Source organism: Pontibacter litorisediminis (assembly GCF_029360645.1).
In the GTDB taxonomy this organism is placed as follows: Bacteria; Bacteroidota; Bacteroidia; order Cytophagales; family Hymenobacteraceae; genus Pontibacter; species Pontibacter litorisediminis.
Map to the genome: position 1 here is coordinate 57,438 of NZ_JARDUA010000003.1, position 55,785 is coordinate 113,222.

General features: G+C 54.3%; 55 protein-coding genes (2 of these 55 running past the window's edge). 23 read left to right on the top strand and 32 right to left on the bottom strand.

Annotated features, from left to right (window positions below):
- From pstB to PXG97_RS10100, 5 genes are all read right to left on the bottom strand, one after another.
- A protein-coding gene (gene pstB, locus PXG97_RS10080; RefSeq protein WP_276498261.1) for a phosphate ABC transporter ATP-binding protein PstB crosses the window boundary here: on the bottom strand, window positions 1-348 show its 5' portion. Its footprint begins 402 nt before the window's first position; only the first 348 of its 750 coding nucleotides appear in the window; the start codon lies at window positions 346-348; its stop codon lies off the left edge, out of view.
- A gap of 19 nt (window positions 349-367) precedes the next feature.
- Window positions 368-1,225 carry a phosphate ABC transporter permease PstA gene (pstA, locus tag PXG97_RS10085; protein WP_276497635.1) on the bottom strand — a complete coding sequence of 286 codons (858 nt, stop codon included), beginning with the start codon at window positions 1,223-1,225 and terminating at the stop codon, window positions 368-370.
- Window positions 1,218-2,093, bottom strand: coding sequence for a phosphate ABC transporter permease subunit PstC (gene pstC, locus PXG97_RS10090; protein WP_276497636.1), 876 nt, complete (start codon window positions 2,091-2,093; stop codon window positions 1,218-1,220). Before pstC ends, pstA begins: the two co-directional genes overlap by 8 nt.
- 74 nt (window positions 2,094-2,167) lie before the next feature.
- On the bottom strand, window positions 2,168-3,157 hold the full coding sequence (locus PXG97_RS10095; protein ID WP_276497637.1) for a PstS family phosphate ABC transporter substrate-binding protein: 990 nt from the start codon (window positions 3,155-3,157) through the stop codon (window positions 2,168-2,170).
- A 110-nt stretch (window positions 3,158-3,267) separates the two neighbouring features.
- On the bottom strand, window positions 3,268-4,515 hold the full coding sequence (locus PXG97_RS10100; protein ID WP_276497638.1) for a porin: 1,248 nt from the start codon (window positions 4,513-4,515) through the stop codon (window positions 3,268-3,270).
- 489 nt (window positions 4,516-5,004) lie between these two features.
- Here PXG97_RS10100 and PXG97_RS10105 point away from each other — a divergent pair, with 489 nt between their 5' ends.
- Together PXG97_RS10105 and PXG97_RS10110 are read left to right on the top strand one after the other, a co-directional pair.
- On the top strand, window positions 5,005-7,797 hold the full coding sequence (locus PXG97_RS10105; protein WP_276497639.1) for a TonB-dependent receptor: 2,793 nt from the start codon (window positions 5,005-5,007) through the stop codon (window positions 7,795-7,797).
- Between the two features lie 50 nt (window positions 7,798-7,847).
- Window positions 7,848-9,179, top strand: coding sequence for a T9SS C-terminal target domain-containing protein (locus tag PXG97_RS10110; RefSeq protein WP_276497640.1), 1,332 nt, complete (start codon window positions 7,848-7,850; stop codon window positions 9,177-9,179).
- Window positions 9,180-9,297: 118 nt separating this feature from the next.
- On the opposite strand, the gene PXG97_RS10115 is transcribed toward PXG97_RS10110, so the two are convergent.
- From PXG97_RS10115 to PXG97_RS10130, 4 genes are all read right to left on the bottom strand, one after another.
- Window positions 9,298-9,492: a hypothetical protein gene (locus PXG97_RS10115; protein ID WP_276497641.1), complete on the bottom strand. Its 195-nt coding sequence runs from the start codon at window positions 9,490-9,492 to the stop codon at window positions 9,298-9,300.
- A 100-nt stretch (window positions 9,493-9,592) separates the two neighbouring features.
- On the bottom strand, window positions 9,593-10,552 hold the full coding sequence (locus PXG97_RS10120; protein ID WP_276497642.1) for an AAA family ATPase: 960 nt from the start codon (window positions 10,550-10,552) through the stop codon (window positions 9,593-9,595).
- 253 nt (window positions 10,553-10,805) lie between these two features.
- A complete protein-coding gene (locus PXG97_RS10125; protein ID WP_276497643.1) occupies window positions 10,806-11,195 on the bottom strand; it encodes a hypothetical protein in 390 nt (129 codons plus the stop codon).
- A gap of 320 nt (window positions 11,196-11,515) precedes the next feature.
- Complete coding sequence (locus PXG97_RS10130) at window positions 11,516-12,634, bottom strand: hypothetical protein (protein WP_276497644.1); 1,119 nt, start codon at window positions 12,632-12,634, stop codon at window positions 11,516-11,518.
- A gap of 33 nt (window positions 12,635-12,667) precedes the next feature.
- On the opposite strand from PXG97_RS10130, the gene PXG97_RS10135 reads away from it, so the two are divergent.
- The 4 genes from PXG97_RS10135 (at window position 12,668) to recO (ending at window position 16,887) form a co-directional block, all read left to right on the top strand.
- Window positions 12,668-12,991 carry a 2Fe-2S iron-sulfur cluster-binding protein gene (locus PXG97_RS10135; protein WP_276497645.1) on the top strand — a complete coding sequence of 108 codons (324 nt, stop codon included), beginning with the start codon at window positions 12,668-12,670 and terminating at the stop codon, window positions 12,989-12,991.
- A 123-nt stretch (window positions 12,992-13,114) separates the two neighbouring features.
- Entirely contained in the window at window positions 13,115-13,711 is a 597-nt protein-coding gene (locus PXG97_RS10140) for a thymidine kinase (protein WP_276497646.1), read from the top strand.
- Between the two features lie 197 nt (window positions 13,712-13,908).
- Window positions 13,909-16,173, top strand: a complete 2,265-nt coding sequence (gene porZ, locus PXG97_RS10145; protein ID WP_276497647.1) for a type IX secretion system anionic LPS delivery protein PorZ — start codon at window positions 13,909-13,911, stop codon at window positions 16,171-16,173.
- Window positions 16,174-16,887, top strand: a complete 714-nt coding sequence (recO, locus tag PXG97_RS10150; RefSeq protein WP_276497648.1) for a DNA repair protein RecO — start codon at window positions 16,174-16,176, stop codon at window positions 16,885-16,887.
- 91 nt (window positions 16,888-16,978) lie between these two features.
- Here the strand turns inward: recO and PXG97_RS10155 are convergent, their stop codons facing one another.
- From PXG97_RS10155 to PXG97_RS10165, 3 genes are read right to left on the bottom strand one after another with little or no spacing between them, the layout of a single operon-like run.
- A complete protein-coding gene (locus PXG97_RS10155; protein WP_276497649.1) occupies window positions 16,979-17,485 on the bottom strand; it encodes an FKBP-type peptidyl-prolyl cis-trans isomerase in 507 nt (168 codons plus the stop codon).
- Between the two features lie 9 nt (window positions 17,486-17,494).
- Window positions 17,495-18,475, bottom strand: coding sequence for an FKBP-type peptidyl-prolyl cis-trans isomerase (locus PXG97_RS10160; protein ID WP_276497650.1), 981 nt, complete (start codon window positions 18,473-18,475; stop codon window positions 17,495-17,497).
- Window positions 18,476-18,499: 24 nt separating this feature from the next.
- Window positions 18,500-19,522, bottom strand: a complete 1,023-nt coding sequence (locus PXG97_RS10165; protein ID WP_276497651.1) for a DHH family phosphoesterase — start codon at window positions 19,520-19,522, stop codon at window positions 18,500-18,502.
- Window positions 19,523-19,741: 219 nt separating this feature from the next.
- On the opposite strand from PXG97_RS10165, the gene PXG97_RS10170 reads away from it, so the two are divergent.
- The 3 genes from PXG97_RS10170 (at window position 19,742) to PXG97_RS10180 (ending at window position 21,305) form a co-directional block, all read left to right on the top strand.
- Window positions 19,742-20,161, top strand: coding sequence for a nucleoside-diphosphate kinase (locus PXG97_RS10170; RefSeq protein WP_276497652.1), 420 nt, complete (start codon window positions 19,742-19,744; stop codon window positions 20,159-20,161).
- A gap of 92 nt (window positions 20,162-20,253) precedes the next feature.
- Complete coding sequence (locus PXG97_RS10175; RefSeq protein ID WP_276497653.1) at window positions 20,254-20,649, top strand: T9SS type A sorting domain-containing protein; 396 nt, start codon at window positions 20,254-20,256, stop codon at window positions 20,647-20,649.
- Between the two features lie 2 nt (window positions 20,650-20,651).
- Window positions 20,652-21,305 carry a hypothetical protein gene (locus PXG97_RS10180; protein WP_276497654.1) on the top strand — a complete coding sequence of 218 codons (654 nt, stop codon included), beginning with the start codon at window positions 20,652-20,654 and terminating at the stop codon, window positions 21,303-21,305.
- 68 nt (window positions 21,306-21,373) lie between these two features.
- On the opposite strand, the gene PXG97_RS10185 is transcribed toward PXG97_RS10180, so the two are convergent.
- Entirely contained in the window at window positions 21,374-21,742 is a 369-nt protein-coding gene (locus tag PXG97_RS10185; protein ID WP_276497655.1) for a LysM peptidoglycan-binding domain-containing protein, read from the bottom strand.
- A 169-nt stretch (window positions 21,743-21,911) separates the two neighbouring features.
- Here PXG97_RS10185 and PXG97_RS10190 point away from each other — a divergent pair, with 169 nt between their 5' ends.
- Entirely contained in the window at window positions 21,912-22,325 is a 414-nt protein-coding gene (locus tag PXG97_RS10190; RefSeq protein ID WP_276497656.1) for a hypothetical protein, read from the top strand.
- A 74-nt stretch (window positions 22,326-22,399) separates the two neighbouring features.
- Here PXG97_RS10190 and PXG97_RS10195 read toward each other — a convergent pair whose 3' ends face one another.
- The 4 genes from PXG97_RS10195 to dxs all read right to left on the bottom strand — a co-directional run bounded on the left by PXG97_RS10195 (window position 22,400) and on the right by dxs (window position 27,108).
- Complete coding sequence (locus PXG97_RS10195; RefSeq protein ID WP_276497657.1) at window positions 22,400-23,581, bottom strand: MFS transporter; 1,182 nt, start codon at window positions 23,579-23,581, stop codon at window positions 22,400-22,402.
- A gap of 200 nt (window positions 23,582-23,781) precedes the next feature.
- On the bottom strand, window positions 23,782-24,555 hold the full coding sequence (locus tag PXG97_RS10200; protein ID WP_276497658.1) for an alpha/beta fold hydrolase: 774 nt from the start codon (window positions 24,553-24,555) through the stop codon (window positions 23,782-23,784).
- A gap of 68 nt (window positions 24,556-24,623) precedes the next feature.
- Window positions 24,624-25,001 (bottom strand): GxxExxY protein, encoded by a 378-nt coding sequence (locus tag PXG97_RS10205; protein ID WP_276497659.1) that lies wholly within the window; start codon window positions 24,999-25,001, stop codon window positions 24,624-24,626.
- Window positions 25,002-25,191: 190 nt separating this feature from the next.
- Complete coding sequence (gene dxs, locus PXG97_RS10210; protein ID WP_276497660.1) at window positions 25,192-27,108, bottom strand: 1-deoxy-D-xylulose-5-phosphate synthase; 1,917 nt, start codon at window positions 27,106-27,108, stop codon at window positions 25,192-25,194.
- A 374-nt stretch (window positions 27,109-27,482) separates the two neighbouring features.
- Between dxs and PXG97_RS10215 the strand changes: the two genes are divergently transcribed.
- The 6 genes from PXG97_RS10215 to PXG97_RS10240 all read left to right on the top strand — a co-directional run bounded on the left by PXG97_RS10215 (window position 27,483) and on the right by PXG97_RS10240 (window position 33,824).
- Window positions 27,483-28,253 carry a segregation and condensation protein A gene (locus PXG97_RS10215; protein ID WP_276497661.1) on the top strand — a complete coding sequence of 257 codons (771 nt, stop codon included), beginning with the start codon at window positions 27,483-27,485 and terminating at the stop codon, window positions 28,251-28,253.
- A 100-nt stretch (window positions 28,254-28,353) separates the two neighbouring features.
- On the top strand, window positions 28,354-29,433 hold the full coding sequence (locus PXG97_RS10220) for a lysylphosphatidylglycerol synthase transmembrane domain-containing protein (protein WP_276497662.1): 1,080 nt from the start codon (window positions 28,354-28,356) through the stop codon (window positions 29,431-29,433).
- Window positions 29,434-29,512: 79 nt separating this feature from the next.
- Complete coding sequence (locus tag PXG97_RS10225; protein WP_276497663.1) at window positions 29,513-30,037, top strand: lipoprotein; 525 nt, start codon at window positions 29,513-29,515, stop codon at window positions 30,035-30,037.
- A gap of 173 nt (window positions 30,038-30,210) precedes the next feature.
- On the top strand, window positions 30,211-31,353 hold the full coding sequence (locus PXG97_RS10230) for an FAD-dependent monooxygenase (RefSeq protein ID WP_276497664.1): 1,143 nt from the start codon (window positions 30,211-30,213) through the stop codon (window positions 31,351-31,353).
- A 101-nt stretch (window positions 31,354-31,454) separates the two neighbouring features.
- The gene (gene chrA / locus PXG97_RS10235; protein WP_276497665.1) at window positions 31,455-32,807 is read left to right on the top strand and encodes a chromate efflux transporter; all 1,353 of its coding nucleotides are present in this window, start codon (window positions 31,455-31,457) and stop codon (window positions 32,805-32,807) included.
- A gap of 84 nt (window positions 32,808-32,891) precedes the next feature.
- Window positions 32,892-33,824 (top strand): DUF1259 domain-containing protein, encoded by a 933-nt coding sequence (locus PXG97_RS10240; RefSeq protein ID WP_276497666.1) that lies wholly within the window; start codon window positions 32,892-32,894, stop codon window positions 33,822-33,824.
- A 113-nt stretch (window positions 33,825-33,937) separates the two neighbouring features.
- Here PXG97_RS10240 and PXG97_RS10245 read toward each other — a convergent pair whose 3' ends face one another.
- The 3 genes from PXG97_RS10245 to PXG97_RS10255 all read right to left on the bottom strand — a co-directional run bounded on the left by PXG97_RS10245 (window position 33,938) and on the right by PXG97_RS10255 (window position 36,579).
- On the bottom strand, window positions 33,938-34,615 hold the full coding sequence (locus PXG97_RS10245) for an SH3 domain-containing protein (RefSeq protein WP_276497667.1): 678 nt from the start codon (window positions 34,613-34,615) through the stop codon (window positions 33,938-33,940).
- Between the two features lie 446 nt (window positions 34,616-35,061).
- Window positions 35,062-35,370, bottom strand: a complete 309-nt coding sequence (locus tag PXG97_RS10250) for a hypothetical protein (protein WP_276497668.1) — start codon at window positions 35,368-35,370, stop codon at window positions 35,062-35,064.
- A gap of 219 nt (window positions 35,371-35,589) precedes the next feature.
- Complete coding sequence (locus PXG97_RS10255) at window positions 35,590-36,579, bottom strand: aspartate-semialdehyde dehydrogenase (protein ID WP_276497669.1); 990 nt, start codon at window positions 36,577-36,579, stop codon at window positions 35,590-35,592.
- Window positions 36,580-37,037: 458 nt separating this feature from the next.
- Between PXG97_RS10255 and PXG97_RS10260 the strand changes: the two genes are divergently transcribed.
- Window positions 37,038-39,563: a lamin tail domain-containing protein gene (locus PXG97_RS10260; protein WP_276497670.1), complete on the top strand. Its 2,526-nt coding sequence runs from the start codon at window positions 37,038-37,040 to the stop codon at window positions 39,561-39,563.
- A gap of 160 nt (window positions 39,564-39,723) precedes the next feature.
- On the opposite strand, the gene PXG97_RS10265 is transcribed toward PXG97_RS10260, so the two are convergent.
- From PXG97_RS10265 to PXG97_RS10275, 3 genes are all read right to left on the bottom strand, one after another.
- Complete coding sequence (locus tag PXG97_RS10265) at window positions 39,724-41,418, bottom strand: IPT/TIG domain-containing protein (RefSeq protein WP_276497671.1); 1,695 nt, start codon at window positions 41,416-41,418, stop codon at window positions 39,724-39,726.
- A gap of 17 nt (window positions 41,419-41,435) precedes the next feature.
- Window positions 41,436-42,200 carry a hypothetical protein gene (locus PXG97_RS10270; protein ID WP_276497672.1) on the bottom strand — a complete coding sequence of 255 codons (765 nt, stop codon included), beginning with the start codon at window positions 42,198-42,200 and terminating at the stop codon, window positions 41,436-41,438.
- Window positions 42,201-42,457: 257 nt separating this feature from the next.
- Entirely contained in the window at window positions 42,458-43,684 is a 1,227-nt protein-coding gene (locus PXG97_RS10275; RefSeq protein ID WP_276497673.1) for an alpha/beta fold hydrolase, read from the bottom strand.
- Between the two features lie 158 nt (window positions 43,685-43,842).
- Here PXG97_RS10275 and PXG97_RS10280 point away from each other — a divergent pair, with 158 nt between their 5' ends.
- On the top strand, window positions 43,843-44,664 hold the full coding sequence (locus PXG97_RS10280; RefSeq protein ID WP_276497674.1) for a sulfite exporter TauE/SafE family protein: 822 nt from the start codon (window positions 43,843-43,845) through the stop codon (window positions 44,662-44,664).
- A 78-nt stretch (window positions 44,665-44,742) separates the two neighbouring features.
- Here the strand turns inward: PXG97_RS10280 and PXG97_RS10285 are convergent, their stop codons facing one another.
- From PXG97_RS10285 to PXG97_RS10305, 5 genes are all read right to left on the bottom strand, one after another.
- Window positions 44,743-45,189, bottom strand: a complete 447-nt coding sequence (locus PXG97_RS10285) for a DUF2059 domain-containing protein (protein ID WP_276497675.1) — start codon at window positions 45,187-45,189, stop codon at window positions 44,743-44,745.
- Between the two features lie 228 nt (window positions 45,190-45,417).
- On the bottom strand, window positions 45,418-46,860 hold the full coding sequence (locus tag PXG97_RS10290; RefSeq protein ID WP_276497676.1) for a TolC family protein: 1,443 nt from the start codon (window positions 46,858-46,860) through the stop codon (window positions 45,418-45,420).
- Between the two features lie 8 nt (window positions 46,861-46,868).
- Window positions 46,869-48,233: an HlyD family secretion protein gene (locus PXG97_RS10295; protein WP_276497677.1), complete on the bottom strand. Its 1,365-nt coding sequence runs from the start codon at window positions 48,231-48,233 to the stop codon at window positions 46,869-46,871.
- 3 nt (window positions 48,234-48,236) lie between these two features.
- Window positions 48,237-49,976, bottom strand: a complete 1,740-nt coding sequence (locus PXG97_RS10300; RefSeq protein WP_276497678.1) for a peptidase domain-containing ABC transporter — start codon at window positions 49,974-49,976, stop codon at window positions 48,237-48,239.
- Window positions 49,976-50,677, bottom strand: a complete 702-nt coding sequence (locus tag PXG97_RS10305; protein ID WP_276497679.1) for a TetR/AcrR family transcriptional regulator — start codon at window positions 50,675-50,677, stop codon at window positions 49,976-49,978. Before PXG97_RS10305 ends, PXG97_RS10300 begins: the two co-directional genes overlap by 1 nt.
- A gap of 270 nt (window positions 50,678-50,947) precedes the next feature.
- Here PXG97_RS10305 and PXG97_RS10310 point away from each other — a divergent pair, with 270 nt between their 5' ends.
- On the top strand, window positions 50,948-52,213 hold the full coding sequence (locus tag PXG97_RS10310; protein ID WP_276497680.1) for a DEAD/DEAH box helicase: 1,266 nt from the start codon (window positions 50,948-50,950) through the stop codon (window positions 52,211-52,213).
- 351 nt (window positions 52,214-52,564) lie between these two features.
- Window positions 52,565-52,795, top strand: coding sequence for a hypothetical protein (locus PXG97_RS10315; RefSeq protein ID WP_276497681.1), 231 nt, complete (start codon window positions 52,565-52,567; stop codon window positions 52,793-52,795).
- Between the two features lie 95 nt (window positions 52,796-52,890).
- On the opposite strand, the gene PXG97_RS10320 is transcribed toward PXG97_RS10315, so the two are convergent.
- The 3 genes from PXG97_RS10320 to PXG97_RS10330 are packed head-to-tail and all read right to left on the bottom strand — an operon-like array spanning window position 52,891 to window position 54,041.
- A complete protein-coding gene (locus tag PXG97_RS10320; protein ID WP_276497682.1) occupies window positions 52,891-53,421 on the bottom strand; it encodes a dihydrofolate reductase family protein in 531 nt (176 codons plus the stop codon).
- A gap of 23 nt (window positions 53,422-53,444) precedes the next feature.
- A complete protein-coding gene (locus PXG97_RS10325) occupies window positions 53,445-53,846 on the bottom strand; it encodes a thiol-disulfide oxidoreductase DCC family protein (protein WP_276497683.1) in 402 nt (133 codons plus the stop codon).
- A gap of 3 nt (window positions 53,847-53,849) precedes the next feature.
- Window positions 53,850-54,041 (bottom strand): YgaP family membrane protein, encoded by a 192-nt coding sequence (locus PXG97_RS10330; protein WP_276497684.1) that lies wholly within the window; start codon window positions 54,039-54,041, stop codon window positions 53,850-53,852.
- Window positions 54,042-54,354: 313 nt separating this feature from the next.
- Here PXG97_RS10330 and PXG97_RS10335 point away from each other — a divergent pair, with 313 nt between their 5' ends.
- The 3 genes from PXG97_RS10335 to PXG97_RS10345 all read left to right on the top strand — a co-directional run bounded on the left by PXG97_RS10335 (window position 54,355) and on the right by PXG97_RS10345 (window position 55,582).
- A complete protein-coding gene (locus PXG97_RS10335; RefSeq protein ID WP_276497685.1) occupies window positions 54,355-54,705 on the top strand; it encodes a hypothetical protein in 351 nt (116 codons plus the stop codon).
- A gap of 197 nt (window positions 54,706-54,902) precedes the next feature.
- The gene (locus PXG97_RS10340) at window positions 54,903-55,211 is read left to right on the top strand and encodes a DUF2752 domain-containing protein (RefSeq protein ID WP_276497686.1); all 309 of its coding nucleotides are present in this window, start codon (window positions 54,903-54,905) and stop codon (window positions 55,209-55,211) included.
- Window positions 55,212-55,222: 11 nt separating this feature from the next.
- Window positions 55,223-55,582, top strand: a complete 360-nt coding sequence (locus tag PXG97_RS10345) for a TM2 domain-containing protein (RefSeq protein ID WP_276497687.1) — start codon at window positions 55,223-55,225, stop codon at window positions 55,580-55,582.
- A gap of 88 nt (window positions 55,583-55,670) precedes the next feature.
- On the opposite strand, the gene PXG97_RS10350 is transcribed toward PXG97_RS10345, so the two are convergent.
- A protein-coding gene (locus PXG97_RS10350) for a TraB/GumN family protein (RefSeq protein ID WP_276497688.1) crosses the window boundary here: on the bottom strand, window positions 55,671-55,785 show its final stretch. 770 nt of this gene lie beyond the right edge of the window; only the last 115 of its 885 coding nucleotides appear in the window; its start codon lies beyond the right edge, outside the window — the gene reads right to left on this strand; its stop codon occupies window positions 55,671-55,673.

Genomic DNA, 55,785 nt, shown 5'->3' on the forward strand with positions numbered 1-55,785 from the left:
CGACTTCTTCTTGATGCCCTGTATCTTCAGGCCATACACCACGTTCTCGAAAATGCTTTTGGGGAAGGGGTTCGGTTTCTGGAACACCATGCCCACTTCCTTCCGCAGCTCATCCACGCGCACCTCCTTGTCATAGATGTTCCTGCCGTCCAGTAGGATGTTGCCGTCCACCCGGAAGCCGTCGATGTAGTCGTTCATGCGGTTAAAGGTGCGCAGGAACGTGGACTTGCCGCAGCCAGATGGCCCAATAAAGGCGGTAACAGCCTTCTCCTCCATGGCGATGTTGATGTGCTTGAGCGCGTGGAAGTCGCCGTAGTATGCGTCGAGGTCTTTTGCCTCCAGTTTTATTTTCTTACTCATGAGGTGTTTACCACTTAACCTTTTTCTGCTGCTTGTTGCGCAAGTAAACGGCGATGCCGTTCAGCAGGAAAGTGATGATCAATAATACAATGATGGCCGCCGCTGCGTTCGTCAGGAAGGCTTCCTGCGGCCTGGAGGTCCAGTTAAAGATCTGGATCGGCAGCACGGTAAACTCATCCAGCGGCGAGGCAGGCGTAAACGGCACGTAAGCCAGCGCCCCGATCACGATCAGTGGGGCCGCCTCGCCCACTGCCCTGGATAACGCTAGGATAATGCCCGTCAGTATGCCCCCGAAGGAGGCTGGCAGCACCTGGTGCCACACTGTTTGCCACTTAGAGGCGCCCAGGGCAAAAGAGCCGTCGCGGATGCTACGCGGCACGGCTTTGATGGCCTCACGGGTGGTTACGATGATGATCGGAAGTATGAGCAGCGACAGGGTGAGCGCACCGGCCAACAGGCTGCCCCCCAGGCGCATCTGGCGCACGAAGATCTCCAGGCCCAGCAAACCGTAGATGATGGACGGTACGCCGGCCAGGTTGGCGATGTTTATCTCCAGAAAGTTAGCCCACTTGTTCTTCTTTCCATACTCCTCTAAGTATACGCCTGCTGCCACTCCCAGCGGAAAGGCGATGATGGTGGTAAGCACCAGTATCCAAAGCGTGCCTACCCAAGCGGTAAGTATACCGGCACGGCTGGCCCTGCGCGAAGGCAGGCTGCTCAGGAAGTCCCAATCCAGGCGCTGCACTCCCTCAATGATGATGTCGATCAGGAAAACGGCCAGCACTACCAGCCCGATGAAGGTACAGAAGATACCGAACACCTGGAAGGCCTTATCCTTTAACCTGTTTTTTTCAGAGTTAGTCATACTTTTCCTGGTATTTCTTTTTGATCCAGAAGCTGAGGTTGTTCAGGGCGAACGTGAAGATGAACAGCGTGATGCCCGCCGCGAAGATCGTTTTGTACTCCAGCGAGCCCTGTGGCACGTCGCCCATACTTACCTGCACAATGTAGGTGGTGATGGTTTCGATGGGCACCAGCGGGTTTAGTGTGAGGCGGGGCTGCTGGCCGGCGGCAATGGCCACGATCATGGTTTCGCCCACTGCCCTGGAGATGGCAAGTATAACCGATACCACAATGCCCGACGAGGCGGCCGGAACCATGACCCAGAAAGATGTCTGCAGCCTGGTGGAGCCCATGCCATACGCCGCTTCCCGCAGCGAGCGGGGCACGGCGCTGATGGCATCCTCGCTGAGCGAGGAGATCATCGGGATGATCATAATGCCCATCACGATACCTGCCGATAAGGCGTTGAAGCCAGCCAGGCCAGGGATAAAACTTTGCAGAAAGGGGGTAACCACTGTTAAAGCGAAGAAGCCGTACACAACCGTCGGGATGGTGGCCAGCACCTCCAGCAGAGGCTTCACGATTTGCCGCATGCGGGCGTGGGCGTACTCGTTCAGGTAAACGGCGATGGTCAGGCCAATAGGGAGGGCCACCGCGATGGCCACAAAGGTGGTGAGCAGCGTGCCCGCCACCAGGGGCATAATACCAAACTTCTTGTCGGCAAAAAGGGGCGTCCACTCCTTCTCTGTCAGAAATTCTACGATAGAAACTTCGCTGAAGAAGCTGATGGACTCAGAAAGCAGCACCCAGATGATGCCAACGGTAATTAGGATCGTGATTACGGCTGATAACCACAACAAGCCCTCGATTATTTTTTCGGATGCTCTCAAGGTGCTGTTTATTTTATGGAGCCTAAGTGCAGCGGACTCGGGGGCAGCTGTACTTAGGCTGTAGGTCTTTTAGATTACTGTTGCTGTTGGGCAGTGGCCTCTCCTTTACCAGAAACGAACTGCTCAAACTTCTGCTGCTGCTCTCTGTACTGCTCGTCCGTTAGGGGGATGTAGCCTACCTCTTCGGCCAGCGCTCCGGCATTCTCCAGGTAGAAGTTCACGAAGTCTACCACCTCTGGGCGCTCCACAGCCTTAGAGTGCACATATATAAACAGCGGGCGCGAGAGCGGGGCGTACGAGCCATCTTTCACGGTCTCTATGGATGGCAGCACGGGGCCGTTGCCGTTGTTTACCGGAATGGCTCTCAGCTTGTCTTGGTTTTCCTCGTAGTACGCAAACCCAAAGAAACCCAGCGCATACTTGTCGGTAGACACGCCCTGCACCAGTACGTTGTCGTCCTCGCTGGCAGTAAAGTCGCCGCGGCTGGAGTGGCTCTTGCCCACGATGGCCTCTGTAAAGTAATCATAGGTGCCGGACTCCACGCCCGGGCCATACAGGTGAATTTCCTGGTCGGGCCACTCGGGGCGTATCTGGTTCCAGCGTGTGATCGTGCCTTGCGCCGCAGGCTCCCAGATCTTCTTCAGCTCCGCCACGGTAATCTCTTTCACCCAGTCGTTCTCAGGGTGCGCCACCACGGTAAGCCCGTCATAAGCCACCGACAGCTCTACAAAAGAAAGCCCGTTGCTCTCGGCTATTTTCGCCTCTTCGGCACTGATGGAGCGGGAGGCGTTGGAGACATCGATCTCGCCTCTGCTGAACTTCTTAAAGCCGCTGCCTGACCCGGAGACGCCTACTGTTATTCTTACGTCCGGGGCCTCAGCGCGGTATTCTTCCGCCACGGCCTCCGTAATAGGGTATACTGTGGAAGATCCGTCTATCTGCACGCTACCCGACAGGTTATCCCCGCCGTTTGCCTGCTCAGACCCGCCACCGCAGGCGCTGAACAACATCGTAGCCCCCACCAGAACGGCGGCGTTTAGTTGATTAAGCTTAAACTTTAACATAAGCCAGTGTTTAGTTATAATGTTAGATATTAATCTGTTTTGCTGGCATCGGTTTCTGCCTTATACTTTGATGCCTTGTAAGTAGTTATGAATGCGCCGCAGGCTTACCGTTAAAGGGCAACCTCCATCTGCAGCCTGAACATGTAGCTGTTGTCGCGGCCACTAACCTGCTGCAGCGTCAGGTCGCTCTGCACTTTTAGGCTATGGCCTACGATGTACTTGGACAGGCCCAGGGTATACTGGTCCTGCGCTCTGATGCCTGTGGCACTCTCTGGGTTGAAAGTGGTGTAGCGCCCGGCAACCTCCCAGTTGTTTTTGAAGATATAGCCCGCCTGCAGGTTAAGCGCATCGCCTGTGGTGAACGTCTCCTCCACCTGGCCTGTCTCGGTTCTGGCTACCACGGGGCCATTGGGGGCGTTGCGGTAGGCGTATTCGCCCATGGCCGAGAAGCCGCTGTACTTAAACATGGCATCCAGAAAGAAAGTGTGGAGGTCGCGCTGGCCTACCAGGAAGTCACCTAGCTGGCCCCTGGCGCGGGAGGCGTTGTCGTTAAAGTCGTAAGAAGCGGCTATGGCCAGCTTTGGCGTTTCCTCACGGTAGATGTCGCCGCCTACATACTCGCCCTCGCCCTCAAACTCGCCAAGAGGCAATACCTCCAGCTGGGCAGTGTAGTTGTAGCCACCCGCGTTGTTCACGGTAATGTCGCGGCCCTCGCCCATAGACAAGGCCAGCTTCTCGCGGATAACCGCCCGGCCAGCCTGGTGCGCGTGGTGCAACTGCAAACCGGCGTCACGGTCCAGGTTAAACTGTGCGTTGAGCAGGCTTCGGTCTACAAACTGCATTTTTTGGGAAGAGACCACACGCTCGCGGTTGCCCGGGAGCTTGGCTTGCCCTATCCACAGCTCCCAGCCAGGGGAGAAGTTCCACTTAGCTACCGCGTCCAGTATGATGTTGTCGGCGTTATTTGTCATGGCCGGGTTATCCGAGCCAATGTCGCTGTTGCTTAAGCCCAGTTCTATTTTGTACTCTAGTTTCGGAGAGAAGGCAAAGCCGTCGAACTTAAGTCGGGCTCTACGGATCAGGAAGCGATCTTCTATTTGGTCGTTGCCGTTTACCACGCCCTGGTAAAGCATCTGAAAGCGGGTTCCGAACTTCAGGCTGAAGGAGGAGTCGGCGGCTATAAATTGCAGGCCTTTGCCAAATTTAGTGTTGTTAACAGTCTGTGCTTCTGCCGCTGTGTTTAGTGCCAGGCAGCCCAGAGCTCCCAAAAGTGCGCTTCTTAGCTTTTTATACACGGTACTTGTTTGTTTGGTGAGAAACATTGTCTTAGTGGTGTGGCTAATATCAGTTTTTGCCATATACCTCTCCAAGTATACTTTCAGAATCTAAGCAGAATCTGAAGCAAGCACTTTTATTGCTCCTCCGGTGCCCCCAGTTAGTCAGGCTGCAGGCGCCGGCCCACTCTTCAAAGCCTTGTGGCTGCCTTAGTCAGAGGCAGCAAATAAGACCCTCGAAATCATGGGGCAAAATAACTGCATTACTATTACTGCTGCTTTACCGCAATGTTAAGCAAATGTTAAGCTTTCAGTGGGTTCGCCTTTTTCAGGAATTTGGTGGAAGCCCTGTAAATGAAGGTGTAAAACCCCGTGGTTTGGGCAAAGGCCGTGAAAACACTGGAAATCAGCTATACTTAATATTGAGGTAATACTGTGGTAAAATATGCATAAAAGTGCAGTAACTGTTGCGTAACAAACCGCTGCGATACTTAACTGTAGCATAATCCCGCCTTAAACATCAGGTAAAGTAGCCGCTCTACTTTTGCAGCGAGACTAAACAACAGTATTTCCATGAAAGCTTTATTCACGTTTCTCACCATGCTGGCCGCCACCGTTTGCGGCTTTGCCCAGCAAGGCACCTTAAAAGGCAAGGTCACAGACAAGCTAACCGGCGAAGAGGTTATCGGGGCGGTCGTCTTTATCAAAGGCACCCCTAAAGGCACTACCACCGATTACGAGGGTAACTTCACGCTGCCCCTGGAGGCGGGCACCCACAACATTTCTGTTACTTTTCTCTCTTATAAGCCTTACGAGCAGGCCGTGCAGGTAACGGCGGGGCAGGTGAAGGAGCTGAACGTGCAGCTAGAGGAAAACACCACCCAGATACAGACAGTGGAGATAGTTGGTACCCGCCAGACCAATACCGAAATGGCTGTGCTGGAGAGCATACGCCAGAGCGAGGTAGTGGTGAGCGGTGTGGCCGGCGAGCAGATCGCCAAGTCGCTGGACCGTGACGCGGCGGCGGTAGTACGCCGCATACCAGGTGTAACCGTGATGAACGACCGCTACATCATGATTCGGGGCCTGAGCGAGCGTTATAATACCGTAATGCTGAATGACGCTTTGACGCCAAGCACCGAGCCGGACTCACGCGCCTTCTCCTTCGACATTCTTCCTACCAGCGTGCTGGACAGGATAATGGTATTCAAATCAGGTTCACCGGAGCTGCCCGGCGAGTTCGGGGGCGGGGTGATCAAAGTATACACGAAGAACTTCGCCAGCGAGAATACCACAAGCTTGGGTGTTTCAGGCGGCTACCGTGGCGGCACCACGTTCAACACGATCCGCACACAGCAAGGCAGCAGCACCGATTTCCTGGGCTTTGACAATGGAAAAAGGGCTTTACCCGGTTCCTTCCCGTCGCACTTGGACAATGTCAGTGGCGAGAGCCTGGTTAACGCAGCCAAGCAGCTCGACAGCGACTGGTCGATCAAGAGCAAACATGCCTTGCCGGACCTTCGCCTTTCCTTTGGTCTCACGCGCCGCTTCTTCCTCGGTAATACAGAGGCCAGCAACCTGACGGCGCTTTCTTACAGCAATACCAGCCAGCTAATTGAGGCGGAGCGGTACCGCTACACCGCCTTTGATGAGCAGCAGCAGCGCAGCCCGCTGGAGTACAGGTACTTCGATACCGAGTCGAGCCAGAACACCCGCCTGGGCGTGATCAGCAACTGGGCCTTCCGGCTAAATAATAACAACAAGATCGAGTTCCGGAACCTGTTCAACCAACTGGGCCAGTCGCAGGTGATTGAACGCGTAGGGCAGGAGCTGCAAGGCAAGGACGTAGACGTGCGAAACATCGCCCAACGCTACGAGAGCAGAACCATTTACTCCAGCCAGCTGCAGGGGACACATGATGCCGACAATGAGCGCACCACCTATACCTGGACGGCAGGCTATAACTACACCAATCGTAACGAGCCGAACTACAAGCGCGTCAGGTCGCAGCGTAACATTGGGAGCGAGGAGCCTTTCCGCTGGGTGATCCCTTATGCCGCCAACACCTTTGATGCAGGCCGCTTCTATTCTCAGATGCACGAGAACACGGTAATGGCAAGCGGGCAGGTAGAGCACAGCTTTGCAGGCAAGGACACACTTTCAGAAGCCAAGCCGAAGCTAAGAGCCGGTTTTTATGCCGAAAACAAAGCCAGGTCTTTTGATGCCCGCTGGATGTCTTACACGGCTTCTGACCCATCACAGCTCAATGAAAGGTTGTTGACGCTGCCACTGGCAGAGCTTTTCCGCCCGGAGAACATCAGCCAGTCTGGCTTCAGGCTACGGGAAGGCACGAACCCGACGGACAAGTATGATGCCTCTGGCCTGTTGGTAGCAGGTTATGTGGGCGGTAACCTGCCGGTAAACGATAAGTTGAATCTGTCAGGCGGTGTGCGGGTAGAGCATAACAAACAGCAACTCACCTCCTCGCAGTATGGTGGTGCCAAGCTGGAGGTGAACAACCCGATCACCAGCGTGCTGCCTTCCCTGAACGCCACCTACAACTTTAACGAGCGGTCGCTGGTGAGAGGCGGGTACAGCCTGAGCGTGAACCGCCCCGAGTTCAGAGAGCTGGCACCGTTTGCTTACTACGATTTCCAGCTGAACGCCGAGATACAGGGTAACAAGGACCTGACCACGGCCACCATTCACAACGCGGACCTGCGTTACGAATTCTACCCGAACCCGACCGAGATACTTTCTGTGGGTGTATTCTACAAGTACTTTAAGAACCCGATCGAGATCTACAGCCTGCCAACTTCTGGCAACCCGATCTACAGGCCAGGTAACGCCGCCAATGCGCAGAGTTACGGTATCGAGACAGAGATCCGGAAGTCGTTCCTGAACCTGTCCAACAGCAGCTTTATCCAGAACCTGAGCCTGGTGCTCAATGCTTCCCTTATTGAAAGCAAGGTAGACCTGGGCGAGCAGTCGGAAGGGCAGGAGCGAAACAGGGCCATGTACGGCCAGTCGCCTTTCATTGTGAACACCGGCCTTTACTATCAGGATGATGAGCGGAACCTGCAGGTGAACCTGCTCTACAACGTGATCGGCAAGCGCATCTTCACGGTAGGCGACGACCAGGCGCCAACGGTGTACGAGATGCCACGCAACGTGCTCGATCTGTCAGTGACCAAGGCCCTGGGCCAGCATTTTGAGCTGAAAGCCGGCGTGCAGGACATCCTGAACCAGCAGGAAAGGCTTATCCAGGACTCTAACCGCGACGCCAAGGTCGACGGCACAGACGAGGACTTTATCAAGTTCAGGCGCGGTAGCTACACCACGCTCGGTGTCAACTACAAATTCTAACAAAGTATAAAACGCAATCCATAACCTTTCAACCCAAACCTTTATTAACAATGAAAAAACTCAGCACATTCTTACTGCTCGCTTTACTTGGTGTTGCCAACGTATCCTGCGACGATGACAACGGTTCTACACCGGCTCCAATCGATCAGTCAACGGAAGTTGTGGAACTGAGCGGTGCTATCACTTCTGACATGACGCTTAAGGCTGATAAGAAATATTTGCTGAAAGGCTTTATTTATGTACAGGCCCCCGCAAAACTGACGATTGAGCCAGGTACCATCATAAAAGGTGATAAAACAACGAAAGGGTCTTTGATCATTGAGCGCGGTGCGCAGATCATCGCCCGCGGTACGGCGGATAAGCCGATCGTCTTTACATCTAACCAAGAAAAAGGCTCGCGCGCTGCCGGGGACTGGGGCGGGTTGATCATACTTGGTAAAGCTCCTGTAAACCTTGGCAGCAATGCAGCCATTGAAGGCGGCGTGGACAGAATGTATGGCGGAGACCAGGCTGCCGATAACTCGGGCGTGCTGAAGTATGTGCGCGTTGAGTTTGCCGGGATCGCATATCAGCCAGACAACGAGATCAACGGGATCACGTTCGGGGGCGTAGGAAGCGGCACGGAGGTGGATTATGTGCAGGTGTCTTACAGCGGTGACGACTCTTTTGAGTGGTTCGGCGGTACAGTAAACGCAAAGCACCTGATCGCCTACAAAACGGTAGACGATATGTTTGATACCGACAACGGCTACGCAGGCACGATCCAATTCGCAGTAGGTATCAGCGATCCTAGCGTGGCTGACGTATCTAAGTCCAACGGTTTTGAGTCTGATAACAACAAGGCCGGCGATACAGCTACTCCTAACACCACTGCCAGATTTTCTAACGTGAGCCTGTTCGGGCCACTGGCTACAGCAAGCACAACTGCCAACTCTAACTACGGTAGCGGCATCCACTTCAAGAAGAACACCAAAATATCTGTTTACAACTCTGTGATAGCCGGTTGGCCAACAGGCATTTACCTGGACGGGTCTGCCGTGGAGGGTGGTGCTACAAACAACGAGCTGAACTTTAAGAACAACTATGTGGTAGCGTCGGCTACTCCTCTGAAAGTTGCCTCCGGAAGCAGCTTCAACATCCAAAACTGGTTTGACACAAACAGCAACATGCTGAGAGCAGCCAACACAGACGTGAAGGTGGAGAACTCCTACAAGCAGAACGGCGCTCCAACCCTGCTGCCAGGTTCTGGCTCAGAGCTGCTCTCCGGTGCCTCCTTCACGAACCTGAGCGGATTTGAGCAGGTGCAGTACGTAGGAGCCTTCGGCACGACCGACTGGACTGCAGGCTGGGCAAACTTCGACCCGCAGAACACCGATTACTAACAAGACTGAAGTTACTGGTTGTGCATGTGTTGGTGAGAAGCATCGTGGCAACCAGAAGCAGACGGCTTAGTCTCCCGCTCTGCGAAAACCCGCCGAAAGGCGGGTTTTTTGTTTTGCCCTAAAAGGTAGAGGTAGGCGCATCGCCGCCGCAGGAGCGCAGCAGCAGAAAGGCTACCACCACAATGGTTATTAGTGCTACCACGCCCAGGCAGCCGCAGCCGCCCTTGCCGCCAGTTCTGCCCCCGCCGCCAGTTCTGCCCCCGCCGCCCAGCAGTTTCCGCAGGAAGTATAGTTTCAGTAGTCCTCTCCACATGTTCTTACAAAAGTATAAATGTTAAAAACCTCCCGCTGCAGCAGGGTGCAACGGGAGGTTTTGGTACGGGAGAGGCCTAGCCAGTGTTATGGATGCTCCTCTAGCTGATCGGCACCTTCCGAAGTATAGACTCAATAAAGTCCTTGGTGCGGATGCCGTCGGCCTCAGCCTCGTAGTTTAGGATGATACGGTGGTTCATCACATCGTAAGCCACCTCCTTTATGTCCTCGGGCAGCACGTAATCGCGGTTATCGAAGTAAGCAACGGCCTTGGCGGCACGGTTCAGGGCAATGCTTGCCCTTGGCGAAACCCCAAACTGAATGTAGGGCGCAAACTCCAGCAGGTCGTAGTCGGCGGGGCGGCGGGAGGCAAACACCAGCTCTATGATGTACCGCTCCAGCGTCTCGGAGATCTGCACCTGGTTTATCTCGTTGCGGATGGCGAAAATGTCTTCCTTGGAGAGCACCTTGGCTACCGTGTCGGTAAAGCTCATGTTGGCCATGCGGCGCATGATTTCCAGCTCGTCTTCCTTTTTAGGGTAATCGATGTATACCTTCATCATGAAGCGGTCTACCTGCGCCTCAGGCAGCGGGTAAGTACCCTCGTGCTCCACGGGGTTCTGGGTGGCCAGCACCAGGAAGGGCAGGTCCAGCCTGTAAGTCGTCTCGCCAATGGTTACCTGTTTCTCCTGCATGGCCTCCAGCAGCGCCGACTGTACCTTGGCAGGGGAGCGGTTCACCTCGTCGGCAAGTATAAGGTTGGCAAAGATCGGCCCCTTCTTCACCTCGAAAACAGAGGCGTTCTGGTTGTAGATCATGGTGCCGATAAGGTCCGAGGGAAGCAGGTCGGGGGTAAATTGGATGCGCTGGAAGTCGAGGTGCAGCGCCTTGGACAGGGAGTTGATGGTAAGTGTTTTAGCCAGCCCGGGCACGCCCTCCAGCAGAATATGGCCGCCGGTGAAAAGGCCGATCAGCAGGCGGTTCACCATATAGGATTGGCCCACCACCACCTTGCTTACCTCGCTTAAGACCTGTTTTATTTTTAGTTGATATGCGTTCACGTCTTCAAAATAAGTAGAAACGCCTCACTTTCTGCAGTTGCGGCAGTGTTTAGGCGCCTAAATATAGCGATAATACGTTTGTGGTGCCAGTATATTGCCCGCCGGAGCACAAAACAAAAGGCACCCGTGCGGGCGTGGTCAGAAGGTAGGGGCGTGCCTGTCAGGCAGGTTCGCTGCTGTGAGAGGCAGGCATAAAAAAGCCTGGGCTGCCAAAAGAGCAGCCCAGGCTTTGCAGTTAAATTTTACCAACGGGCTAGGCCGTCAGGTATAACTCGCCCTCGTAACCATGCGCGCGCTGGTTTTTAAAGCGGGCAATATCGGTTTGCATATTGTCATAGATCTCCTGAATCTCCTCCGAGTCCTGCGCCAGGGGCTTGATGTGCTCGCTCAGGAGCTTGGCCGCCAGCGGGTAGAATTTAGAGTCATCCGTGTTTTTGGCGTTCACCTTAAACGAGCTAACGGCGCTTTCCAGCTTTTTCAGGGCAGGGTACTGGCTTTTGTACTCCTGAATGGTGTCGCGGAGCTTCTCCCGTATCATCAGGTATAAATCCTCCTCAAACGTCATTCCGAAGTCATCATCCTCATCCTCATCGTCGAAATCGTTATAGGCGAAGTCGTCATCGTAGTCAAAATCGTCTCTCATGGCTGATAATCAGGTTGCTTTTTAGTTGTTACGGGTTAAAACTCTGTTTGTGTCAGGCCGCTGCTACTTTTTGCCCGCCTTTTTAGGAGTGGGGACGGGGCGGTTTGCTAAGGCAGCACACAAAGCAAAGTGCATAATTAGTACTTCGTGCCTTTATTTGCAATGCCTACGGATGCACTTTTAGCCGTGTTGCCAAACTTTTACTTATACTTTGCCAGCCTTGCAGCAGGCGGCGGCGGTTGCGCAGCGGGAAACTGCCTGAAAGCAGCAGGAGCCGCTGTTTTGGCAGCGGCTCCCGTTATACTTTGTGCTTTAGCAGCTTAGGAAAACTTGCGCTCTATCAGGCGCAGCAGCTTGTGTACGTGGTCCTGCTTTTTGCTCCAGTCGTACTTGCTGGCCAGGGTGCCGGTCACGTATTGCATCGCCGATTCCGCATCGTTAAAATTATCCAGCGTCTGGATGGTCTGGTAGTAGCTCAGGTTATCGCCGTCGAACAGCTCGTTGATAAAGCTGAAGCGCTGGTTGATTGAGATCGAGTTTTTCAGTGAGTCGATCTTGCGGTTGCTGTGCGCATCGGCCAGCGACGACGGTGCCGCCTTGCGGAAGTTGTCGTTCAGGGTTGGGCGCACGTTGGCTGCCGCCTCCTCCAGCTCGTCGTCCTCGTCTTTGTACATAGCCGGGCGCGCCACAGGGGCGGCGGCAGCCTCTCGCTGGGCTGTGTGTATGGGGGCCACCACGTCCTTCTCCTGCACAGGGGCGGCGGGAGCTGGTTTGGCCGCCGGGCGATCCGGCTTGTCCAGGAATGATGGCGCCTTGGCCTGCTCCGTGATTTCGGCCTCGGTGATTGGCAGCAGCGCGTTAAACTGCTCCACCAGTTGGTGCAGCGGCATGCGCATCTCCTGGTTAGCGTTCACATAGAGCTTAAAGCGGCTCAGGATATACTCGCGGTCCCGGCTGCTTGGCGAGAGCGTATCTACGAAACCTGCAAAAAGGCGTTTGTCAATGTCAATGTACTTCAGGTTTTCCTGCAGCTTGGGCAGCGTGATCTCTTCCTGTATGCGCAGGAACTTCTCCTCGAAAGTGGGAACCGGGGCCAGCACCACCAAAAACGTGTCGTAGATGGCCTTCTGCAGCAGGGGCTCAAAGGCGTTGCGCTTCATCAGGATCTTGCGCGAGAGCACGTTCATAAAGTTCACCAGGGCTTCTTTTACCTCCTCGTGCTCATAATCAAAGTAGGGGCTGCGCAGGTTGGCCATCTCGTGGTGCCACTTCAGCAGCAGCTCTTTAATCACGAACAGGTTAACTTGCTTGATGGGCGTGAAACTGATCAGCTGCGGGCCGTTCAGGGTGTCGTGAGAGGCAAAGTGACGGTCGCAAAGCAGATTTGCCAGCTCTTTGCTGTACCGTTCCAGGCGTAATTGATTATATTTGTCTTCCATTGCTGTCGCTTTCTCCTGTAAAGTTATAAAATTATGCCGAAGTTAAAGGTGCAAAACCTTGCGAACCTTGAGGTAACGGTGGCCGAGGGGCAAACGCTGCTGAAGGCGCTGCAGGCTGTAGGCACCGACTGGATGCACGCCTGCGGGGGGAAAGGCCGCTGCACCACCTGCCGCATTATTGTGTTGCAGGGGATGGAGCACACCGGGCCGCTTACGGCTGCCGAAATCCGCTACCGCGACAGGGGCCGCCTAAAGGATAACGAACGGCTGACCTGCCAATGTACATTGCCCGGCGGCGAAATTATCGGGAAAGTGCCCGAGCAAACCAAGCTGCCGCACATGAGCTATAGTAGTTAGAGAGTTAGAAGATTAAAAAGCTGCAGAGGCGCAATCCGTTGCGTCTTTTATATTGTAAATCCTGATTTACAATTATCCGCAGCAGCACATTAGCCTATTATCACATTAGCACATCAAGTATAAATGTTTATTGAACCACGCGTAGGCAACAAAAGCCACGTTCATAGAAAGGGTTGGATTGAGGTGATCTGCGGGTCTATGTTTTCGGGCAAGACCGAGGAGCTGATCAGGAGGTTGAACCGTGCCAAGATCGCCAGGCAGAAGATCGAGATTTTTAAGCCTACCGTAGACAAGCGCTATCATGAGGAGGATGTGGTGTCGCACAACGCCAACGCCATACGCTCCACGCCGATAGACTTTGCCCAGGACATGCTGCTTTTGGGCGGCAGCTGCGATGTGGTAGGCATAGACGAGGCCCAGTTTTTCGACGAGGGTCTGGCCGAAGTATGCGTGAAGCTGGCCAACAGCGGCGTGCGCGTCATTGCCGCCGGCCTGGATATGGATTACCTCGGCAAGCCCTTCGGCCCGATGCCGGCGCTGATGGCCGTGGCCGAGTACGTGACCAAAGTGCACGCCGTGTGCGTGCAGTGCGGCGACATTGCCAACTACTCCTTCCGAAACGCCGCCGACGAGAAGCAGGTGCTGCTGGGCGAGACAGACTCTTACGAGGCCCGCTGCCGCCACTGCTTTTTGGAGGGCATGAAGCAGAAGAAAAGCTGATTTTATAGTTGCGGAAGTATAGAGAAATGTAAATACCTGTGGCCGAAGTACAGGGGCAGCTCACGTAGCTGCCTCAAATTGAAAACAGGTATACCTTGGCGGATAGAAACACGCGTAGCTCAGGTTAACATAGTCATTTGTCCTTTGTCAAGATGTCCTTTGTCCGAAAAATAGTACTTGCCCATCGCACTAAATGCTTGCCCTGCCTGCTGCTGGTGTGGCTGTGCTGGAGCAGTGTGGCGCAGAGCCAGGTGCCGATAGGCGGCTGGCAGGTGCACGTGCCTTACCACCAGGGCAGGGCCGTGGCCGTGGCCGGCGACAAAGTATACCTGGCCGCCGAGCGGGGGCTTTTCTTCTATGATGCCGAGTTCAACACCACCGAAACCATCACCAAGGTTGACGGGCTGAGTGAGCAGCAGATCAGCGACATTGCCTTTAACGAAGGCGCCAGCACACTTATCATTGCCTACCACAACACCAAAGTAGACCTGCTGCAGGGCAACCGCATCCACGCCATCAACGACATTTTCCGGAAGAGCATCCCCGGAGAGAAGAAGATCAACCGCATTTATACCCATAATAAGCTAGCCTACCTGGCCTCCAGTTTTGGTGTGGTGGTGCTGGACCTGCAGAAGCGCGAGGTAAAAGACACTTACAGCAGCCTCGGCCCCAACGGCGAAAGTATAAATGCCACCGATGTAGCCATACTTGGAGATAAGATCTACCTGGCCACCAGCCTCGGTATACTTTCTGCGCCACTGTCCGGGGCAAACCTACAGGATTTCCGAAGCTGGAGAAACGAGAGCAGTGGCTTGCCAGATGGCACAGTGGTTACAAGTCTGGCGGCTTTCGGGGGGCAGCTGTATGCGGGCACCGGCACCGGTGTTTATACCTTGCGCAGCGGTAGCTGGAGCGAAACGGCTTTGTCGGCCGGGGCGGCGGTGCAAAGCATGAATGCCACGGATGCCTACCTAAGTATCACCTCCGCCGAGGGGGTGCAGGTGCTGGATAAAGGCGGCCAGGTATATACCTTAAGTCATGCCTTGCTTGTGCAGCCCCACGAGGCCATCACCACAGCCACTGGCCAGGTATGGCTGGCCGACCAGGCAAAGGGTTTGGTAAAGATGAGCCTGAGTAGCACCGATGCCGCTGCCTTTGCGCCGGGCGGCCCCTACGCCAGCGACGGTTTCCGGATTTATACTTATGGCGGCAAAGTGTACGTGCTGAGTGGCGGCTACACAGAGAACTATGAGCCTCTCAACAGCTGGAACGGCTTCTATACTTACAGCGACGGCCAGTGGCAGAGTTTTAACCGTGCGCTGTATCCTCAGCCTTCCTTTGTAGCGGGGCAGGACCTGGTAAGCGGCATGCTCAACCTCACCACCAATAAGTTATACCTGGCCAGCTACGGCAGTGGGCTGGTGGAGTGGGAGGGGCCGGAGAAAGGCACTCTTTACAACGCACAGAATAGTCCGTTGCTGCCAACCGTCGCTACCGGGCAAGTAAGGGTTACGGATGTGGCCGTAGATTTCCAGGGCAATGTATGGGCAGTGAATCCTAACCAGCAACCCGGCGCACCCGGACTGCACCGGCTAGGCCCCGACGGCAGCTGGCAGTCTTATACTTTAGCAGGCACTCCGGATGCCAGTAACTTCAACCTGCTGGTGCTGGATGACTATGGGCAGAAATGGCTGTCCATCTCCAGAAGCGGGAACACGCGCAGCGGCCTGGTGGTGTACGACGAGCAGCAGAACCGCACCAAAACACTGGGCATAGGCGAGGGGAACGGCGGCCTACCGAGCGGCGCTGTTTATAGTGTGGCCAAAGACTTTAACGGCGATATTTGGGTAGGCACGGCGAACGGTGTCGGTATCTTTTACAACACGGCACTGGTTTTTGAGCCGGGGCGCTACGATGCCCGCATTCCTATAATAGATGGGCGGCCGCTGCTGAACGGGCAGGTTGTCAGAAGCATAGCCGTGGACGGCGCGAACCGCAAGTGGGTTGGCACCGACAACGGCCTCTGGCTTTTCAGCGCGTACGGCGATGAGCAGATCCACCACTTCACTGCGCAAAACAGCCCGCTGCCATCAGATAAAGTTTATGCGGTAGGCGTGGAGCACCAGACCGGGGAGGTGTTTGTGGCCACCGATGCCGGTGTAGCCTCTTTCCGCTCCAACGCTACCATCACCGAGGGCAAGCCCGAATGCGCCATGGTGTTCCCGAACCCGGTGCGCCCGGATTTTACCGGAGAAGTGGGGGTTTCCGGTTTGCCAAACAATGCCGATGTGCGTATCACAGATGTGGCGGGCACGTTGGTGTACAAAGGGCAGGCCAATGGCGGCACTTTCGCCTGGAATGTGCGCGACTACAACGGCAACCGTGTGAAGGCCGGGGTGTACCTGGTCTTGAGCAGCAATGGCGAGCAAACCTGTATCAGTAAAATAGCCGTACTGGAGTAAATGTTAGTCAAGACAAGGGGGATCGTTCTCAACAACATCAAGTATAGGGAGACGTCCATCATCACCAAAATCTATACAGAGGCGCTGGGCGTGCAGTCGTATGTGGTTAACGGCGTGCGCAAGAAGGGCAATGGCTCGCGCGTGGCGCTGTTTCAGCCGTTCACGCTGCTGGAGATGGTGGTGTATTCCTCCCACCGTGGCGGCCTTTCGCGCATCTCAGAGTTCAAAACCGACTATTCCCTGGTTTCCATTCCCTTTGATATCCGCAAGAGCAGCATCGTGCTGTTCCTGTCGGAGGTGGTGTCGCGCACGGTAAAGGAGGAGGAGGAGAACCTGCCGCTGTTCCATTTCCTGTACAAGGCCATTACCACCTTTGATGAGATGGAGCGCGGTTTTGAGAACTTCCATCTGGTGTTCCTGCTGCAGCTGAGCTTCCATTTGGGCTTCGCGCCGAGCTCTGGGGCGGAGGTGGTGGAGCAGGTGGCTTTCTCGCCGAACGCGCAGGCGGCAAGCTCTGCGCCCACGGTACTGGCCATGCAGGTGCACGAGAAGTACTTCGATGAGCTGCTGCAGGAACCTGACTATGCCACCATCCCCAACGGCCGGGTGCGCCGCGAGCTGCTCGACATCCTCATCCGCTACTACCAGCTGCACGTAGACAGGCTGGGGGAGGTAAAATCTCTGGCTATTCTCTCGGAGGTGCTGGCCGAGTAACAGAAGTATAAAGTATACATCCTGAAGTATAAAAAAAGCCGCCGGGAAAGTATACCCTGGCGGCTTTTCTGTTGCTGTTGATCAAGTATACTTAGGGCAGAATCTCCAGTACCTCAATCTCAAAAATCAGAGGGGAGTTTGGTGGAACTGAGCCACCGCCCATGCGGCCATAACCTAAGTGGGATGGGATGAACAAACGGGCTTTCTCGCCTTCTCTCATGTAAGGCAAGCCTTCATCCCAGCCAGGGATAACGCCACCTACTCCAACTTTAAACTCAAAGGGTTTCCCCCTGTCAACGCTGGAGTCGAATTTGGTGCCGTTCAGGAAAGTGCCGGTATAATGTACAACAACGCTATCGCCCGGAAACACTTTGTCGCCGGTGCCTGCTTGCTGTTGTTGGTAGTATAAACCGCTGCTGGTCTTGGTTACAGTGGCAGGGTCTATGCCGTTGGCCTGGAAGTACTGCTGTATCTGCTTGTCGTCCTTCTCCCGCTGCGGTGTGTTATCTTTCTTGCAGGCAGCAAAACCAAGTGTTATGAAAAGCAGCAGAAGCGCCTGTCGCAGGCCGCCTCTGTTGCTCTTTAAAATAGAAATCATACTTGTCGCTTATTGTTTTGGCTGTTTCTCAATGTCAACCAGCTCCACGTCGAAGCGCAGGATGGTGTTGGCCGGGATGTCCGGGCTTGGCGCCTGCTCGCCATAAGCAAGCGGTGAAGGAATCAGCAGGATAGCCTTAGAGCCTTTGTTCAGTTCGGCAATGGCGTCGTCCCAGCCCTTGATAACGCGCTGCTGGCCTATCGGGAAACGGATCGGCTCGCCGCCGGCCATCGGGTTGTCATAAGAAGAGTCGAACTGTTTGCCATCCAGGCGGGTGCCTTTGTAGTGTACGGCCACCACGTCGCCAGCCTCCGGCTTCTCGCCCTTGCCCTGCTCTGTTACGATGTAGTACACACCGGATTCGGTTTTCTGCACGTTCTCCAGGTTCTGCTCCTTGATGTACTGCTGGATCTTCTCGTCGTCTGTTTTGATCTGCTTCTCAGCACGGGCCTTGGATTCCTCCTGGTAGCGCTGCATCAGTTCCTGCTGGAAGGTCTCGGCCTCAGCACGGTTCATGATGCGCTCGTTCTTGATACGGAAGGTGAGGTCGGAGCCGGGCTTCACGTGCTCAGGCAGCGGGCTTCTGAAGATGTTCGTAAACACCGTGTCGGCATTCATACGGAACACGCCGCTGTCGCCGGCTGATAGCATCATCACGGCATCCTCCAGGCCACCCTTCATCATAGGGGCCATCACCGGAATTACCATTGGCAGGTGCGGTGGGTTGTTGCGGGTGTCTACAAAAACAGAGTCATCCGCGTTCAGGATTTGCCAGTGGAAGGCAATGAACTGGCCCTCTTTGGCGCCGCTGGTGGTGTCGTCAGCAGCAACCTCGCCTTTGTACTTATACTCGCCTTTGCCGGTCTGCTCGTAGATTTTATACTCCAGGCCGTCGGCCGTTGTATGGAAATCGTCGTTGCCTTTGTTGCATCCCTGCAACGCTAATGCTCCGGCCAGAACCGGCAGCATGAATTTAGTTTTAGATAGCATCTAGTATGGTTTGATAGTAAGGTTTTATCTGTCTGTGGCGTGCTGCAGCTGGTCTTTGTACTGCGGCAGCAGGCGCTCGAACTTGGCTACGGTGCTCTCCAGGGAGTCCAGCGACATGCCGCCAGCTGCGTTCTTGTGGCCGCCCCCGTTAAAGTGCGCGCGGGCAAACTCGTTAACCGAGAAGTCGCCCACGGAGCGGAACGACATCTTCACGGCTTGCGAGCGGTCGATGATCAGGGCCGCAAAAACGATTCCCTCTATGGAAAGGGCATAATTTACAAGGCCTTCCGTATCGCCGGTCTTGGAATCGTAGGCCTTCAGCTCGTCTGCCGTAATGGCGATGTAGGCGGTATTGTACTCGCGCAGCACCACCAGCTTGTCCTTCAGGGCATAACCCAGAAAGCGCAGGCGCAGTTCCGAAGAGCTGTCGTAAATAAGGCGGTGGATGTTCGAAGTGTTCACACCGATGTGCAACAGGTCGGCAATGATCAGGTGCACGTTCTGGGAGGTGCTGGGGTGGCGGAACGAGCCGGTATCGGTCATGATGCCAGCATAGAGGCACTCGCCAATGCCCGTGTCGATCAGTTCGCCGTCGCCCATCGCCTTAATCAGGTCGTACACGATCTCGGCGGTAGCGGCAGCGTTGGTGTTGGCAAAGTCCAGGTCGGCGAAGTCCTCCGGCTGCAGGTGGTGGTCTACCAGCACCTTGGTGCCGTTGGCCTGGCGAATGTACTCGCCCATCTCGTTGATGCGCGATAGGTTGTTAAAGTCAAGGCAGAAGATCACCTGCGACTCCTGGATGATACGCTGTACCAGGGCATCGTTCTGCGCCGAATATACCATCACATCGTCGTTGCCCTGCATCCAGTTCAGGAAGCTGGGGTAATCCGACGGCGTGATGACCGTTACGCGGTGCCCCTTCTTTTTCAGGTAGCCGGCCAAGCCAAGTGAAGAGCCCAGCGCATCAGCGTCAGGTTTGTGATGTGTGGTGATCATCACCTCTTTAGGCTCTTTCAAAAGCTCTTTCAGAGCGTTGATATCATGCATAGGGTACGTATAAATCCTCTGATTTTTAAGGATATAAGGCGCGAATTTCTGAATAAAATACGTCTAAAGCAACAGTAGGCGTGTTTACCGAGGCAGTGGCCCCGCTGCGCATCGCGGGCAGTTTGCTAAAGTTAGCGGAAAAGTGTACCAATATTGGCTGAAATGCGCTACTTTTGCAGGCTAAAGTAGACATTATAAACGATAAAGTAAAAAGAGAACATGGCCGGAAACAAGACATTCACCATGATTAAGCCTGATGCGGTGGCAGAAAACCATATTGGCGGCATTACCCAAATGATCGAGGCAGGCGGCTTCCGTATTGTGGCGATGAAGAAGACAAAGCTGACTGAGGAGCGCGCAGGCAAGTTTTACGAGGTGCACAAAGAGCGTCCGTTCTACGGCGACCTGGTAAAGTACATGTCCTCTGGCCCTATCGTGGCGATGATCCTGGAGAAAGACAATGCGGTAGAGGATTTCCGCAAGCTGATTGGCGCCACTAACCCGGCTCAGGCGGAGGAAGGCACTATCCGTAAGAAATATGCCAAGTCTATCGAGGCAAACGCTGTGCACGGCTCCGACTCAGACGAGAACGCACAGATCGAAGGCGACTTCTTCTTCGCCGCCGACGAGCGTTTCTAAGCTTAAAAGGATACTTATTGATCGGAAGCCCGCCAGGTGTCATGCCTGGTGGGCTTTTTTGTTTATCTTCATACTTCCATAATAACCTTTACATGAAAACAACTTTACTCCTGGCAGCTGCCTCTATACTGCTTTGCCTCGGCGGTTGCCAGCCCGAAGCAGCAGATCCGAATTACGCCGGCCTGCCGAATGTTACCTACAGTGTGCAGCAGGGTACGGGCAGTGCGGCCGCTGCTGACCCGCAGGTGACGGTAAGCCCTAATCCTTTTTTCGATGATTTTACCGTGAACCTGCATGCTCCTGCCCCAGCGCAGGCCACAATTTACGTTACCGATGAGAAGGGCAAGTACCGCAAAGAAATCGAGACAAGTGTGACGGGTTACGCCACAGTTAAGGTGAATTTCGGTGCCATGCCCAAAGGCGTTTACCTCTGCGAGGTGCATCTGGCGGGGCAGGTAAACCGTTTTCGTATGATTAAAGCCTGGTAAGTATGAGAAAGTGGATTTTTATACTTGCGCTGCTCTTTTCGGTTAGCGCCCACGCGCAAGACCTGACTTATGGCTTTACCGGCCGATTTGGGATATACGAGACACTGGTTAGCAGCAGTGAGCCGGTGGGGCAGGATGATATGCTCTACAAAACCGGGCTTCAGCTGGAAGTGGGGGCTTGGGTGCGCAAGCCTGTTACGGATGCAGGGTACTTGCAGTTTACGCTGCTACAAGTGCTTGAGCGGCAGGGCGGCGGTAGCGTCAGGCTGATGGACGCCCAGCAGAACCCCGTAGCGGACGCAAAGACCAGGTACGGCAGTTTGGGCACAGCGGCATCGCTGCAGTACTTCTTTACGCTCCGCGAGAAGCTGGCCTTGGGAGGTGGTGTGGGGGCGAAGTATAAGTATGCCGCCATCATGGCCATTCAGCAGCCAGCACACGCGGGCAGCAGCACAGGTGTGGATGACTATTACCAGAACCGCTATCACCGCAGACTGCAGGTGTATGTGCCGCTGGAGGCGCAGATGGCCTTGCTGCCCAGGCTGGAGGTGGTAGGCCAGGTACAGGTGCCCCTTACGAGTAAAGTTGCCGACTCATCAGTCTTTAAGGAGCTTGATCTTGGCGTTAGCGTAGGCGTTAACTACCTGCTCTTGTAACCTGCAAAAACAAACAGCCAACCCCAGAAAGGGGGCTGGCTGCTCTACCTTAACACAAACAGGTATCTTTAGTCTCTTGGAATCACAAAGCGCTGGCCCGGGCGGATCAGGTCTGGGTTGTCGCCGATCTTATCTTTGTTCGCATTGTAGATCTTCTTCCAGTCGTTGGCGTTGCCGTAGTGCTTTTGGGCAATCTTCGAGAGCGAATCGCCGCTCTGCACAGTATACACATCCTGGTTCGGCCCCGGGTCAGTGACCTTGTTCATGTCGTTTTGGTTGTAGAAGCCCTGCTCCGGATGGCCCGGTGCACGCGAGGTGCTGCCCTGGCTTACAGGCTGTGTGCCCGAAGGCGTCTGCACGTTCTTGGACGATGTGATATTGCTGGATGGCTTAGCGGGTTCTTTCTTTCCCTTCTTAAAAAAATCTGACAGTCCCATATTTAAATACTTTTGAAATCTAACTTGTTTTCATAGCAGCGACGGCACTTATAAGTGAGCCGCATACAAGTAAGATACGCCGGAAGAGGCACTTAGTTGTGCCAGGCCATGCAACGACAAAGGCGGGCAGGCCGTAAATCCTCCATCAGAACAACACTAAGATAAAACTATGGAAACACTGAAGAAGAGTTGGCACGGCCTGTTGGCCCTGCTGCTGGCCATAACCATAACAAGCTGCGGCGGAAACAAAGAAGAAGTAGGGTCCGAGAGCATGATATCCGGCTCGAGCAGCAAAACCTGGGTAGCCGATAAAGAAATGAACGCCACGGGTGATAAGGATAAGCTGACAGATGCAGAGAAGCAGCAAACGATGCAGTTTTATGCCGATGGCCGCTTTGCGCTAGGCGCAGGCTCTTCCCTGCAGACAGGCACCTGGTCTTTCGATCAGGCGGCCAAGCGCCTTTCGTTGCAGTTCGAGGGGGCAGAGATGACCGAGAACTTCGAGGTGCTGAAGCTGGACGATGATGAGATGGACCTTCGTGCCTCCGACGGAACCGTCATGGAGATGGAGCTGAGGGACTAACTATTTTCCCCGAACTACAGTATAGAGAATGGTTTCGATTTTAGCGGCAGCCTGCTTTGTGTGGGCTGCCGTTTTTACTTGCGCAGCAGCGGACGCATGGCACGCAAACCTACCGCGGGGCCAATAGCCAAAAGTATAAATACCGCTTGCGCCGGCAGCACCGTGAGCAGGTAGCCTGTTAGCTGTATGCTGAAGATGGTGATGGCAAATCCGATGGAGGTAACCACCGTAAGCGCCGTGCCCACCAGCTGCGGTGGCGCTGTACGAGCCGTTAGCGCGGAAAACTGCGGTGAGTCGCCGGCTACCACCACCCCCCAGAACACCAGGAAAGGCAGGAGCAAGGCAGGAGCCTGCAGCACCCACACACTGGCCACGCAGCAAAGCCCCGACAGCAAGAGCTGCACAAAGGCCACGCGCTCGCTGCCCCAGCGCTGCGACAGGTAACCCCCCACAACACAGCCCACGGCCCCGGCGGCAATCACCACAAAGCTAGCTACCGACAGCTGCCCCGGCAGCCACTCTGGAAAGGCCATGGCAAGTATAAAGGGCACAAAAGCCCACAGCGTGTACAGCTCCCACATATGGCCAAAGTAGCCGAATGCCGCCGCCCGCAGCTCTTTCACCCGGAAAACCCGCAGCAAGTTGCTGGCCTCGAACCTGGCGCCTTTGGCTAGATAGGGCCCGTCGGGCACGAGCAGGTACATCAGCAGGCCACCGCCAGCCGCCAATACGCTTATGGCCAGCAGCATCGTTTGCCAGGGCAGGTCGGCGCCCAGCCCACGCAGCAGGTGCGGAAAAGCCGTGCCCAGCACCAGCGCCCCCACCAGGTAGCCAATGGCCTTGCCCAGTTTGCCGCTGTACCAGCTGGCGGCTATCTTCATGCCCACTGGGTAAATGCCAGCCAGCAGGAAACCCGTGATGCCGCGCAGTAACAGGACGCCTGTTATACTTGTGGCCGTAAAGAGCACCAGCGCGTTGGCCACCGCCCCCAGCAGCGCGCACAGCAGGAACAGCAGCCGCGGCGACACCCTGTCGGCCAGCGAAAAGAAGGCGAAGCAGAGCGTGCCCAGTATAAAGCCCAATTGTACCGAGGAGGTCAGCAAACCCAGCGCCTCCTGCTGCAGCCCCAGCGAGGCCTGCAGCTCGGGCAGCACCGCATTACCGGCAAACCACAGCGAGGTGCCCGCAAACTGCGAGAACACTATGGTCGGTAGGATACGGGCAGGCGCCGGCGCAAGGGTGGCAGAGTGTGTCATGAGGCATCGCTAGTGAAGTATAAAGATACACTTGGTTTTGATTCTGCAAAAAGCGCAGCGGGCGGTGCTCCTGGCAACTTACAGCTATGCTTTCGGAGTGACTATATCTTCGGGTAGGCAATCGTACGGGGTTTGCCCTATTACGTCTGTTTTACAACCAGCAGGTAGAGTCGCAGCAGCAGCAGCAGCAGCAGTACGAACTACCCGAAGATCGTCTCAGCAAATTTCTCTATAGCCTTGCGTGTCTCATAAGGGCGCTCGAACATGCCCATGTGGCCGGTCTTCTCCAGGAAATATACCATGCTGTTGCCGGGCAGGTGGCACTGCTCCAGCGCCTTCTCCAAGGGCACGGCCCCATCCTCTTTGCCAAAGATAAATAGCACCGGGAATTTTGCCCCGCGCAGCACGCCGGTGCGGTCAGGGCGGTCGCGCATGGCGGCGAGGGCACCTTTTATACTTTCTTTCGGGGTGGCCTTGCCGATGTTCTTCATCAGCTCAATTTCCTGCTGCAGCCGTTCGCGGTTGCCCTGGTAGAAGAGTGGTTCCGTAAACGGGTTGATAAAGTTATCCACCCCGTGGCGCTCCACGAAGTCAATACTCTTGCTGCGCTGCTCCTTCTTCTCGTCCGTGTCGGGCAGGGCAGAGGAGTGGAAAAGGCAGAGACCGCTGAGCATGTGGCCATACTTTTCGGCAAAGGCCATGCTAACATAGCCGCCCATGGAGTGGCCAATCAGAATGCACTTCCTTACACCCAACTTCTCCAGCTCTTGCTTCACATCATCGGCCATACTTTCCATGCTGTAGCGCTGGGCGCCTTGCGTATTGTCGCCAAAGCCCGGCAGGTCCAGGGCGATGATGCGGAACTTCTGCTGCAGTGGCTGCGTGAACTCCGCCCATACTTGCTTGCTCTCGCAGAAGCCGTGCAGGAAAACCAGCGTGTCGCCGGAGCCGTGGTCGGTGTAGGTGTTTGCCATTTGTCTGAATCAGGATTTTCAGGATTAGTGGATTGACAGGATTCCCTTCAAAAGTATAAAATTGGGAATTACCCCTTATACCTGCTGTTGGATATCTTTTTATACTGGAGGCTACTTGCTCCAAAATTAATAAGAAGGCCTATGGGCATGTTATAAGCAACAGCATCGTTCTTCGCCTGTGCCCAATGAACATCTTCTAAGTTGACCAATGCTTTAAGTTCAACCACAATGTTATTCTCAACTACAAAGTCAGCTCCGCGATGACCTACTTCAGTGTTGTTGTAAAACATTGTCTGGTCTTTCTCCCGCTCAAAACCTAATCCAGCAAGCTCTAGCTTTATCGCTAAGCAACGCTGATAAGTTACCTCCTGAAAGCCATTGCCCATAGTAGTATGTACCTTCATGGCACAGCCAATTACTTTATAGGTGATGTCATCCAATTGCATGAAGTACTATACGACATCAACTATAAGTATGTGAATTTAGTAATAGAAATCCTGTCAATCCACTGATCCTGAAAATCCTGATTCAGACAAAAAAAGCCCCGCAGCTTTTACACTGCAGGGCTCTGCTCTGGAATAGTCTTTATCAGAATTTTATTTCATCCTGTTCATTCGCTAATCCTGTAAATCCCGATCATACTTTCACCGGCACACCCACCAACTCCCGTACGGCATTTTCGATGTCGATCGGGGCAAAGCCAGCCTCGTGCTGCAGCTCCAGCTGGGAGCCGTGCTCAAAAATAGCATCCGGAATACCGAGGCGCTTCACCTGGCAGGTATAGCCGTTGTCTACCATGAACTCCAGCACCGCGCTTCCGAAGCCGCCCTGCAGGCAGCCATCTTCCACGGTCACCACCTTCTCATACTTGCTGAAGATGTGGTGCAGCAGCTCTTCGTCCAGTGGCTTGGCGTAGCGCATGTCATAGTGGCCCGGCATGATGCCGTCGTGCGCCAGTTTCTGGCAGACGTCCACGGCATAGTTGCCCACATGGCCGAAGGTAAGGATAGCGACCTCTTCGCCTTCCTGAATGGTGCTGCCTTTGCCCACCTGCTGCAGCTCCAGCGGCGTGCGCCACTGTGGCATCACACCCTCGCCGCGCGGGTAACGAATCGTGAACGGGCCCATGTCCTCCTGCGAGGCAGTGTACATCATGTTGCGTAGCTCCTGCTCGTTCATCGGGGCGGCCACCACCATGTTCGGGATGCAGCGCATGTAGGCGATGTCGTAAGCGCCGTGGTGTGTGGGGCCGTCGGCACCGGCAAAACCGGCCCTGTCGAGGCAGAAGACCACGTTCAGGTTCTGCAGGCACACATCGTGCACCACCTGGTCGTAGCCGCGCTGCATAAAGGTGCTGTAGATATTGCAGAACGGCACCAGCCCCTGCGTGGCCAGGCCAGCGGAGAAGGTAACCGCATGCTGCTCGGCAATGCCCACGTCAAACGCACGGTCGGGCATGGCCTTCATCATGATGTTGAGCGAGCAACCGGATGGCATGGCAGGCGTCACACCCATGATCTTCGGGTTCTGCTCGGCCAGCTCCACCATCGTATGGCCGAACACATCCTGGTACTTTGGCGGCTGCGGCTGGTCGTACTGCTTTTTATAGATCTCGCCGGTAATCTTGTCGAAGGTGCCAGGGGCGTGCCATTTGGTCTGCTCTTTCTCGGCCAGGGCAAAGCCTTTGCCTTTAGTAGTAAGCACGTGCAGGATCTTTGGGCCTGGGATGTGCTTCAGGTCTTCCATCACCGATACTAGGTGGTTGATGTCGTGACCGTCTATCGGGCCAAAGTAGCGGAAGTTCAGTCCCTCAAACAGGTTGCTCTGCTTCAGGATGGCTGCCTTTACGCCGCTCTCAATCTTAGAGACAATGGTGCGGGCATCCGGACCAAATTTGCTGATCTTGCCCAATATCTTCCACACCTCGTCGCGCATCTTGTTATAAGTGCGGGAGGTGGTGATGTCTGTTAAATATTCTTTGAGCGCGCCCACGTTCGGGTCGATGCTCATGCAGTTGTCGTTGAGCACCACCAGCAGGTTCGCGTTGGCCACGCCGCCGTGGTTCAGGGCCTCGAATGCCATACCGCCCGTCATGGCGCCATCGCCGATCACGGCAATGTGCTGGCGTTTTTCCTCGCCCTTATACTTAGAGGCCACGGCCATGCCCAGTGCCGCCGAAATAGAGGTGCTGGAGTGGCCCACGCCAAAGGTATCGTACTCGCTTTCTTTGCGCTTCGGAAAACCGGAGATGCCGCCATGCTTGCGGTTGGTATGGAACACGTCGCGGCGGCCCGTCAGGATCTTGTGCCCGTACGCCTGGTGCCCCACATCCCACACCAACTGGTCGTAAGGCGTGTTAAACACGTAGTGTAACGCTGTGGTAAGCTCCACCACGCCCAGGCTGGCCCCAAAATGGCCGCCATGGATCGATACAACGTCGATGATATACTGCCTTAGCTCCTGTGTTACCTGCAGTAGTTGCTCCGGCTTCAGGTTCCGCAGGTCGGCAGGCGAGTTGATGGAGGCAAGCAGCTCTCCGGGTTTGATTATCATAGTGTTATCCTTATAGACCCCTAACAAAAAATATGGGCTAAAGTTTAAAAAGCACAAACTGTACCCTTTCTTCCAAAAGGTAAAGTTAGTAAATAAAAAAACACAAGCCGCCACCTAATGTGGCAGAACACTTGTACGAATTATATAGGTAAAAGTATATGTATGCCGGAAAAAGGCTGCAAGGGCAAAAAAGCAGACCTCTGCTGCTGTGCCCGCCGCCCTATGTTTTGCTGTATACCCTGCCGCTGCCAAATAGTTGTGAACCATGGCCCGCCTGTTTAGGTTGAAGCAGGGAAGCCGGAAGTATGCAATCCGCTGAAAATGTTTATTTTTGCCACCTGCGCAGCCACACGCGCCCATAATGAGTTGATAAGGTGAGTTTCGAGATTAGATTACCGCTGTTTGAGGGTCCGTTCGACCTGCTGCTGTTCTTTATTGAGCGCGATGAGCTTGACATACACGACATTCCGATCTTCCGGATCACGACGGAGTTTGTGGGCTACCTGCAGCAGCTGGAGCAGCTGAACATAGAGGTAGCCAGCGACTTTATACTTACCGCCGCCACCCTGATGCGCATCAAGGCCAAAATGCTGCTGCCGCGCGTGGAGAAGGACGAGGAAGGCAATGAGATTGACCCGCGTGAGGAGCTGGTGCAGCACCTGCTGGAGTACAAGAAGTATAAAAGCGCCGTGCCGGACCTCTCTTTAATGGAGGACCAGCGCATGGCACAGGAAAGCCGTGGCAACATACACCAGGAGCTGCAGCAGATCGCCAACGCCAACCATTTTGAATACGAGCTGCAGGACCTGAGCCTGTACAAGATCATGCGCGTGTTCGAGAAGGTGATGGTACGCTTTGAGGAGGAGCAGAACAGGCCGAAGCATACCGTTATCCAGTACCCGTACACCATCGAGGGGCAGCGCGATGTGATCCTGAGCATGGTGCATGCGCGCAACCGGCTGGCTTTCTCCAAACTGATAGAGGAGTTCCCGGACAAGATCGGCATGATCTTCAATTTCCTGGCCATCCTGGACATGCTGCAGCTTAACCTGATCGGCATAGAGGTAGGCGAGGGGTTCAACGATTTCATCATTACCGAGGCCGAGGGGCAGGCTGCCCAGGTAACGCAGCTGTTGGTAGAGTAACCGCCAACTTAGCCGCACTTTGGGCGTAGTCTTACAATTGTTCATAGCTTTACGTGTGCCTTGGCCCGGAGCCGCTTCAAGAGGCAGATCACCACTTTAGATGGATCAGAACAAGAAAACGATACTCAAGAGCTTTAGCCCGGTAAAGGTGCTGATCCCGGTTTTGCTGGGCTTGGCCGCCACGGCCTGGTTGTTCATAAAAGACGATAAGGTAAGCGAGCTGAAAGGCATTGCCCAAGCCAACATTTGGTGGCTGGCGGCGGCGCTGGTGGTGCTGGTGATCCGCGATGCCGGCTACATGTACCGCATCCGCTCGCTGACGGACAAGTTCCTGACCTGGCGCAACAGCCTAGATGTGATCATGCTCTGGGAGTTTGCCTCGGCCGTAACGCCTTCTGTGGTGGGCGGTACCACGGTGGCCACCATCATTCTCAACAAGGAGGGCATCCCGCTGGACAAGTCGCTGGCGTACGTGATGCTGACGGCGGTGCTGGACAACATGTTCTTTATCGTGGCCGCGCCCATTGCCCTGCTGCTCACGCAGGGGCAGGTGTTCCCGACCTTCAACCTCGACCCAACGGACGTGGCCAAGCTGCAGTCGGCTTTTTACATCAGCTACGGTCTGATCGCCGTCTATACGTTCATCATGATCTATGCGCTATTCGTGCGCCCGCGGGCGTTCAAGTGGCTTTTGCTTAAGATCACCTCTATTGGTTTCCTGCGTAAGTGGCGCGTAAACGCGTTCCAGCACGGCAACGAGATTGTGTGGGCATCGGAGCAGCTAAGGGGCAAGGATTTTAACTACTGGGCCCGCGCCACGCTCTCCACAGTGTTTGTCTGGAGCGCCCGCTACTTCCTGCTCAACTGCCTCATCGCCGCCTTCGTGGACGTAACCTTCAGCGAGCACCTGCTCATCATCTCCCGCAACCTGATCTTCTGGATCGTGATGCTGATTGCCATCACCCCGGGCGGGGCAGGCATCGTGGAGATGGCTTTCCCGAGCTTCTTTGGCCTGTTTCTGGGGGGCTTTGCCAGTGTGGTGGTGGTGCTCTACCGCCTCATCACCTACTATCCATACCTGATCCTGGGTTCTTTCTTCCTGCCGAAGTGGGTGGCGAAAGTGTTTGGCCGGCAGTCGGAGGAGCAGGAGGCGCCGGCGCAGGAGGAGTACAAGCACTAGCCGCCAGCTATGGCCTGTTTGTAAGGTATACCCGAAAGCCGTACCTTCAGCTGCACAAAGTATAAAGTATAGATTGGTGATGAAACGATACATCTTGCCGCTGCTGGCACTGCTCTGGCTGGCCGGCTGCAACGGCAGCAATACCGCCCTGAACGAGAAACTGAAAGCCGCTGTAACAGAAGGCGAGGCCGGCCCGGAAGGCTACAAAACCATCAACATGGCCGAGCTGACAGATTTTGACTGGGACATGCTATACTTCTTTCAGCCAAACGAGGACGAGCAGGCCATCAGCGACGTGATCGGGTTTACTTGGGATGGTGCCGAGGTGCCGGAGAACCACCGCCGCCTGCTGTTCGTGAAAGGGGAGGAAGTAGTGTCGTATGTGGATTACTATTACAATGATTTCCCGCTGTTTGTGTATGGCTGTGGCGATGACAAGTGGGTGTACCCAAAGAGCCGCTCTGAGTTCGCCAGTTTCAAGTACTGCAGCGGAGAGCAGGAGATCTATACCTTTATACCGGTGCCCTGTGTGGATAACATCCGGCTGCTGATGGACAATAAGTGCCCGGAGAAAAATGGTGAGGCAGCTGCTGTAGCCGAATAGAATAAGCCGGTTTTATGCCGGCTTTTTTGTGCCCTATAAGTTAGCTTTGCCTACTGCCTTGTAAGTAAGTTACAAAGGCAGGCAAAATTCGTAGTTGATAATAAGGCGCATCTTAAGGGCAGTGCCTGCAGCTGGGGAGCCTTGGCAAAAGGTGCGACATAAAAAACAGCCATATGAAAGCGATTGTGATTGGCGGCGGAATCGGAGGGCTATGTACGGCCCTGGCCTTGCAAAACGCAGGCATAGCCACCACTGTGTACGAGGCGGCCCCTAAGTTCCGGGGCTTGGGGGCGGGTGTTGGCCTGGCCGCCAACGCCATGCAGGGGCTGGCGCGGCTAGGCGTGGCCGACGAGGTGGTGGCGCGCGGCAAGCAACTGGAGGCGCTGGTGATTTTTGATGAGCACGGGAAAGTGATCCATAACATGGACACCCGCCCGCTTAGCAACAAGTATGGCATCAACAACTTTGTGATACACCGCGCCGACCTGCATGAAGTGCTCAACAGTCATCTGCAGCCCGGCTCGGTAATATTGGGCAAGCGCTGCGAAGAAGTAAGGCAGGAGGGGGAGCAGGTGGAGGTGTTGTTTACCGATGGCAGCTCCGACTCGGCTGATGTGCTCATAGCCGCTGATGGCATCAGCTCGGTGGTGCGGCAGCAACTGGTGCCGCAAAGCATGCCGCGCTATGCCGGTTATACTTGCTGGCGCGCCGTTATCGATAACCCGGGCGTGGAGATAAACAACATGATCTCGGCGGAGACCTGGGCACCTGAAGGACGGGTTGGGATAGCGCCACTGCAGGACGATAAAATCTACTGGTATGCCTGCATCAATGCCCCGCAGCGCGACGAGAAAATGCGCCGCATGACGCCCGAAAGACTTGCCCGCCACTTCGAGAAAGTACACGCGCCGGTAGAAATGGTGCTGGCCTCCACCGCTCCGGAGCAACTTATCTGGAACGACATAGCTGACCTGAAGCCGCTGAAGCGCTTTGTGTACGGCCGTGTGGTGCTGCTGGGCGATGCCGCCCATGCCACCACACCCAACATGGGCCAGGGAGCCTGCCAGGCTATAGAAGACGCCGTGGTACTGGCGCAGTGCCTGCAGCAGGAGCCGGTGCTGGCAAAAGCCCTGAAGCAGTATGAAAAGCGCCGGATGGCTAGAACCGCTAAAGTGATCGAGCTATCGAGGAGGTTGGGCGAAGTGGCGCACTGGCGGCACCCGCTGCTGGGCCGGCTACGCAATACGTTGTTCAGGGCCATGCCGCGGTTTGTTACCCAGCGGCAGATGGAGAATCTGTATAAGGTGGACTTTTAAGGTGCAGCAAGGCACGGCCATACCTGCTGCGCTAGCCTGCAAGCCTCCGCGCCTTTGGCATGGGTTTTTTATCGCATATCTTGCACACTACAGCTAAAACCATGCAAGCCGATACTTCCGCTATTGCGGCCCCTACAAACAAGCCAAGCTTCCGGGAGGCTTTCTTTTTTTGGCTGAAGCTTGGCTTTATCAGCTTTGGAGGCCCGGCCGGGCAAATCGGCATCATGCATGAGTTTATCGTGGAGCAGAAGAAGTGGGTGTCAGAATCCAGGTTTCTGCATGCGCTGAACTACTGCATGCTGTTGCCGGGGCCCGAGGCGCAGCAGTTGGCCACCTACATCGGCTGGCTGTTGCACGGTGTTAGAGGAGGCCTAACGGCGGGAGTCCTGTTTGTGCTGCCATCTGTGTTCATTCTGCTGGCTTTGAGCATCGTGTACGTAACCTATGGCAGCATACCCTGGGTAGCCGCGCTGTTTTATGGGCTCAAACCTGCCGTAGTGGCTATAGTGGCGCTAGCCTTGATCAAGATTGGCAAAAGAGCGCTTGTCAGTTGGCTGCATTACGTGCTGGCTCTGTTGAGCTTTGTCCTGATCTTTTTCCTGAATGTGCCTTTTCCACTCATCATCCTGGGGGCCATTGGTGTGGCGGTGCTGATGCTGAAGGCCTTCCCAGCTGCCCTTCAACGGCGTGACGGAGACGAACAGAAAGCAGCTGATGAGTCAGGCTATTACGTTAATGCCGCCACCGTGCTGCCTGATGCGGTATTTAGCTGGAAAAGAGCCAGGAAACAGGTAGCAGTTGCCGCCTTGCTTTGGGGAATTCCTTTTTTATTCTTTTACTTCCTCCGGCAGGACAGCGGCTTCTGGAGTAACCTTTCCCTGTTTTTCACCAAAGCTGCTCTGGTGACCTTTGGCGGCGCCTATGCCGTGTTGCCGTATGTGGCGCAGGTTGCCGTAGAAAAGCTCAACTGGCTCAGCAACTATCAGATGATCGACGGCCTGGCCTTGGGCGAAACCACTCCCGGTCCCCTGATCATGGTGCTGGCCTTTGTAGGGTTTATGGCAGGGTACAACCACTTTGCCGGCTCGCTGTTGATGGGCACGCTCGGGCTGTTCGTGACCACCTACTATACCTTTTTGCCTTGCTTCCTGTTCATCCTGGTAGGGGCGCCGGTTGTTGAGCGGACGCAGAGTAATGCCACCATCAAAGCTGTTTTAAGCATTGTGACGGCTGCTGTCGTGGGTGTTATTCTGAACCTGACCGTATACTTTGGCAAAGCCGTAGTTATCAGGGAAAGTGCCGGAACAACAGCTGTTGATTATTTTAGCCTTGGCTGGATCATTATCTCTATACTGGCCATGTACCGGTTCAAAGTTGGTATGATTCCCTGGATAGCAGTAAGTGCATTGGCGGGTTTGGTGATATACCTGTTGGGTTACTTTCAGCCCGTTTAAATAAATACGATGTATGTGCCTTCTGAGAGGTTGATTAGCAGTAAGTTGTCGTAAAAGGGAGTATACCTATACCTTTCGATGACTATGAAAAGAATAACCGCTTTATTGTTCTTATGCCTCTGGCTCGTATCTGTTGCTGTGAGCCAGCATGCCGCTGTGAATCAGCAGGCAAAGAAATTAAATGTAGCAGCCATCGAGCAGGTGCTCGGCATGAAAGGGCAGGAGAACAACGGGGAGTACAAAATAACGGTGCCACAACACGATCTGAAGGTGGAAGTAGATGGCTTTAAAATCATTCCGCCGATGGGTATGGGAAGCTGGGCTGCATTCAGCCCTACACCGAACGGTGCTATGGTGATGGGCGATGTTGTGCTGAAAGAAGAGGAGGTCGCGCCGGTGCAACAGGTGGTTATCAGCAATGGCTTAACCATTACAGGTTTGCACAACCACTTCGTGCGGGAGAAACCCAGTATCATGTACATGCACATAGGGGGCAGCGGAACAGAGGAAGTTTTGGCAAAGGGAGTGAAAGCCGTGTTGGATAAGATAACAGCGTTAAGAGGCGGAGACCCTGCCAAGGCAAAAGCGGAGCAAGTGGATAACTCCCTGGATGTGCAGCAGATTGCCTCTATACTTGGGCACGAGGGAGAAAGGAGCAGCGGTGTTTATAAAGTCACGATAGGCCGGCCCGATGTAAAGCTGCAGGAGCATGGGCAAAAGGTAAGCAGTTTTATGGGGTTCAACACCTGGGCCGCCTGGCAGGGCACACCGGAACGTGCTGCTGTGGCCGGCGACTTTGCCATGCTGGAAGATGAAGTGGCACCCGTGATCAAAGCCTTGGTAGAAAATGGAATAGAAGTAGTAGCCGTGCACAACCACATGGTGCACGAGGAGCCGCGTATCTTCTTCCTGCACTACTGGGGCGTGGGACCTTCCGAGAAACTGGCAACGGGCTTAAAAGCTGCCTTGGATCAGACAAGGAAACCGCACAACAAACAAGGCAGCGGGCACCGGTAGAGAAATCTCCTTTTGATGAGTATGCTTCATAAAGAAGGCACCGGCTATACTTAGCCGGTGCCTTCTTCTTTTATGGACCCGGAATGGGAGCAGTGCATGCGCAGGTTTTGGCTCTATGTGCAGCTGTACCAGGTCAGCACAGTTTCGCTGCCGTCTTTGCTGATTTCCACGTCCTGCACGGCATCGCCATGCAGCAGCATGCGTTCGATGAGCCAGTAAGCCTCGTTGAACGGAAAACTGAACGTATACTTTAGGTTGTGACAGCTGTCAAAAAGGGTATACTCTTCTACTATTCCCTTTGGGTAGGTCTTAACCACGGTTTCGTAGTCAACTTTATGGCCTTCTACTACTTCGGTCTTGGGGATGACCTTTTCTGCAGGTGTGCCGAAGGTAGCGGCGTAGTACGGCTCGTCCTGGAGCACCCCTAGCGCCAGCCCCTTGAACCGGGAAAGCATGCCGTCAAAAGCATACCCTGTGCTGTTGCCAGCCTTCACTTTTATCCAACCGCCGTGCAGCGTCAGGAATCCCCCGCTAAAATCGCTCACTTTTACCTGCAGCGGCTCTGCTGGCAGCGAATCAGCGAGTACCGTGACTATAGTGTTGTAGGGTAGCTTCGCCAGCACCGGCGCCTGCAAAGAAGGCCGGGTTCTGATGTTCACTCCGGATGTGGGTGCAACATAAAGCTTATCACCTTGCCTGTAGCTTTCCATCGCGAAAGTAAGCTGTGGCAGCAGGCAGGTGAGGAAGAGAAATATAGCTGTTAGTTTGGTGCAGGCTAGGCTCGGTGTCATAGGGGAAGCATCTTGTTAAGAGATTACAATTAAGTTCTACTATGATTTTTAGCTGGGCCAATCCTACCAAACATGCCGTCGTTAGTCTTGCTTTTGCAAAGCAAAGCAGTTGCAAACTGCTGCTAAGGTAACCACAAATTGCGCTGTCGCTAAACTTTCGGTATGGGGTGAGGGATTAAAGCCATTTTCTCTGTTATTACTTCATTAACTTCAGTAATCATTTCTTGTATCCATTGGTGGAAGCTAACCGCACGTCTTAAGAAAAGAACACTAAGAACGACAGAACTTGTAATGACAATTATCTTCTCTTTGTCCAGTCCGCTGCTTAGCAAGCTATACACCATAGATATGATTCCAAATACTAATAGAGAAAAAAATAGATTGTAGCACATTGTCCGTAGTGCAAGAAAGGTATTGATAACTTTAAAGTTTTCTGGACTAAGGTCTCATATACGAGAGATTTCTTTACCTCTTTTTCCTATACTTATGGGTAAGCCTTTAGTGCGCTTTTGCCCCCAAAGACTTACAAGAGGTTTAAAAATTTCATACGATAGATATTGCATTGGGAAACCTATCATATAGCAAGCTATCAAAATTAATAGAGATTGGCTTACTGATAAATGTGACGTAAAAGTTGAAACACTCTCAATGGATAAATTTTGGCCACCTATTACAAACCCAAGTATGATAAAAAGCGGGAGTCCGGGTAAAATGGCTCCAAATACATCAAAAACACCAAATTTTATATTATCCATGTTTTATACCTTATTGATATGATCTCTAAGCACTTCAATGCTCATAGCTTAATATGAAATATTTAAATTAATATACTAAAATCTTACTATAACCACAAATAAAAAACGGGGACTAAATAGTCCCCGCCAGACAGCTTCTGGACTTTCCAGCCCGGAAGAGTAGTCATTATTCTAAATCAGTCTTTTGTCCTTTGTCAAAAAATCTTTTGTCAAGGAAGCCTACACCAACTCGTGCTTCACCAGGTACTCGGCAATTTGTACGGCATTGGTCGCGGCGCCTTTGCGCAGGTTATCCGCCACGATCCATAGGTTCAGGGTGCGCGGCTGCGTTTCGTCTAAGCGCACGCGGCCAACCAGCACCTCGTCCTTGCCATGCGCGTCTTTTGGCATCGGGTACTGCAGGTTTTTTACGTCATCTACCACCTTCACACCTTCAGTCTGGTTCAGGATGCGGTATACTTCGTCCAGCGTAAAGTCTTTCTCAAACTCCACGTTCACCGACTCGGAGTGTCCGCCCATGACCGGAATGCGCACCGCTGTGGCTGTCACGCGAATCGAGTCGTCGCCCATGATCTTCTTGGTCTCCAGGATCATCTTCATCTCCTCTTTGGTATAGCCGTTTTCCTGGAACACATCGATGTGCGGCAGCACGTTCAAATCGATCGGGTAAGGGTAGGCCTTCTCGCCATCTTTGCCGGCGCGCTCGTTCATCAGCTGCTCCACCGCCTTCACGCCTGTGCCCGTTACCGACTGGTACGTGCTCACCACAATGCGCTTGGCCTTCAGCTCCTCGTGCAGCTTGTTCAGGGCCACCACCATTTGTATGGTAGAGCAGTTCGGGTTGGCGATGATCTTATCTTCTTTCGTTAGTTCTTTGGCATTAATCTCCGGCACCACCAGCTTTTTAGATGGGTCCATGCGCCAGGCCGAGGAATTGTCCACGACCACGGTGCCTGCTTCGGCAAACTTTGGGGCCCACTCGGTGGACGTGCTGCCGCCGGCCGAGAAAATGGCAATGTGCGGGGCAACCGCAATCGCGTCCTGCATCCCGATAACCTTTATCTGTTTACCCTTAAACTCCATCTGTTTACCAACAGATTTCTCAGAAGCAACCAACATTAATTCTGTCACCGGGAAGTCGCGCTCCGCCAGTACTTTCAAAATTTCGCCGCCTACCAAACCGGTAGCGCCTACTACTGCTACTTTCATTTAGGGTATATATTTAAATTGTTTAATGGTTGAATTGTTGGCCGCTGGGGTGCAATGCGCGCAGGTTGCAACCTGTTTCTACAAAAAGCTAACTCTTTAACTCCCAAACACGCTAACGCTCCAGCTTCCTTAACCAACGCCCCGGCCTCCCGTAATAGTTCTAAAATCACAAAAGCGGTTGCACTGTCCCAGGCACCACAGCGTTTTCCAAACCAGTAAGAATCACTAGTTGCTCAAAATTAATGGAATATTGCTGATGCGGCTGCTAAGTTCGTAAGTTTTCATCACAATTTCTGCGCATGAAACAAACTTTACGCCAAGCTGTTAACCAAATCTTAAAAGCGATACGTTGCCTTGCGGTTGAAATTCGTAAGGGCCTTGTTCCTCCTCCTGCTCTTAAGAGGGGCGTAGGGGGAGGTCTGCTGCTTCTGCTCCTCCCATATTTCGCCGCAGCCCAGTTGCAAGACAGCTTCTCTGATGGCAACTTCACCCAAAGCCCTGCCTGGACCGGAGATTCAGAAAGCTTCATCATCAATACTCAAAACCAACTGCAAAGTAACGGTCCTGCCGTAACCGGAACAATGCTGCAACTCGTCACGCCATCACAGACAGCGGTAGGCGCCACCTGGGAGTTTTGGGCGAATCTGAAGCTGACTACCTCCTCCAGCAACTATGCCGATGTGTGGCTCATCTCCAACTCCGAAGACCTGAAAAATCCCAGTACCAGCGGCTATTTTGTGCGCATCGGCGGTACGGCCGATGAAGTGAGCCTGTTCCGCAAGGACGCCGGCAAAGCCGCCGTGAAGGTTATTGATGGCCAAGACAAGACTGTGGCCACCAGCAGCAACGTGGTGCGCGTGCGGGTAAGCCGAAGTATAAACCATGCATGGGAACTACGCATAGACGTGACCGGCACCGGCGAAAACTTTGTGAGCCAAGGCACCGCCACTGACGCCACCTACACCCGCTCGGCATACTTTGGCGTGCTGCTCAGGTACAGCTCAGCCAACAGCCAAAAGTTCTATTTCGATGATTTCGCCATTACCGACACGCAGCCACCTATGCTGCAGGAGCTGCAAACGGTAAGCCCGCAGGAACTGACGCTGCAGTTCAGCGAGCCGCTGCAGCCGGAAAGGGCGCAGCAAATCCGCAACTACACGTTGAATGGAAGTATAAACCCCCTGATCGCGGAGTTGGTGGAGCCGGTGAAGGTGCGGCTGGTGTTCAGCCAGAACTTCAGGAGCGGAACCAATGAGCTGCGCATCAGCAACCTGCAGGACCTGTACGGTAACGCGATTGCCGAGCCTGTACTTGCCAATTTCAGCTTTACACCGCCTGCCGTGCTTCCGGGCTACAACGAGTTGCTGATAACAGAGATCATGGCTGATGAGAGTCCTGCGGTGGGGCTGCCGCCGCAGGAATATATCGAGCTGTATAACCCCACCGACAAGGTGCTGAGGCTGCAGGGCGTAAAATACTCCGATGCTACCTCCACGGCCACATTTCCAGATGTGCAGCTGCTGCCCCAGGAGTATGCCGTGGTGGTGCCCAACAGCCAGGTTACCAACTTCAGCGAGTACGGCCGGGTGATCGGCATCAGCAATTTTCCGAGCCTGAACAACAGCGGGGAGCTGCTGCAGCTGCGCCAGCCAAACGGCAAGCTGATCTACGCCGTAAACTACGCCGACACCTGGTACAAGAACAGCAGCAAGCGCGATGGCGGGTGGAGCCTGGAGATGATCGATGTGCACAACCCCTGCGCCGGCATGGAAAACTGGACGGCCTCTGAAGACCCGCGCGGCGGCACCCCGGCACAAGCCAGCTCCGTAGCCTCCTCAAACCCCGATAACACACCGCCTGCTCTAACAGATGCCACTGCCGCTGCGCCAGATAAAGTTATACTTCGCTTCAGTGAGCGGTTGGACAGCACGCAGGCAGCCAACATAGCCAACTACAGCCTCAACCCGGATATAAGTATAAATCAGGCGGAGGTGCCGGGGCCGCTGTTCTCCGAAGTTATACTTACGCTTGGCAGCCAGCTGCAGGAACGGCAGGAGTATACCGTAACCGCCACAAGTATAACCGACTGCTCCGGCAACACGAGCACGAGCCCCTTAACCTATACTTTGGCGCTGCCCTCAGCACCCGCGCCCGGCGATGTGGTGATCAACGAAATCCTGTTTAACCCACGCACCGGCGGATCTGATTTTGTGGAGCTGGTAAACCGCAGCGACAAGTACCTTAGCCTGAAAGACTGGAAGCTGGCCAATACCTCCGGCGACACCATCAGCAACCTTAAAAGTATAACCACCGCCAATTATGTGCTGGCGCCGGGGCAGTACGTGGTGCTCAGCCCCAACCCCGATAACATCAAGCAGAACTACCCACTGGCAAGGCAGGAAACCTTTATCAGGATGAGTAGCCTGCCCAGCTACCCCGACGACGCCGGAACCGTGGTGGTAGTGCAGCCGAATGGCGAGGTGGCGGATAGATTCAGCTACGATGCCAAAATGCATTTTGAACTGTTGGATGATGTAAACGGCGTGTCGCTGGAGCGGGTGCGGCTGGAGGGACCAAGTACAGCCAGCAACTTCCACTCGGCGGCTACCACGGTGTTTGCCACGCCGGGCTATAAAAACTCGCAGTCGCAGGAAGGGGTGCAGGCGCAGCGGGTATTTGAGGTCTCGCCCAAGGTATTTTCCCCGGACGGCGACGGCTATGAAGACTTTGCCACGATCAACTACCGCACCGATAAAAACGGGTTGGTGGCCAACATCACGGTGTATGACGCAGCGGGGCGGGAGATACGCAAACTGGCTCGCAACGAGCTACTGGAGGCAAACGGCTTCTTCCGCTGGGATGGCCTGCGGGAGAATGGCGCCAAGGCCAATATCGGCTATTACCTGTTCCACATCGAGCTGTTTGGGCTGAATGGGGAGAAAAGCGAGTATAAGGAGAAAGTAGTGGTAGGCGGCAGGCTCTGATTATACTTTTTTTAGCAACAGCAGCTAAAATATTTAGAGGGCAGGCTAAAAATGTTAGCAACTTTGTGGACAAGCGATGTTATCCACACTTTGATAGCCTCCTAAAAGAAAGCGGCCTCTTGTGTAAGAGGCCGCTTCCAAATGCAAAACCTGCTTGCGGTTAATTCGTCACCACAAAGTTGTCTGCGCTAATAAGGGTTTGCCCGTTATGGATCACACTTATTTTCATAGAGCCGGTAACGTTAGAGGGCACCACAGCCCGTATGGTATTCTCCGTCACACTCAGTACCGAGGTCGAAACCGTGCCGAACCTTACACTTGTGTAGGAGTTGGGGGTAAATCCAGAAGTGGTGATAGTTACCACTGAGCCTGCTACGGCAGAACTCGGAGAGAAGGATGCGATAGAAGGCGCCAGCACCGTGAACTCCTCCTCAGCCTCCAGAAGCTGGCTGCCGTGCCTTACCTTTAGCTTTACCTTGCCCGCCTCAATGCCTGACGGAACATAAACCCGCAGCGATGTTCCTGTTGAACTGTGCGTGTTAACGGCCACCGACCCGAAGTAAACCGTGTAATACTGGTTTGGCAGGAATTTTCCGCTGATCACCACCTCTTTGCCGATACCGCCGGAAGCAGGCGAAAAACCTGTAATAGCAGGGGCTATCACTTGGTACTGCTCGGGCGCATCCACCGTGTGAGGCCCTGCCGTTACACGTACTTTATAGCTGCCAACAGGCAAGTCATGGGGTACGGTAACGGTAAGTTGACCAGACGATACCACTGAAACACTAGCAGGTACTTCCCCAAGCTTTACAGATATGTTATTGTTGTAGTAGTAGGAGCCACTGATAGGGAAGTTACCGAAAACAGAGAAAGAGCTCCCCGTAAGGCCAGAGGCCGGCGAAACAGAAGACACCGTGTGCGGCGTTACCACAAACTCACCAGGCAAGACGGTTGTCACGCCGTCAACTGTTATGGATATGACTACCCTCTCGCTGCTCAAAGTATAAGGCACCTGTACCTGAAGGCCGCTGGGGCTATAACTGGTAACCGACACTTCCGTCTGGTTCATGTATACCCTGGCTGAGCTGTAGTAGTAATATGAAGAAGACGGCATGTTATCGCCGGTGATGGTTACTGTTGTGCCAATCGTACCGGTTTTAGGGGCAAAATCCTTAGGCGTAGCGACTATCTTGAAGTTAGTTGTAACACTGTGTTCTCGGCCAGCTATCCGGAGTTTTACCTGCACCTGGTTGTAGCCGTAGTAGCTGTTCGTTTCAACGCCGTTAGGCACCTCTGCCACCACTTTGGAAGAGGATACTTCCAGGACTTTGGCCGGCGTGTTGGCAAACAGAACCTGTATCTCTTCTTTTGTGCTGTTGAAGAAGCTCCCGCTTATCGTAACCCTGTCGCCTGCTTTGCCGCTGTTGGGAGAGATGCCCTGCACGTTAGGCGAAGGCAGGGTAACATTGGAAATCTGGCCAAAAACGGTCCCCTTCTCGTTAGTCAGGTATGCTCTGGCGTATATGGTTCGGTCATAGTAGTAGCCAGACTCATACAAGCCAGTCACATCGTAGGTGAAATCTCCTATCTGCGCATCCTTGCCCAAAGAGGCTTTGGTGCCTCTGGTTTCGTTTAAGTCAGAGTTGAAGCCATAGACAAAGCCGTAGTCAATTACCTTGATGTCTCCCTTGTTAAGGATATGGCCTTTAAGCTTGACGCTTGTCGGCGAAAGAGCTTGCGCCTCCAGTGTCTGTACTTCGGGGTGCTTTACTTCGTCTTTCTCGCAAGCCTGAAGCAGCAAAGTGAAAAGCAGTACAAGCAGGAGAGGGCTTTTTGAAAAGTATGAACGCATCATCTTGTTCCGCTTTAGCCTTAAAACACGTATCCTATTCTCACCCCGTTCATCAGGCTAGGGCCGAACGTAAATGAGGTGTTGGTCACATCAGCCGTATTGGAAGGCGAGTTAGAAGAGTCGCTCTGCTTCACCTCTATGTCTTCCATAGACTTTTTGCTGAAGCCAAAGCTTACCTCATATCCAAAGAACAGGTTCTTGGCCATGTAAAAGTCGAAGCCAGTCACCACGTTAAGGCCGTAGCGGGAGTACCCCTGCTGCGTGTAAGTATAGTAGATGTGCGGCGGGTACCCATTGGAGTAGCTGCTCTCGCGCCATGCGCCCGTAATGGTGGTAGTGGTGTTGTCGGAGGTGATTTCCTGCTCTGATGTCTTCTTCTCAAGGATAAGATCAGCACCGAGGTAAGGAGACAGCCTTCTGGTGCCCTTAAAGTGCTTTTCGATACCGATGTTCACGCCGATCGTAGTGCTGCTGCGCTCATCCTTGCTGTTGTAAGAGTTGGTGCCGTAAGGGTTGGAGCTCTCGTTAAGCCTGCTGTCCTTGCTACCGTTAAAGCCGAGGCGCAGGGCCAGGTCAGGTTTGGCGAAGTAGCGGAACTTCAGTTGGTTAAGCGAGTTGTTCAGGCTGATGGTGCCATTAAATGGGTTTACATTTAGCTCTGTGGCTAACTGCTTCGCCTGCGGTTTCAGTGTTGCCTCAGCTACGCTGTCTGGCTGGGAAGTTTGTCCATAGGAAGTAAAGGCGGCTACTGTACAAGCCGAGAGTGCGAGTAAAAATGTTTTCATAAAAAAGATTATATAATTGGAGGCGCGAATATAGGAACTTAAAGTATACTATTTGGTATATGTTTATGAATTCAGTGCAATTCTCCAGTCTGAAAGAAGCCGCTAAGACAAGGCGCAGACACAGAAGAGGGCATTCCAGGTGGTATTGCGCGCGCAAGCAGGTGTATGCTAGGAATCAGGCAAGCGTATAAGTGGCACAAAAAAGCCCCGCAGCATAAGGCTGCGGGGCTTCGAGTATCTACTCTAAAAATCCTGCTTTAAAATTCTTGAATCCAGGGCACCAGCGACTGCAGCATCGGTTCAAAGGCAGAACCATGGCCTTTCCCTTCTATGGGGAGGAACTCCAGCTGTTTGGCACCGCCGGCTATAAAACGATCGTAGGTTTTCTGAGAGTTGCTGAAGGGCACCACCTCGTCGGCGGTGCCGTGGTAGAGGCGGGTAGGGCTTTGCGGCACCCAATCGTAGAAGCTATTGGCCTGTAGCGCCTTTTTCAAGGCGAGCTCCTGCTGGTTGTCCTGCAGGGCCGCGAAGAAGGCTGGGTTAAAAAGTGCCTTTGGGTCTTTGGTCAGCTCCCTGTTGATGGCGCTACCGCTCTTGCTGCCGTCGAACAGGCCGGGCATCTTAGAGGCGTAAGGCTCCTGGAAAAAGTCTGACATCGGGCGGTTCCACTTGTTGGTGATGTTGTAGGCCTGCAGCACGTAGGCCAGGTAAGCAGGGTAGGAGTAGGCCTTGCCTGATTTCACCAGGCTCAGCATCTCTACCATGTCGTAGCCGCCTGCCCCCGCTGCCGAGGCTGTTACCTTCAGGCCGTGCGCCGGGTTGGTTTCGATCTCCTTCTGTGCAGCCAATGTCACGTAGCCACCCTCCGAGTAGCCCACCAGGAAAAGCTTTTCGCTTACAGGCACCGCTTTCTCCTTGCAGAGCGTCTTGGCTGCCTTGATCATGTCCACCACGGCCAGGGCAGAGTGCTTCTGGTCGTAGTAAGGGTGCAGGATGTTTTTCGATTCGCCGAAGCCGATGTAGTCGGGCACCAGCATTACATAACCGGCAGAGGCAAAGAACTCAAAGCCGGAAAGGCCCTCGAAGTTGGACGGGGCGTCGCGGTGGGCGAAGTTAGTGCCGTGCTGTGCGCTGATAACCGGAGCCGGGGTGGTCATGTTTTGGGGCAGGCAAACCAGTCCGGAGGCCTTTATCTCCTGGCCCAGGTAGGTGGTATGATACACCAGCCTGTACACCGAGATGCCATACTTTATCTCGCCGCCATAAGTGCCGTACCCTTGTGAGGAGGCAAGCTGCTGCAGCATTCCTTGGGGCACGCTCAGGAGCAGCTCCGACGACACGTACAGGTCCTTCCCGGCTACGGGTGGTGCCGCTACGGGTGTCTCTTCCGCAACAGGCGCCGCGGCAGCGGCTTCCTTCTCGCAGGAAGTATGGCTCAGCAGGGTGCCGAGCAATAATGTATAGATAAAGAATTTCTTGAACACGGGTGATGTCTCTTTAATATGCAAGAAGGCAACAGCAGGCAAGCCGTAGAAGTGCCATCAGGCTGGGCAAAAATCGATTAGAGATTTTTTAAGGCAGGGGAGAATCAGGTAAGGGCCTGGCGCCGTAACTTGTGCCGCTTTTATACTTTATACTTCAAGTGGAAGAGATTCTTTACCTGTGCCTGTTCGCCTTTATGGCAGGCTTTGTTGATTCGGTGGTGGGTGGCGGCGGGCTGATACAGGTGCCGGCCCTGCTGGTGTTTCTGCCCGGCGTGCCGCTGCCCACGGTATTTGGTACCGGCAAGTTTGCGGGCATTGCGGGCACCACGGCGGCCATGGTCAAGTATGTGCGTAGCGTCAGGATCAATTACCTGGCTATACTTCCGGCGGCCGCGGCGGCCTTCGTGTGCTCCTTCCTGGGAGCCCGCGCCCTGAGCCTGCTCGATGCCAGCCTGCTGAAGCCGCTCATCCTGGTGCTGCTGGTGCTGGTGGCGGTGTATACTTTTATCAAAAAGGATTTTGGGGCCTTGCATGCGCCCAGGCTCACTGAGGCTAAAGAGCGGCTGTATGGCCTGCTGATTGGGGCTGCAATCGGTTTTTATGACGGTTTCTTTGGGCCAGGCACCGGCAGCTTCCTCATCTTTATCTTCATCGGGCTGTTCGGCTTTAACTTTCTGGCGGCCTCGGCGGTGGCTAAAGTGGTGAATGTGGCCACCAACCTATCGGCGCTGCTATACTTTGCCTGGAACGGGTACGTGCTTTACGAGGTGGCCGTGCCCATGGCTGTCTGCAGTATACTGGGTTCGCAGTTGGGCACGCGCACCGCCCTGAAACGCGGCGTAGGCTTTGTGCGGGTGCTGTTCCTGGTGGTGGTCACCGGCATCATCCTCAAATTCGCCTACGACACCTACGGCTCCGGCGGCAGCGATTTTGCCAAAGTGGCTGCCTCGGTAGAGCAGTGGTTCGGTAGGAAAGGGTAATCCGCTTAAATGATAAAAAGACAGGCGCCATACCCTATGTATAAAAGATATGGCGCCTATCTTTTTGCCGCTTTCCGGTTAGTTTTTCGGAAGCTTCCCTTCTGCCTGCATTCTCTGGATAACACGCATGGCTACTTCCTGGCCGTACTGCTGCCCTTTCAGCATAGATTCCTGCATGATAACGGGCATCTTGTCCAGCAGCTTCTGGCCCAGCGGTGTGTTGTACAAAGCGATCAGGTCTTTTATCTCCTGATGCGTGAAGTGCTTGTCATAGATGGGCACCGTCAGGTTTACAAGGTCTTCCACTGTGAAGCTTTTCTCGAACTCGTCCCACAGCTCAGCGGGAACAGAAGTGTTTGTTCTGCGCACAGTCTCCATGCTCGTATTGATAGCCTGCATGCCTAGTTCGCCGGCCTTTGTTAAACGGAGCAGTTCTCTGATGTCTTTTGTTTTGGCATTGTCCTGAGCGAAGGCTGATGCGCAGCTTACCAGCAGCACAAGCAGGAGGGTGTAAAGTTGTTTCATGTTAACGTATAAAAGGTATAAAAATGCAGGCTAAGATAAGCAGGCTGGGCGCCTTGGTGGAGACAGCTTGTTTTTATGTTAGGTTGAGTAGGTTGTGCTGCGTAAATATAGCATTATAGAATTACTGTTATGCTTTTGTATCCGAAAAGGAAGGGGGGAAAGGGCAGTTCCTGCTTTTTCAGGCCTAGTGTGCTGAAAAGCAGGAACTGTATCAGGCTAACAGCCAAACTACTCCACTTCTATACTTCCCGCAGACCAGTAGAGAAAGGTGCGGGCCTTGGCATACTTGGTCAGGAGGCTGTAGAGCTTCGCCTGGGCCTCCATCAGCTTCATCTCGCGGGAGTTCACCAGGAACAGCGAGCTCTCGCCGTTCTGAAACCGGATCACCTCGCCGTTGCGCAGCGTATTGGCGTTCGCCATCATTTGCTCCTGCAGCCGTATCTGCTCCTCCAGCGCCAGCCACTCGTTATAAGCGGCCAAAATACCGTTTTCTACCTCGCGGGCAGTTTGGGTCAGTTCCAGGGCGTTGGCCTGCTGCTTAACTTTGGTGAGCTGCAGCTTGCCGCGCTCCTGCCGCAGGAAAAGAGGTAGGCTAAAGCTGAGGCCCAGCTTATAGTTGTTGCCCAAGTAGGCACCGTCAACCGCCTCGGGTCTCCTGTAAAAATCGTTTTGCAGCAGGTTGTACTCTGCATTGAGCTTGGGCTTTAGTTTGTCGGTGGCCACGCGCCGGTCCAGTTGCAGCTGCTCCCCCTTTAGGCTGAGCTTGCGCAGGTCCGGGTGGTTGGCCTTGGCCGTTTCCAGCAGCTGTTGCAGCTCGGGTTGCGCCAGGGTTACGATCTCGCTGCCTGTGAGGGCGGGTATAGTTTGCTCCTGCAGCTCCAGCGGCGTTTCATCCTCAGCCCACAGGTGGGTGGCCACCACCAGGCGGGCGTTGTTGTAGCCCAGCGTGGCCTCCTGCAGCAGAACCTGGCGCGTTTGCACCTCTGTCAGGGCCTCCACGGTGTCAATAGCCGCCAGGTCACCCTCCTGCACCCGCGCGCGCACGGCCTGCAGCCTGAAGTTAGCCAACTCAACCGCCTCTTGGTACAGCTGCACTTGCCTAAAGTATAAAAGCCAGTCCCAGTAGTCTTTGGTGGCCTGCAGCAGCAGCTTGTTGATGAGTTTGATGCGCTCTGCCTCAGCAATGTCCTGCATCAGGCGGGCCTGCCGGATGGTGGCGCGGCGCTCATCAATAAACAGGCCCTGCCCCAGCGGCACCGATATGCCCACCGAGCTCAGGCCTTCCGAAGGAGTATAATCCTCCGGGTTAAGGTAAGAACCGCTGTTTTTGTCGAAGCCCGCCCGCAGCTCCGGGCCGAACCAGAGCGGCACGCGCAGGGTGTTGCTCCAGAGGTTATAGTACTCCTTGCCGCCAAACTCCTTGCGGTACACCTTGCTGGAGATGACCGGGTCGAGGGTGCCGCGGGCAATGCGCAGTTCCTGCCGCGCCTGCTCCGACAGCAGCGCCGCCTGCGAGGCCACCGGGTGGTGCTGCAGCACCACCCGGTGAAACTCCTGCAGCGTAAGCACCTGCTGCGCCGAGTCGGGCTGCTGGGCGCTGGCGGCAACCCTGCCAAGTATAAGCAGGCTAGCCAGTGCTACCAAGGCATGTATAGTGATGTTGATGCGCATGCTTCAGGTTATTCCTTTTTAGAGGCTTCCGCCGTTTTCTTAGCGTCTGCTGCTGTGGCCCCCTGTCCTTCGGTATAATCCGGGGGGAAATTGTTGAGCTGGCGCCACAGCTCGTACCAGATCGGCACCGTGTTCAGCATGGCCCAGCCGTACACGCCGGAGCCAACCCGAAGCGGGTCAGGCCAAGGTTCTGCGTTGGGGTCTGGCACGACCAGCATGCGGTAGCGGCCGTTGGTGCCAGTGTTGTCTATCACGGCCACTTTGCCGCCAAAGGTGCCGAAGCTCGCCCCCGGCCAGCCCGAGAACACCAGCGTGGGCCAACCCTCGAACTGCAGGCGCACCTCGTCGCCGGGTTCTATCAGCGGCAGGTCCAGGGCATCGATGTACAGCTCTGCGGCCAGCTGGGGGTCGCGCGGCATGATGGTGGCCAGCGGCTCCCCTTCCTTGATCGTCTCGCCGATGCCGGCTTTCAGGGTCTGCACCACGTAGCCGTCCTGGGGGGCCACGATCTGGTAATACTGGCTGCGGATTTGAGTGCTGCTGAACTCATTCTGCAGCTTGGCCACATCAGCCTGTGTGGCATAAGTATAAGAGCGGGTGGCGCTGAGCTCGGCCTCGGCCTTGGCAATCTTGTCGCCGTACTCTGCGCGCAGTGAGTTCAGCTCGGTGCGGGCGTTCTGCAGCTCGGCCTGCGTAGCCTCATACTTGTTTACGAGCGACAGCAGCTTGGCCTGCGCCTCCTGCAGCTTCAGGCGGCGCTGCTCCAGCTCTGTCAGCGACTTCAGGCCCTGCTTGTAGAGGTTCTCCTGTCGCGCAAACTGCGACTCGGCAACGGCCAGCTCGGTGCGCTGCGCCACCACATCCATGCTATCGCTCTGCAGCTTCAGGCGCGTTTGCCCTACTTTGTTGCGGGCCTTTTGTAGGCTGTAGCTCAGGCCCTCGCGCAGGGCCTGTATCTGCTCCTGCATGGCCTCAGCCTTGGCTTCGTTTGCCTCCAAGGCTCCTTGCTTGGCCTGCACCTGCTCCTCCAGGCGCACCAGCAGGTTGGGGTCCATGTACTTTTCCTTTACCTCGGACAGGCTGGCGATAGTGTCTCCCTTCTTCACCAAGGCTCCTTCCATTACGTGCCACTGCTCGATGCGCCCGGCGATGGTCGCCTCCACCGTCTGCGGCCTGTCTTGTGGGGTGAGCGCTGTTAGTGTGCCTTGGGAGCGGATGTTCTGGGTCCAGGGCAGGAATAGCGAAAGGAGCACGAGCAGGAAAATGCCCCCGATCCAATAGGCGAGGGTACGGCCCATGTGCGGGGTTTGCACCTCACGCATGACCTCCAGCTGGTGCTCTGTGTTATCAAACTCTTTTAGCTCAGTGGCCATATGCTAGCTGGTTACGTCTGTTAATTCCCGTAGGATGTCAAGGTGCTTTATCTGCTCATAGTTCCCGAAGGCAACCTGGCGGCCATCCTGCAGCAACAGCGTGTGGTCGCAGAGCTGCATCACCTCAATGTCGTTAGACACGATGATCATGGTCCAGCCAAACTGCGGGCTGGTAAGCAGGCGCAGGAATTCTATTTTGTCCTTTTTCGCCATGCCTGCCCAGTAATTGTCTACTATCAGGAGCTTAGGCCGTTGCACCAGGCTGCGGGCCATCACAATTTTGCGGGCCACGCTAACAGGCAGGCGCATGCTGCCGCCGGTAAGGTAGGCGTGCAGGCCGTCCGGCAGCGCATGCACAAAGGACGTGAGGCCGGTGACCTCCACTGCCCAGAGGATGTCCTGCATGGGCAGGTCGCGCCCCAGGGTGATATTCTCCAGCAAGGTGCCATCGAACACTTGCTCGCGGGAAATGTTGTCGCCGATGAGGCTGCGCAGGTTGCCCTTGTGCAGGTCGCGCATGGAGATGCCGTTGTAGCTCAGGCTGCCGCTGTAGGATGGCAAAAGCCCCAGCAGGACACTGATCAGGGTGCTTTTTCCCGAGCTGTTAAAGCCCGCCAGGCACACGCGCTCCGAAGGCTGTATCGTGAAATTCAGGTCTTCGAGCGCCACTTTTTTGGTGTCCTGAAATCTATAGTTCAGGTCTTTGGCTTGTATGCTCAAGCCCCCGTTCAGGGGCAGCTCTTCCAGCTTGATGCCTTTCGCCTCCTCTATGGGCAGGTCGGTTACCATACCGATTTTATCGAGGCTCGTCATCACATCGTACACCGTGTCCAGTTTTATGATGATCTTTTCCACGGCCGTCATGATAAGGATGATGATGATCTCGGAGGCAACGAACTGGCCGATGTTGATCTCCTGCTGCACCACCAGGATACACCCGAGCACCAGCAAACCGCCGGTGATAAAAGTCTTAAAGCCCACGAAGCTGTAGTACTGCGTCATCAGCACGTCAAAATGCTTCCGGCGCACATCCAGGTAGCTTTTCACGTAGCTGTTGGTACGCTCCATGGGCAGGTTGGTGTGGCCCACCAGCTTAAAGGTGCTCAGGGAGCGGGCCATCTCTTCCAGCCAGGCCACCAGCTTATACTTATACTTCGACTCTTTGATACTGGTGTCGATGCCCTTGCCACCCGTGGCCCAGATAATGAAGGTGAGTACCAGCATCAACAGCAGGCCCAGGAAAATGAAGTAAGGGTGGTAAAAGGAGAGCAGGATCAGGCCAAAGACGATCTGTATCACTGCCGTGGAGAAATCCACCAGGATCTTGGCCACGCCTTTCTGCAGCGTCACCACATCAAAAAAGCGGTTCATAAGTTCCGGCGGGTTATGCTTTAGCAACGCCTCCTGCTGTAAGCGCGGAATGCGGTAGGCAAACTCGGAGGCCGTGCGGGCAAACAGGCGCTGCTGTATAAACTCCACCAGCCACAGCTGCATTACCTGCAGGCCGCCCACAATCAGTAGGGCCAGCACAATCAGGCTGATGAGCACTACCACCGAGGTGGTCACCTGCCCGCTCGACACGAAGCCAATGATGCTTTGGATCCCCAGCGGGATCACCAGGGTGATGAGGCCTGCCGCCAGGGCATACACATACATGTACAGGATTTCCCGGCGCTCTATGGAAAGCAGCTTCAGGAAACGCTGCATAGGGGTTGGCGTCTTACTCGCTTTGGTGGAATCCATCAGGATGTGGTGTTAAGGTGTTGGTGGTGTTGGTCTACAGCTGCAAAAACCATCTGCTTCAGAAAGCCCACTGTTTCTGTGTACTGCTCCGCCTTCACATCGGTTAAGGAAGGCAGGTGCTGCGCAAAGAACAGCTGTTGGTGCGCCGCCTCCAGCAGGGTGCTCATCAGGGCGTGCGGGTAGGGGTAAGCTGGGTTAATCTCCAGCACCATCAGCGCCAGGTAATGGCAAAAGTGCTTCATCTCCAGAAAATAACCGGCCTTGTTCTCTGTGTCCACAGCTTTGGTGTAGTATACTTTAGATGATTCAGCCACCACCACCCGGTGCAGCACGCGCTCATCAATGTGCACCACCGTGGGGTCATCCGCCTCTCCGGCCTTCGAGATTACCTCTAAGGCGCGGCTCAGGCGCTCACGCGGGTTCGGGATGTTCTGCGTCTGGAACATGACCAGGTAATGCAGCCAGGCCCAGTACCACGACACCAGGTACACCAGCAGCTTGTGCTTGTTCTCAAAGTACCGGTAGATAGAGGCCTCCGTGGAGCCTATCTCGGCAGCCAGCTTTTTGAAGGTGAAGTCCTCAAAGCCAAGCTCATCGATCATTTTTATACTTTCCGACACGATCTTACGGCCCAGTTCGGTGGCCTCTGGCTCACGAAGGTAAGACTGGTGCTTTAGGTTTATCTGTATGCTGGTAGCCATATAGTATGGGGCGTTAGGTTGTCGTGGTTCCGTCTGGTTATACTTCCTGTAAAACAGCTTTCGTCAGGCAAAGTTATGCAAGCTTTCGTGTATAATAGTAATACTATCAAAAAAGTTTACCTTACTACTATATTTTTTTAGCTGGTAAAGGCTAGGCGGCGCAGGCCAGGGAATAGCGGGTAACAATAAGGCGCCTAACAGTTAGTAATAAACCGTACCTTTGCATCCTGTGTATGCCGTATGTATAGGCATCACGTATAAAACATCCGCATGAAGTTTGAAGATTACCGCATCTCCGACGAGATAAAGAAGAGCCTGAGCAAGCTAGGCTTTAGGAGGCCGACCGACATTCAGTTTAAAGCCATTCCACCGATTATGAAAGGCGAGGACGTGCTGGCCATTGCCCAGACCGGAACGGGCAAAACCGCTGCCTTTGCCATTCCGGTGCTCGACAGGCTGCAGTTCAGCAAGAACCGGAAGCGGGGTGATGGCATCAAGTGCGTGGTGATGGTGCCAACCCGCGAGCTGGCGCTGCAGATAACGGAAGTCTTTAACGAGATCGGCCGCGGCACCCGCGTGAAGACGTTCTGCGTGTTTGGGGGAGTAGAGCAGGGGCCGCAGATCGCGAAGCTGGAAGATGGCATCGACGTGCTGGTGGCTACTCCGGGCCGCCTGTTTGACCTGGTAAGCCAGGGCCACCTGCACCTGCACCGCGTGGAGACCCTGATCCTGGACGAGGCTGACCACATGCTGGACCTGGGCTTTATACACGACATCCGGCAACTCATCACCAAGCTGCCGCGCAAGCGCCAGACGCTGTTCTTCTCGGCCACGATCAACGAAAAGATAAAGGAGCTTGCCTACTCGCTGGTGAACAAACCGGTGCGCATCCAGATCTCGCCGAAAGACCCGGTGTCGAAGAATGTGGACCACTCGGTGATGTACGTGGAGATGGACGATAAGCGCTTCTTCCTGGAGCGCGTGGTGAAGGAGAACCCGGAGAAAAAGATTCTGGCCTTTGTGCGCACCAAAGTGCGTGCCGAGCGTGTGGTGGCAGCCATGGAGCGTGTGGGCATCAAAGCGGAAAGCATACATGGGGGCAAGGAGCAGACAGACCGCCTGGAGGTGATGCGCCGTTTTAAAAAAGGGGAAGTGAAGCTGCTGATCGCGACAGATGTGAGTGCACGCGGCATCGATATTCCCGAGGTGGAGTACGTGGTGAACTACGACCTGCCGGAGCAGCCGGAGAATTACGTGCACCGCGTGGGCCGCACAGGCCGTGGCAGCGAGAAAGGCATTGCCATTAGCTTCTGCTCTTTGGAAGAGCGCCCTATACTAGAGGAGATACAGCAGTACCTGACAAAAGATATCAAAGTGTTGGAGGTGGAGAAGGAAGACTATGAGGCTACCCTTGATTTTAGTGCCGATGCCAAGTATGACTGGCAGGCGCTGCTGAAGGAGGCCGAGCAGGAGGAGAAAAAGGTGAAAGCAGCCAAATCAAAAAAAGCAAAAGCGAAGGCAAAGAAAAAAAAGTAGGCTGGTTACCGCCTTGCCTGCCATAACACGGCCTGTACCGGTGCAAACCAGTACAGGCCTTTTTATTGTACCGATATGATGTGCGGGTTTGTAGATAAGATAGCTGCGTTGGTCGGTGTTTCCTGATTCTTACTCATAAAAAATGCCGTGCAGGGGCATTTGCTGCCATTCTTTCTGCAGTACTTCATTTCTGATGACGCAAGAAAAAATTGTATTAATTCATCTCTTCTTGTAATCTCTTTTAGTAACATACTCGTATAATAAAATGTAACTAACCAGTAAATTTTTAACCTATTTCAGGTTGGTTGCTGCAATCAAAGTGTTCAATAATGTAAGAAAGGAGCGGGAGAGATGAAACGACACAGAAGAACCTCGACAGGCTCGATTTCAGACACCTGGAATTACAGCCTAAGCACAGTGGGTGAGAGCCTTGGCTTCACCAGAAGCTTCACGGATGCCCTGAATCAGGAAATGCTTGACGAAGAGCGCGTGCTGCGCAAGCACAGACTGGAAAAAGAACAGGCAGCACAACAGGAACCCTACCCAAGCTGCAGCATGGATGAACGGCCTGAAGTGGCTTAAGAGCATTTGCGTGCCAGTACAGAAAGACTACGAACCCTGAAGACATTTACAGACAGCAGTTCCCACAGACAAAGACAGAACGTGGGGCTGCTGTTTTATTTTGTCGCCAGCCACAGCTGCACAAAGCCGTTAGTATAGCTCTTGCTCTCCAGAACCTGCAGTTGCCGCTCTTGTGCCCCGTGGGCAAACAGGGGAACTCCGCTGCCAAGTATAACCGGCACATAAGTCAGTATCATTTCATCCACGAGCCCCGCATTTAGCAGCAACGTGTTGATCTGCCCGCCGCCTATAAGCCAAATGCTCTTCCCTTGCTGCTGCTTTAGCTGCCGTACAAACTGAGGCGCGTCTTCCTGCACAAACTGTACATGCTCGGCAGCGGGCTGAGCGGAGCGGCTGAAAACGTAGTTGGTTTTGTCGGGGTAGGGGAAAGGCATATCGAACCCTAATATAACCTTGTAGGTGCTGTGGCCCATCAGCGTGGTGTCTATATGCTGCATTAAGGCGCCGTAGCCAAAGTCCTCACCTTCTTGTGCGTACCTTTCGTCGTGCAGCCAACTGGTGTCACCATTGGAGCGGGCAATGTAGCCGTCGAGGCTAGCGGCAATGTAGAGGATCACCTTGCGCATGATATGTGGCAGAAGCTAAATGTTTACACTTGTCTGGGCTCGTCTCTGAAAAAAAGCTTGGTTAGCTTAAAGAAGAAGTCACGGTTGTCAGCCACTGTGCGGTAACCAGCTTCGGCTATGGTGCCAGCCAGCGGCAGGCGGTGGTACAGCCAGTTCCAGGTGCTGTAGCCGCTCAGCTGCAGCAGTGCCGCTACCGCCTCGGCACCGTGCAGGCGCCGCCCATACGTGGTAAACAAATACACAGATCGACGGAACTGCGCATGGGACGTGCCCCGGAAGCCGTCCGGCACCTCCTGGTAAGGCACGTACTTTACCTTATTTCCGGTGTTGCGCCTCCACCTGCTTACCCAATACTTGCAGAAACTGCAGTCGCCGTCATACACCAGCAGCGGCTGCGGCAGGGCTTCTAAAGTGCTGTTTGCCATGTGCTACATGCTCCCCTTGCACCCGTTGTACCCTAAGGCCGCATTCAAAGGGCACCAGCGCAGCATACCAGTCAGTATTGGGATGAGGCCCACCGCTGCCACCGGTTTTGAATTATAATATGCGCCAACGCCGATCAGCGCCAAACCGGCCAGTACACGAGCCTTCTGCTCAACAATTCCTACGTTGCATTCCATAGCTATCAGGTTTAAGGTTGCTTGCTAAAGATTATACTTTACAGGGCCGCTTTAGTTCGGGTGTCGCAAAGGTGGCCGACTAATAAATTTCGCAGGGGAGCGGTTTGTGGGAGTAAAGGTGTAGACAATTTCCACAAGTTGTGGAATTATGGCACAGGTTGCCAACGAGGTTCTACAATCTTTGCCTGTTGCCATAGGGAGCTATAGGGCTTAAAACCAGTAATCTAGGCTAAAAGCCGTTTTTGGCACGGTTCTGTCACTACTGGAAGCGATTACATTTTTGAACGACACTTATTACAATACAGAATAAGACATGAAAAAAGCAACATTCTTTGCAGCAGCAATCGCCATATTAGGATTTACCTCACTTGATGCAAACGCTCAGACGCAGGGCCAAACTCAAGGCCAGCAAACAGAGCAAGCACAGCAGCAGGGTAACCGCGAGGTAGTAACGCAGGACCAACTGCCAGAAGCCGTACAGAACGCACTAAAAAGCGACGTGTACAAAGACTGGACAGTAGGCGAGATCACCAAAATTACTCCAGAGGAAGGTGCTGCCAACGCTGAGGTAGTGTATGAGGTTAAGTTGACCAATGCAGAAGGCCAAGAAGGCGTGGTAAGAATGAATGAAAAAGGCGGTGCCGCCGAATCGGATCAAGAATAACTGTGAACGTCATATAGTAAGCTTAAAAAAGCTCCATTTTGTGGAGCTTTTTTTTATGCCTATACTTTTAGCAAAGGGCTAAGTATATAGTAAACATCCAGGTGGAGTTTTGATTATCAGAATTTTATATTACATTAAACCTTTATAAGAGTGTAAAAGTGAGAGGAACAGTGTAGATGCAGTACCGCCCCGCCATTATGGAGCTCTGGCGAAAAATAAGGCAAGCAGTGCCGCTGGAGATGTTGCTGTGGCTTACAGGGCTTCTCCTGCTTGCGCTGATGGACCCACACGGCGATCATTTGCTCAGCTTCTGCCCTTTTAGCTGGCTGTTGGAGAATGGCTGCCCAGGCTGTGGCCTGGGGCATGGCATTGCGTTTCTGGTGCGCGGTGAGTGGCAGGCGTCGTGGGCGGCGCACCCTTTGGCGGGCCCAGCTGTGCTGCTGCTGCTTTGGCGCTGCGGCAGGCTTTTGTACTTCTACCGAACACATACAAGAACAACAAAATAAGACTATATTATATGGCAAGTATACTCCACCTGATGCCGGACCTGGAGCCGGATGAAATGGGATACCTCCAGTCATTGGTGCAGCCTATGACCGATGAGGAAGCAATGCAGTTCGTGAACATGTACAGGCCGCGCCGCCGCGATCCGATGCTGATTCTGGCCACGACGATCCTGGGATTTTTCGGGGTGGCTGGTGTGCAGCGCTTTCTTGTTGGGCAAATCGTGATGGGGGTGCTCTACTTCTTTACTGCCGGGCTGTGCTTCATCGGTACGATCATCGACCTGATAAACCATAAGCGGCTTACGTATGAATACAACGTGAAGGAGGCCGACAAGGTGATGATGATGATGCGCCACGGCCGCGCCTACTAAGGCATAGCCATGCTTCTGAGCTAAGAAAGAAGGGCAGGCGCAGCCTTGGCTGCACCTGCCCTCTTGAGCATTTTATTCCTGCCAGTGGCTATTTATGAACCGGCGTGACTTTATAGCCTTGCTTGCGCAGCAGGGCCAATACACCGTTCTCACCGGCAAGGTGCGCGGCCCCCACGGCAAAAAGTGTTGGCTTTTCCCTGGCC

What these genes read in the sequence shown, in the direction of transcription:
- PXG97_RS10130 (WP_276497644.1), bottom strand. Translation starts at nt 12,634, where the DNA reads ATGGAAGACAAATATAATCAATTACGCCTGGAACGGTACAGCAAAGAG.
- PXG97_RS10190 (WP_276497656.1), top strand. Translation starts at nt 21,912, where the DNA reads ATGGAAACACTGAAGAAGAGTTGGCACGGCCTGTTGGCCCTGCTGCTG.
- PXG97_RS10320 (WP_276497682.1), bottom strand. Translation starts at nt 53,421, where the DNA reads ATGCGCAAGGTGATCCTCTACATTGCCGCTAGCCTCGACGGCTACATT.
- PXG97_RS10175 (WP_276497653.1), top strand. Translation starts at nt 20,254, where the DNA reads ATGAAAACAACTTTACTCCTGGCAGCTGCCTCTATACTGCTTTGCCTC.
- PXG97_RS10290 (WP_276497676.1), bottom strand. Translation starts at nt 46,860, where the DNA reads ATGCGCATCAACATCACTATACATGCCTTGGTAGCACTGGCTAGCCTG.
- PXG97_RS10340 (WP_276497686.1), top strand. Translation starts at nt 54,903, where the DNA reads ATGGAGCTCTGGCGAAAAATAAGGCAAGCAGTGCCGCTGGAGATGTTG.
- PXG97_RS10285 (WP_276497675.1), bottom strand. Translation starts at nt 45,189, where the DNA reads ATGAAACAACTTTACACCCTCCTGCTTGTGCTGCTGGTAAGCTGCGCA.
- PXG97_RS10155 (WP_276497649.1), bottom strand. Translation starts at nt 17,485, where the DNA reads ATGATTTCTATTTTAAAGAGCAACAGAGGCGGCCTGCGACAGGCGCTT.
- PXG97_RS10295 (WP_276497677.1), bottom strand. Translation starts at nt 48,233, where the DNA reads ATGGCCACTGAGCTAAAAGAGTTTGATAACACAGAGCACCAGCTGGAG.
- PXG97_RS10335 (WP_276497685.1), top strand. Translation starts at nt 54,355, where the DNA reads ATGAAAAAAGCAACATTCTTTGCAGCAGCAATCGCCATATTAGGATTT.
- PXG97_RS10325 (WP_276497683.1), bottom strand. Translation starts at nt 53,846, where the DNA reads ATGGCAAACAGCACTTTAGAAGCCCTGCCGCAGCCGCTGCTGGTGTAT.
- PXG97_RS10240 (WP_276497666.1), top strand. Translation starts at nt 32,892, where the DNA reads ATGAAAAGAATAACCGCTTTATTGTTCTTATGCCTCTGGCTCGTATCT.
- PXG97_RS10095 (WP_276497637.1), bottom strand. Translation starts at nt 3,157, where the DNA reads ATGTTAAAGTTTAAGCTTAATCAACTAAACGCCGCCGTTCTGGTGGGG.
- PXG97_RS10115 (WP_276497641.1), bottom strand. Translation starts at nt 9,492, where the DNA reads ATGTGGAGAGGACTACTGAAACTATACTTCCTGCGGAAACTGCTGGGC.
- PXG97_RS10265 (WP_276497671.1), bottom strand. Translation starts at nt 41,418, where the DNA reads ATGATGCGTTCATACTTTTCAAAAAGCCCTCTCCTGCTTGTACTGCTT.
- PXG97_RS10310 (WP_276497680.1), top strand. Translation starts at nt 50,948, where the DNA reads ATGAAGTTTGAAGATTACCGCATCTCCGACGAGATAAAGAAGAGCCTG.
- dxs (WP_276497660.1), bottom strand. Translation starts at nt 27,108, where the DNA reads ATGATAATCAAACCCGGAGAGCTGCTTGCCTCCATCAACTCGCCTGCC.
- PXG97_RS10330 (WP_276497684.1), bottom strand. Translation starts at nt 54,041, where the DNA reads ATGGAATGCAACGTAGGAATTGTTGAGCAGAAGGCTCGTGTACTGGCC.
- PXG97_RS10315 (WP_276497681.1), top strand. Translation starts at nt 52,565, where the DNA reads ATGAAACGACACAGAAGAACCTCGACAGGCTCGATTTCAGACACCTGG.
- PXG97_RS10220 (WP_276497662.1), top strand. Translation starts at nt 28,354, where the DNA reads ATGGATCAGAACAAGAAAACGATACTCAAGAGCTTTAGCCCGGTAAAG.
- PXG97_RS10345 (WP_276497687.1), top strand. Translation starts at nt 55,223, where the DNA reads ATGGCAAGTATACTCCACCTGATGCCGGACCTGGAGCCGGATGAAATG.
- PXG97_RS10225 (WP_276497663.1), top strand. Translation starts at nt 29,513, where the DNA reads ATGAAACGATACATCTTGCCGCTGCTGGCACTGCTCTGGCTGGCCGGC.
- PXG97_RS10200 (WP_276497658.1), bottom strand. Translation starts at nt 24,555, where the DNA reads ATGGCAAACACCTACACCGACCACGGCTCCGGCGACACGCTGGTTTTC.
- PXG97_RS10305 (WP_276497679.1), bottom strand. Translation starts at nt 50,677, where the DNA reads ATGGCTACCAGCATACAGATAAACCTAAAGCACCAGTCTTACCTTCGT.
- PXG97_RS10250 (WP_276497668.1), bottom strand. Translation starts at nt 35,370, where the DNA reads ATGGATAATATAAAATTTGGTGTTTTTGATGTATTTGGAGCCATTTTA.
- PXG97_RS10125 (WP_276497643.1), bottom strand. Translation starts at nt 11,195, where the DNA reads ATGAGAGACGATTTTGACTACGATGACGACTTCGCCTATAACGATTTC.
- PXG97_RS10245 (WP_276497667.1), bottom strand. Translation starts at nt 34,615, where the DNA reads ATGACACCGAGCCTAGCCTGCACCAAACTAACAGCTATATTTCTCTTC.
- PXG97_RS10300 (WP_276497678.1), bottom strand. Translation starts at nt 49,976, where the DNA reads ATGGATTCCACCAAAGCGAGTAAGACGCCAACCCCTATGCAGCGTTTC.
- PXG97_RS10140 (WP_276497646.1), top strand. Translation starts at nt 13,115, where the DNA reads ATGTTTATTGAACCACGCGTAGGCAACAAAAGCCACGTTCATAGAAAG.
- PXG97_RS10110 (WP_276497640.1), top strand. Translation starts at nt 7,848, where the DNA reads ATGAAAAAACTCAGCACATTCTTACTGCTCGCTTTACTTGGTGTTGCC.
- PXG97_RS10100 (WP_276497638.1), bottom strand. Translation starts at nt 4,515, where the DNA reads ATGGCAAAAACTGATATTAGCCACACCACTAAGACAATGTTTCTCACC.
- PXG97_RS10270 (WP_276497672.1), bottom strand. Translation starts at nt 42,200, where the DNA reads ATGAAAACATTTTTACTCGCACTCTCGGCTTGTACAGTAGCCGCCTTT.
- PXG97_RS10185 (WP_276497655.1), bottom strand. Translation starts at nt 21,742, where the DNA reads ATGGGACTGTCAGATTTTTTTAAGAAGGGAAAGAAAGAACCCGCTAAG.
- PXG97_RS10205 (WP_276497659.1), bottom strand. Translation starts at nt 25,001, where the DNA reads ATGCAATTGGATGACATCACCTATAAAGTAATTGGCTGTGCCATGAAG.
- recO (WP_276497648.1), top strand. Translation starts at nt 16,174, where the DNA reads ATGTTAGTCAAGACAAGGGGGATCGTTCTCAACAACATCAAGTATAGG.
- PXG97_RS10135 (WP_276497645.1), top strand. Translation starts at nt 12,668, where the DNA reads ATGCCGAAGTTAAAGGTGCAAAACCTTGCGAACCTTGAGGTAACGGTG.
- PXG97_RS10170 (WP_276497652.1), top strand. Translation starts at nt 19,742, where the DNA reads ATGGCCGGAAACAAGACATTCACCATGATTAAGCCTGATGCGGTGGCA.
- PXG97_RS10230 (WP_276497664.1), top strand. Translation starts at nt 30,211, where the DNA reads ATGAAAGCGATTGTGATTGGCGGCGGAATCGGAGGGCTATGTACGGCC.
- chrA (WP_276497665.1), top strand. Translation starts at nt 31,455, where the DNA reads ATGCAAGCCGATACTTCCGCTATTGCGGCCCCTACAAACAAGCCAAGC.
- PXG97_RS10195 (WP_276497657.1), bottom strand. Translation starts at nt 23,581, where the DNA reads ATGACACACTCTGCCACCCTTGCGCCGGCGCCTGCCCGTATCCTACCG.
- PXG97_RS10255 (WP_276497669.1), bottom strand. Translation starts at nt 36,579, where the DNA reads ATGAAAGTAGCAGTAGTAGGCGCTACCGGTTTGGTAGGCGGCGAAATT.
- PXG97_RS10165 (WP_276497651.1), bottom strand. Translation starts at nt 19,522, where the DNA reads ATGCATGATATCAACGCTCTGAAAGAGCTTTTGAAAGAGCCTAAAGAG.
- pstA (WP_276497635.1), bottom strand. Translation starts at nt 1,225, where the DNA reads ATGACTAACTCTGAAAAAAACAGGTTAAAGGATAAGGCCTTCCAGGTG.
- PXG97_RS10105 (WP_276497639.1), top strand. Translation starts at nt 5,005, where the DNA reads ATGAAAGCTTTATTCACGTTTCTCACCATGCTGGCCGCCACCGTTTGC.
- PXG97_RS10160 (WP_276497650.1), bottom strand. Translation starts at nt 18,475, where the DNA reads ATGCTATCTAAAACTAAATTCATGCTGCCGGTTCTGGCCGGAGCATTA.
- PXG97_RS10180 (WP_276497654.1), top strand. Translation starts at nt 20,652, where the DNA reads ATGAGAAAGTGGATTTTTATACTTGCGCTGCTCTTTTCGGTTAGCGCC.